Genomic DNA, 57,671 nt, shown 5'->3' on the forward strand with positions numbered 1-57,671 from the left:
GATTAATTGAGTTTATATTCGTATCATCAGTCGCTATACCATCAACAACATACAATGGAGCACGAGGAGTGCCGCTAAAGCCTCCTGCTATTATTTCAGTACCAATAGTTGTTAATCCTCTCAGCAAAACAGGGTTTAATCTGCCACCTGGGCTATTATTGATCGTTAATCCGGCTACTAAACCGTCTAAACGCTGAATGATACTCATGCTACCTGACCTATTTGCTAAAATAGCCATATCAGGCTTCGCAAACGACCCTGCACTTCTTTCTTTAGGCAGCACCTGATAACCTGTATTTACGATTTCTACATTGTCTAGTTCAGAAGACTGAACCTCAAGTCTTATAGTCATGATATCTGTACTTGCCGGCACTTCTTTTACCTTATATCCTAAGTAAGTAATAGTTAATACGGAATTTTCATCCACATTAGGTAAAAAGAATGTTCCGTCATTTTTAGTCATTGCTGATATTGTACCGCCTTTTAATCTTACTGTTGCTCCTGGTAATGGTTGCCCATTTTCGTCAAGTACACGACCGCGCACATCAATCCTGGCAAAAGCAGAAGCCACCCGATCCAGAAAGGAAGGCACTTTCCTACTTATAACCACAGACTTGTCATTAATTACATAATTAAGGTTCTGGCCTGCAAAGGTACTTTTCAACACCTCTTCAAGGTTGGCATTCTCTACATTTACAGTTACCCGGCCAGCAGATTTGAGTACTGCAGCATCAAAAAAGAAATCTACACCAGTTTGTTTACGTATTTGTTGAAATACATTTTCCAGAGACACGTTCTGAGCCTTTAATGTTATTTTTTGCCCAAAACCTGCAGCACTAACATGCAGCATGGTTGCGATTAATATGAAAGTGGTCAATTTCATTATTAATATCAGTTTTTGGCAGCACCGTAAATTCGGCCCACCTGATTTTAAAGTATAATTCATACTTTTGGTTGAGTTGAGTAAGTGAAATGGTTTGTCGATTATTTCTTCCAGTTTATACTGGATTGGCTGACTTAACAAATTGCCGGGCAGGGAGTGAGAAATCTGCCTGGCTTTTTATTGAGCCCCCTCTTTGGTACTTTCGGGTCAATGTCTATTCATAATTTCAGTTGGTTTAGTTGTTTACATTTTGTACTATTATCTTTCTCCCTGCTACTTTAAACTGAACACGTTTTGTAAGTTCCATCATGGTAAGTACAGCAGATATATTTTTTGACCTAGATACAAATCCTCCAAGCTTAATCTTTTTAGTCAGCTCATCTTCAAATACAACGTCCACATTGTACCATCTGCTTACGATGCGCATGATACTTTCTATGCTTTCGTCTTTAAAAATAAAATCACCATTTTTCCAGGCCATTACTTCTTCAATATCGGCTTGACTTACGCGGAGGGTCTCACCCTGCAAGCTGGATTGCTGGCCCGGAGATAACACTACATCCTTTAGTTCTTTCGTCGCTAAGCGTCGTTGAGATGAAGCAAAGGACACTTTTACTGAGCCTTCTAACAAGGTAGTTTTTTTGTTATTTTCATCATCATATGCATTTACATTGAAATGCGTTCCTAAAACTTCTACCTGCTGATTTCCACTTTCTACTACAAATGCATGTGCCGGGTCTTTAAAAACTTCAAAATAAGCTTCACCGGAAAGTCGAATTTTACGTACACCCTGCTCAGTTAAGCCAGTTGTATAAGTCAAGCTCGACGATGCATTGAGCCACACCTTAGATTGATCCGGAAGCGTAACTACATAGGTTTCGCCTTTTGATGTACTTAAAGTATTCAGCACATTTGCATTACCAGTACCAGATTTAATTTCATAAACAATCTGCCCATCTGCAGTTTTCGAAATGGAAATACCTGATTCCTTCGCAATTTCTCCGTTAGCAGCATTCCCCAACCTGATCCTTTTCCCATTAGCTAAAGTTAACGTAGCACCCACTTTACCTGGCGCAATGTCATTCGCAACCAAATGGTCAAAAGATGCGGCCTTTCGCTCATCATTAAAAAAGTAAATGCCAAACAAGACAGAAACCAGCGCCGCCGCAACTATAGCGATACGAGGCCATAATTTAAAAAATCCACGTTTAGGAGCCGCCTCCGACTCATCAAAGGCCTGAATCTTAATTTTATTCCAGGTTGCCTCACATGCCGGATCACTTTCCACGGCATATTCAGTAGCCTCAAGCTCAGAAGCCAGGAACAGGGAGATTTCCTCATCATGCATATCCGCACCAATAAGCTGGAAAAGATGCTCCGTTTCCGCAGGGGAAGCTTCGCCTTTTACATACTTTGAAAATAGCACTTGAATAGGATTGGAATCTGTTTGCATTTTAGCATTTGTTAAAACCAGTTATTTTCTGGTTGTTTAAAAGATAAGTACAACAAAGTCCTACATAGGACTACTCTATTAAACAAAAAACTTACAACTTATTATTAGTCAGCGCAATAATTACCAAACCAGTTAGCAAACCAGAACGCTTATCAAGGAAATGACGCACATGTTTAAGCGCATGCACCATCTGGTTTTTCACGGTATTCTTGGAAATACCTAAACGATCCGCAATCTGTTCATGGCTTAAACCTTCATTTCTGCTCAATTCCCAAATGATTCTCCGTTGCTGCGGCAATTGCGCAACGGCCAAATCAATTGCGGCGGCACTTTCGCGCAGCAAGATTTGCTCCTCCGTTACATTACTGGAGGGTTCAGTCAAATCCGTAATGCGCTTTAAAATCCTTGCATCGCTGGCAACTTTCTTGAGGTATTTAAGCGATTGCCTGTTCGCTATGCTGAATAAATAAGAAGCAGGATACTCTACATCCGCAAAAACCTGCCTGTTTACCCATAACTGCACAAAAATATCCTGAATCAGTTCTTCAGCAAGTTCAGAAACTTTAAGGAGTTTCAATACATAGGGAAATAGCCGTTTGCTGTAATGCCGGTAAATTGTTTCAAAAGCCCTTTCATCACCATCAGCAAGACCGGCAAAAAGTTCAGTCTCATTGATTAGTTTGTGAATTGTCTTTCCCATTAGCTAGCTAGAAGATTTCAGTTTATACAAATTACGCAATTTTATCCAAAACTGCCATAATTCTTTTAAACTGAATAATAGCTCCCGGTCGTTGCTCATTGCCAAATTTTATTTCTGTTTAACAACCGCGGTGGTAACCATTAACTGTCCGACATGCCGCATGGTGTGCTCCGCGGCGTGAAAAAGCAATCCTATAACTGTTGATGGCAAACCCGCTCGTCCAATGCCCCTATAATCCGATAAAGCGGCATCATCTGTTTGTTTGATTTGATCCAGAGCAAGATCCACCTGGGTATTAAACCGATTTACCAGGTTTTTAACTACAGAAGGATCTACATCACCGCTTCCTTCCTCATGCAACTGTTTAAACTGAAAGTCTGTTAAGCTTTCAGCACGCGCATAAGTGAATACCCTGTCCAAAACACCACTCAGGTGCTGAAGGTGAAAGCCTACTGATGCCATACCCGCGGGACGAACCCAAAGCAGTTCCGCGGGAAATTCATCCATATATTCATTAATTTCTTCCCTTGCCTGTAGCAGTGCATGAGCTACCGGCTGTAATAAAGGACAGACATCCGCTAAAGGACCTCTCTGCCAAACTTCCAGCTGTTGTGCCATTTCTATATGTATTTATAATCAAAGTTAAGCTTTTCAATCCAAAGGTATTTTAGTCAACAAACTTAACTAAGGCACAATCGTGTAAAAAAGATAAGAAGCAAAGATCACCAGCAACACTATCCCTTGCTGAATATTAGTTTTTCCAGTTGCAAGTGAAAAAACCAAAGTGAGCATAGATAACATCAATAGCACGGTAGATGTTGCATCTATCCCAAGAACCAATGGCATCCCCGTGTAAATAGAAACCATAGCTACTGCCGGAATAGTTAATCCTATACTCGCCAGCGCCGATCCTAAGGCCAGGTTTAAACTGGTCTGCAACCTGTTTAATTTTACCGCTCTATATGCCGCAAGTCCTTCAGGTAGCAACACGATGGCCGCAATAATAACACCCACTAATGATTTGGGTGCACCCATATCAATCACAATTTTTTCAAGATCATAAGAAAGAAACTTAGCCAGCAGTACAACAATAGCAAGGCTAATCAACAAGAAAATAAGACTGAATATCGCAGTCCTTTTATTCGGTTCGGGTGCGTGCTCATCGTCAGAAGCTGAATTTTTCGGCAAGAAATAATCCCTGTGCCTTACCGTTTGCACGAAGATAAACCCACTGTATAACACAACGGACACCAGAGAAACGAAAACCAACTGATTGGTACTGTATTCTCCTGCTGGTCCGCTTACCGTGAAATTTGGTAAAATTAGGGTCAGTACAATAATCGCCATTAAGGTAATTACGGCTGCATTAACCCCCTGAAGTTTATACAGTTGTTCCTTAAACTTTATTCCACCGCGCAACAGACAAATACCAACTATGGCTGTTATGATAATCATCACGGCAGCAAAAACCGTATCACGGGCAAGCTCTCTAGCCTCATTTCCTCCACTCAGCATCAACGAAACAATCAATGCCACCTCAATTGTGGTAATGGCTATGGCCAGTATAATGGTCCCGAACGGCTCCCCCACTTTATGCGCAATCACCTCTGCATGATGCACAGAAGCCAGTACACTGCCTATTAAAATAAAGCCAAGAATAATTTTGAGGTAAAATCCCGAATCGGTATCACTTAAAAAATAAGCCAGAACACCCAATATTGGGATGGCCATTGTCCAGATAGGTAGCGTTAACTTTTTATCATTGGTAACATCTGTCATATTACACTACAACAAAAAAAGCCATTTATAGTTTTAATTTAAGCCCTTACGCCGCCAGATAAAGCCATCTAAGACATAATGGGTAGACTGCGGCAAAGCCAATAAAGGAATCAGCAAAGTCAAAAAATCAGTTTGATAGATTTGGGGCAAAAAGGAAAAACCGGCAAAAAAACTACCATGTTCCTTCCAGACCAGACCATCCCATAGCCCCTCTTCAAGATAAGCCAAAACAGCTACAGTACCTATAAATAACAAAATGCCATATTTGCTAAACGTCATCCTAAGTAAAGAACTACTCCGTTTAAGACCTTTTTTGTAGTTTTCCCTTTCAAAAAACCAAATCAGTGCCATATATGGAATCCCATGCGAAACAACGTTTAAAGTGGTAAAGGCCATGTCGCCATTAAAATAAACAATACCAAAATACCAGGAAATAAAAGTTCCGGCAATCAGCATATTTCTTGGAATATTCAACTGCTTTGTTTTGTACATCAACAGCAGCTCCTTCAGCAAATAAGCAGCAATGACGATCCCATATAACCAGCTAAATAATGCAACCAATGGTGCAGAGCTAAGGGAAAGAAAATCGCCTGCTACAAACCAGTTAAAGTTGCGTTTCCCTTCAAAATGCCAAAAAAGCAGAGGATAAATGGTTGCAGTATAAATGGCAAGCTGGTCTATACCTTTCGCAAACCTGCCAGTGTTTTCCTGCCGGGAATATAAACGCATAAAGCCGTATTGTTGCCGGATAAAATGGTACACGGCCAGATAGGCCAACACCCTCCAAAACAGCAAACCATCAATATGATATACCAATACGCCAACAAAATAACAGGCAATTGGAATGGCAACAAGCAGATTAAACTGTCCTGCTCTTTTATCCGGGTTAAAATAAGTTCTGTACAAGGTCGCATACACATGTGCAACATCAATAAAAACAACCAGCACAATCCAATACTCCAAAGGCATCGCCTCGCTCACTTTAAATTGCGCCGGGAACAACATCACCACAATCAAAGCAAGAAAAGGCGGCAGCAGGATAAAAATACCGTCAGCTATTGCAGAATTTAACCATGGCTGACCCGATGTTGTTTTTTGTAAACTCATTGCTATTCCCCTTTCACAGCTAAAAGTTCTTTCGCAGCCCTGATGCCCTGATGGAACCCTTCTTCAAATAAAGAGATGCCGCTCAAATCAGTATGGGCAAAAAACACGCTATCATTAACAGGCAAAGCAGCCTTCTCCCGGTCCGCGCCCCACAGATAACCCACTGAAGGAACAACCATTCCATGCCCCCATACCCATACTTCAATATTTTCGATTAATGAAGTAATTTCAGGATGCATAAATTCAAGCTCAGGAATAATCTTATCAAGCCACTGTTCGTAACTCCGCGCATATGCTGCAAGTCTGGCCACCTTAGGCTCCTGATCGCACAAAGGCAAATAAAAGGTAATCACTTTACCAGCATTTCTGTCAAGTTGCTGATGACCAGAATAAACATATCCTACAGAAGGCTGTCCGTAAGGAACGTTATCCCAACACAAACCAGGTGAACCTGTAGAAGTGAAATCTTTTAGCGTAATATTTGCGACCATCCAGGGCGCATAGCTGAACTGATCGTAATTAAATTCAGACCTGACCCCATCTTTTAAAATTCTTCGATTGACAAACTGCGGTGTAGCCATGATCACGCTGTCCGCCAGAATTTCGTAAGATTTTTTCTTCTTCAAATCATACGCCCTGACAATTACCTTCCCATTCTGCTGTGACACTACCGAATAGGTAAGAACAGAGGTTTTTATATGATCAGCTAAACCATCCTTTAACTTTTTTACCAACCAGGCATTCCCTTCCGGCCAGGTTAACACTGCCCCTTCTTCTGCATTTGCAGCCTTGCCTTTATGTGCGGCAAAATAACTCAATCCCGCCCAGGCAGAAACCTTGTCAATTCGCTGTCCGTAGTCATCCTTGCAACAATAGTTGAGATACCACAACAAATATTTTGAAGTAAAACCCTGCTGTTTCAAGTAATCCCCAAAACACGTTTTATCGAGGTCACGATAAACCGGATCAGCAGAAGATCGATCAATCGGGATCGTAAAGGCATCTTTGCCGTCACTTCCTTTGGTTTGCTTTAGCAAATTGCTTAGTTTAAAAAAACGCTCAATTTGCAGCTTATCCTGCTCCGGCATACCAAACTGAGGAATTAAGCCCTCCTGCCACTGCCCGTTAATCAGCAGGCGCTCTTCAGGATCAAAACAAAGGTAAAATTCATTGTAAAATGGAAGCCCATTTTCAAAATGCGTAATTACTCCAATTTCTTTCAAAAAATCTATTAGCAGCTGGTCATCATTGTTAGCAATAGTGATATAATGGGCACCCAAAGGATAAGCAGATACGCTATTGCTTCTTGAATGTGCGTTACCACCTGCGTGATCTTCCAATTCAAGGATTTCAAAATCATTAAAACCCTCCTTTTTTAGCCAGCGACCGGCAGAAAGGCCAGAAATACCCCCACCTATGATCAGTGTTTTTACAGCTCTGGTTTCAGCAGGAAAAGGAAAATCGAATTTACCCCTCAGTACGTGCCCGGCTTTTTCATCTGGCCCAATAACCGCACCTTTAACATGTTTGTAAGCTTTAGAAGAATTGCTCAAATTTCTGATACAGCCGTTCAAAAATATCCCGCCTGTAACCAAACCTGCGCGCAATAAAAACCCCTTTCTGTTAAAGCTGCTTCCCATACCGCCTAACTATTGATAAGAAACAGATCCCCACTCCTCTTCAAAATACTTTACAAGCACCTGGTTGTTAAGCTTGTTGACTTCAGTTTCAACTTTCCCCATATCCTTTGGAAAAAACAACATTTGATCCAGACCAGCAGTAGAAATAAATTTCATTCCATCCGGAAAGCGGGCCGGCTTTCTATAAAAGGGCTTTAACTGGGCCATAATATACCCCCAGTCGCCAAAAGAAGGAACATAATTATGGTAGGGTGTAGTATAAAAACCTACCGATGTTAAAGTTTGGTTTACACACCAAAAAGATTTTGGTGCCACAAATGGAGAGGTACTTTGCACCACTACAATTCCATTGTCAGACAGCAGTTCTTTAATCTGTTTATAAAACGAGTTGGTATACAATTTACCAACAGCATAATTTGAAGGGTCAGGAAAATCTACCACGATGAAATCATACCTTTTTTCCGCTTTCCTCACCCAGGAAAAGGCATCAGCATTAATTACGTTAACTTTAGGAGACAGCAATGATTTTTTATTGAGGTCGAGTAGCATCGGGTTAGATTTAAACAGCGCCGTCATACCGGAATCCAGGTCTACCAGCGTAACGCTTTCCACACTGGGATATTTTAAGATCTCCCGCACAGCCAAACCATCCCCACCTCCCATTACCAGCACATGTTTCACATTGGGTATCGCAGCTAAACCCGGATGTACCAGTGCTTCATGATAACGGTACTCATCATCAGAACTGAACTGCAAATTACCATTTAAATATAACCGCAGCATTTTCGCTTTTTTAGTCAGTACAATGCGCTGATAAGGTGTGCTTTTAGTATATATAATCGTATCAGAATAACCCAGGCTTTCAGAATAACTGGTAATGCGGTCAGACAGTATAAACCCTGCCAATAACGCCATTAGACAAGCTAAGGAAGCCGTTTTTAAATATAAGGCCCTGTTGATTTCCTTCTGAAAGGTTACGCATACCAGTAAGGCAATCCCCACGTTTAGCATGCCAAACAAGTAAGAAGTTTTTATCAAGCCTAAGTATGGGATCAGCAATAACGGAAATACGATTGACGCCAGCAGGGCACCAATATAATCGAATGTAAATACTTTAGCCACCAGATCTTTAAACTCAAAACGATCTTGCAAAATTCTCATGAGCAAAGGTATTTCCAATCCCACAAGGATTCCGGTCATACCCACCAGGCTGTACAATATAATTCTAAAAGAAGCCGCACTTTCAAATACCAGGTATAAAATACTGGAACTTGTACCCCCAACAATGCCCACCAATATTTCAATTTGAATAAACCAAAAGAGGATGTTCTTATCAAAATATTTAGAAATCCAGGAGCCAATACCCATAGAAAAAAGATAGAGTCCTATAATGGTAGAGAATTGTGTTACCGAATCTCCCAGCAGGTAACTGGCCAGTGTACCCGCAATCAGTTCATAGATTAATCCACAGGTTGCAACTACAAATACCGAAATCAGCAGCAAAACTGGCAGTTTTTTATCCATGCTTAGCCATGGATTGAAGAACTCACAATAATTGCTACGGCAATGATAAAAGCCGCGCAAACGATAGCCAGGGCTATGTTATGTTTTTCCAGGATCTCTTTATAAAGATTTTCAGGTGTAATTTTTTCGATGATCCAAAAAGCGGCCACCAGGATTACAATACCCAATACAGAATACACAACAGAGGCAATTATGTATTTAAGGCTGATCAATTCGTTTAGGTTCATATTTTTATTTATTTATGATTTAGTCTGTTTCCGTATCCACCGTACACCCTTTTTCCGGTATACTCCGTGTTATGCTGTACATTGCTTTCCCATAAAGCTTTTCCGTACCATGCAGAACGCGTAAACGCGCCAACTATCAGCAAGCCTGCAAAGATGTATATATATTTAAGTAGGTCTTTCATATCTAATTTTAATAAGGTGAATAGTTACTGTTCCTCCAGCGCTTTTTCTCAAATGCCGCCCTTGCCAGATAGCAAAAAAATGGCACAATGATCAGCAAAAGCGCGTAACATAATAAATTACGCCATAACACATGGTTAATCGTAACACTAATGCTCATTTTATCCCTTAATGGATCACCTGAAGCCGGGTACACATTCAGATGGTACATTCCTGCAGGAATTTCAGATAAGAGCACTTCCGTAGTCATACTTCCTTCGCTCCAGCTTTCACCACCTTCAACACCACTATAATACTCTATACCTGCATTCACCTCCCAGGTTTGATTTGTTTTTTCATTAACCAGAACCGTGGTAGCTTCCAGCCAGTTGTTACTCAGACCAGAAGTCAATACAATATCCATTGCAGAAGAAGCATCAGTAACTTTAAAAGAAGGTGTCACAAAGGGTTTAAATTCAAAGTTCCCTTTAGAAGGATCGTAAGCAATATCAAATACCTGGTCCATCAAGGTCTGCTCAGGTTTAACATATACCATTGCCAACTGCACCAACACTAAGACCAGCATCATGATAAACGAAGCCCGGAAAGACCATAGCCAAAACTCATTCGCTTTTGATGGTTGGTTGGATAGAATTCCTGATTTAGCCGGAAACAAATTGACATCCAACTTAAATGCATCGGCAATCACCTTAGGCTCCTGGTATTCGCCCAAGTAGTAATTGGTTTGCTTACGGGGAGAGGTCGTTTTTTCCTTGACCAATACATATGGTGGTGCTATAAATTCCTGCACCCTAATTCGGTCAACCAATACATCCCAATCAAATTCTCCCAGCAGCCCCGTAATTTTACGCCCGTATTTGTGAAAAAGTCTATATTCAACATTCCGGTACATCACAGAATTTGTTAGATCCATAGGCTTTTCCAGATCAGGCAAAAAATTATCTCCATATAACAGGTTCCAATGTCCATCATACTCCGACAATGTGGCGTAGCCCTGCTCATAATTATAAAGTATATATTCACGCCAGGCATATTCCGCAGCACCATCTTCATGCATCTCCAGATATGCGATCACTTTAAAAGAAACACCATCCAGCAACCCTTCTGTACCCAATGGAATAGCAGGTTTCAATATAGGCGGGTTTAAAATTTTATATTTCTTTGGCTCCTCGTTAATAAATTGAATGTAGATATTACAGGAACTGCAAACACAGAATTCGCTCCCCATTGGATCATAAAGGGTAATGCTGCTACTACATTCAGGACAATACGCATCTTCCGGAGCAGGAAAGGTTGTTAAAGGAAAAGTTGCCATTACCTGATCAATTCTGTCTTCTGACGCTCAATACCTTCAAAAAAAGCAAGCACCTCTTCATAGATTGCCCTTACTTTGTCATGATTATCTTTCTGATAATTAGAAAGGAAAATATCAAAAGTCGCCATTTCAAATTCCGGCCAGGTATGAATAGAAAGGTGAGATTCCGTTAAACATACAACAGCCGTAAAACCACCACCGGCAAAATCATGGTAAACTTCCCCTACCTGTGAAAGTTCATATTTACAGATTAAATCTTCGAAAAGTACCTTACATTGTGCCGAAGCTTGTAAAGCGGCGGCTTTTTTAGAATCAAATTCTGCTAAAATATGCAGTCCTGGTTTGTAGAGCATTAAAATTGTTATTTAGCTCAAATATAGCAGATATTTTAATATTACTACAACCCTATCCTACCTTCAGCCCAATAGGCCTGGGTTTTAATATTTTTTGAATTGATCCCCATGGTTAAAAGGGCTTTTCTAATCAACTGTATTGCATTCGCATTTCCAGATAAATAAAAAACCCCATTATCAAACTGATCCGGTGCCATGCCTTTCAAATCTTCCAGACATTCTACCGTGTTCCCGCCCGGTTCCCGATTGTCACGCCTGATTTTGATCATATCCAATCCAAGCGATTCATGAATGTCTATGGTTTCCTTCTGTAATTCCAGTATGCCAGAATAATATTGACCCCGTTTATCAATCTCTATTGCCATGCTCTGAAACAAACCCAGGGTAGTCTCATCACCAAAAAAGAAGTGCGAGGGCGATTCAGGCTGATAGAATTTTTTTCCTCTTGGCGGAACCATCTTTAAAGAGTCGCCCACTTTTAAGCGATTGATAAAATCACTGCCAGGCCCTTTACCATGAATATGAAACAGGATTTCACATTGTCCTTTTTCCCGGTCCAGCCCTGAAATTGTATAATTCCTGAAGTCACGGTCACTCACCCTAAAAGCCACCGCATGGCTGATCTCAAAAGGCATCTTTTCAAAATCACCTTCAAAAACGATGTTTTTCAATTCCTTATGAAGTGATTGCACGGCATTTACTTTAACTATTGGATATTTTGAACCCAGGATATTTATCAACGCATCACCGACCCATTTAGGTGCTCTTGGCATATTCTTCTGTTTTTATTTACAATACAAAAAAACGCCATTGTGCTACAGCAATCAATGCTATATTTAAGGAATAAGATGGACTATTTGCGGTATTTAAGCCTAAATTGCTGCGGAGGCATTCCTGCAACTTTGCCAAACAGCCTGATAAAATAAGTTTGATCTTCGTAGCCCAGGACATGCGCAATTTCCTTTACCGTAAGGCTGGTATAATACAGCATTCTTTTAGCTTCCAACACAATTTCCTGTTGTATCCAGTAACTCACCGAAAAACCTGTGTATTGTTTCACTGCCTCATTTAAGTAAACCGGACTAATGTTCAGAAGACCCGCATAAGCGGATGGACTTTTCATTGACTTGAACTTATCTTGTAAATGGTTTTTAAACTGCCTTGAAATCACCGAAATTCTACGATCAGAATTCTCCCCGCATTGTCCTGCCTGGTTATAAATGGAAGCAAACATCCCAATACAGCCTTCTACAAGATGACGGAGTGTATGATGATGAAAACTTGCGCCAGATTGGTTTGTATAAACTTCATCCAGCAACAACATGCAGTTCTTCAATACACTTGCCTGATGATCTTTTATGGCTATGGGGGTATCCCGCAGTACATTTTCCTGAAACAACTGCCGAAAGGATTCGTCAACCCAGGATACGTCAACTGCAATTACCCAGGCCTTAAACTCCAGGGTTGAAATGGCATAATGCACCTGCCCCGGCCGTACCACAAATACAGCGCAGCCCTCCACACAGCGCTCCTTAAAATCAACCATCATCCTGCAGGTTCCCATTTCCTGAAAGGCAAACATGTAATGATCATCCCGATGCGCGGCGGTTAAACCAGAAAGGTCAAAATTTTGATCAGGAAGCCGGTGAATGTCAATGCCTGTTGTTTTTGGATTGTTCAGGGTGTGTAAAGGAATCTGATCTGCTGCTTTCATTTCCTGACAAAATTAGTAAATAGTTACACGAAGCAACCGCCTCCTGTCCTCAATCATGCCATTCTTTAAAGGCAATGCATTGCTTACAGCGTCCGTTTCTTGATTACCACCCGATCCTGACGCTAAAGTACGGCGTACTTTTTCGGTTGTTACAGCTGGTACTTCTGCAGACTGAATAGCGGCCAGCGCTTTACGCAGGCAGCTTTCATTGGGATTGCCCAATTCGTATTGCCCATCAGGCACAGCTTCAAGATCCACAGGCATTCCATCAAAATAATCGGAGGCGCCAGCTGCATTTTTGATCAGAAAACTGGACATGTAAACCGTATAATCATCAATAACCACCCCAAAAAACCCAATGGGCTTACCATACGTCCTACTTCCCACCAGCTTCACATTATAATAAGGTTTTAAGCAACTGATCAGCAATTCGCTGGAAGAAGCTGTACCATTAGTCACAATAAAATATAAGTTTTTTACCGTTTCCAGACTGCCTTTTTTACTGAATTTATAGGTATTACCAGCCTCCGTAAAATCTACATCTGCCATGGTAGCAGCCCTGCCATTGTAGGTTACAGGTTTGCTATTTTCGTCCAGATAAGGCTGATGGCGTAAAATGAGGGCCTTACCTTGCTGCATCAAATTATTAAACTTTTCTGTATACATCAACTTACCAGTTAAAGCAGAGGAAGCCACCAGATTCGCAATGTATTCTGCAGTTTGAACATATCCTCCTCCGTTATTCCGCAAATCAATGATCAGGTCTGCCGGCTTAGCCGCCGCAAGTTGATCAAAGGCTTCATCCAATTGGGATTTTATTTCCGCAAGCTTTGGAAAAGACGACAGCATCAAATAACCTACATTTGATCCGCCTACACTAAATACAGCCGTCAGCAGTGCCGAATTGGCTTCCGATGTAGCAAGGGTTTGCGCAACGCTGCCTCCGGCATTTACACCATTAACCAAATAAGAATATTTAGCGTTTCCCAGATATACCGGATTTTCATATGGTAATTTATTTGCAGGATTTACTTTCATCTGGGAGAGGTCAAAAAGCTCCTTTTGAAAGGCGGTAAAGTCCGGTGTATAATTTTCATACCGTTGTCTCGGATTAAAGCCTTGGTAATCCGGCAACGCTTCCCGCCAGAGGTAAACCTGCCTTGCATAGAGAAAGATTGAATCCAGGGTAAATTGCCGGCGACTTCCAGTAGTTGGCGAGATGATCTCTTCAACATCCTCATTAATTGCTTTATCTTTTTTACAGGCAGAAATACCCGTCAAAAAAACAAAGCCAATTAAACAAGCTTTCAGGACAATCAATTTCCCTGTCATCACATCTTTCTCAAACACCTACAAGGTGGTAACTTTTGGATGATTTACTGTTCCAAATACATCGCCAAAACGGGCGAATGTTTCATGTGCAGCTTGTAAAGCCTGTTTTTCATCTTCCTCATTTTTAGCTAAGGCATCTAACACCGCGGTGAATTCGCCCCATTTTTGTCCCGAAGCCTCGCCATATCCGCTGAAAAAAGAAAAACCTTTAGTAAGCCCTCCCTTTTGCAGCATCTTTACAATGTAAGGCCCGCCCATAATGGAACCTTCCAATACATACAGCGCACCCAATGCCTGTACCGTATTGTTAACTTCTGGTGCAGTTGCAAAAGGCAGTTCATCTACAGTACCCCCTAAAGCTTCGATATCGGCCCTGATGTAAGAGGCATTGCGACGCTCCGCCAAATCAGGCAAAACGGCTGTTGTAATGTAAGGGGCAATAACTTGTTCTACCGCATTAAAATATGCGTAGAAATGTTTTAACAGATCGGCATAATCTGCCTCATTACGGATGGTCTTAATTTTAGCGACCACTTTTTTTTCTACTTCCTGGTGAGGCGTTTTCGTAGCCTCTTTAATTTTCGCACTTAACATTTTATTTAGATTTTCTGTGATTTATCTTGTTTGATTAAAATTCAAGCTTACTTCGTATTCAGATTCTTACTTCCTGAAGGCGCAATATAATAACGAAAGCTCAGAAACCCTCTTTGAGAATTTGCATTATTTTCCGTCGGCTTCGTATCATAATTGTTGATGAATTGAAACTTAGCATATCGGCCATCATGCAATTTCAATACCCATGTTTTATTTGCGTAGGGAGTACTGTATAACAGATCGCCAGTTTCTGAATTGTAAGTATCATATGCCCAGGCCACGCTATTCAGATAATGCTGATAATTTTCAGCGTTTGTAAGATTGTCCGATCCACCAGTACCAGTTATATTACCTTGCTGATCTTCAGGATTCGGCCCATGTGCCAACAGCATATTGTCTGTAACCGAGGTAACGTCGTCAAAATTCTGGATCACATAAGTAAAACTCACATCGTTATACAAACTTAGATCGTACCACGGATAGTTAAAGTTAAGGGTTTGCGAATAATTAGCATAGACTTCCGAAGAATATCTTCCACGAAACACAATATCCCATTTATTGGTCTTAAGGTACTTATCCTCTGGCAAAAACTTCATGCTATCGAGGCTAAAATAATCCCGCATTCTCCCGTTACTTCTTGTAATATCTACTGGAAGAAAGCTTACCTCTACAATACCATTTTTATACTTTTTGATGTATTGGCTTACCTGGACAAATTCGGGTTCTTCAGGAACTGGTTCTAAAGCATCATTTTCTTTACATGATGTAATAAATAATGCAAAGGCTATTGAGGCAAAAAATATATATTTTGAAATTTTCATCTGTTTTGTATCTGAATCTGTTTATAAAAATCACCCCGGGATAGTTTATTCCCGGGGCTTAATTAAGCTCTTTTTGTCTACAACGTACCTAAATATTTGTATCGGAAATGTAGATATGAATAGTTATCAGGGAAACCTGATGCACCATCTATGGCTACACTGTTTTGGTATACGCTGGTAAATTCAATTGCGTATACTCTATCCAGATTGTCGCTGATCAAAATAGTTCGGTTTGTAATCGGCAATACCTCATGGTTATCAAAATAGTAATTAAACCAACCTGTAATGGTTAAAGGAGTAGGATCTGAATAGGTAGCTGGTGTTCCTGGTGATAGAAAACCGTCATGGCCAAAACTTGTTCCACTTGGTGTAATGGTTGTTGCAGTGCTCCAATCGCTCAAAGTTACTGATGCGAACGCTACATCTTTAGCTTTAAGGGTTACAGAAGAATGTTTACCAAGATATGCATTTGCGGTGCCGCCGAAAGATAAATCCCAACGATTAGCTGGAGCTGGTGCAGTAGTAGATGTTGCGCCTGGGATATTATCATTATCACTAAATCTGAAATAATAGATCCCGTTTGGACGGTGGTACACGGAATCCGGATGGGTATAAATACCCTGATCTACAAAATAATTCTTTACGGTATATACACCACTTGTATTAAGTTCCACGGTACCAGTCGAACTTGTCAAAGTCAATGCAGATCCTCCTGCCGTTGGGTTTTTAACCGCTATAGTTTGGTTTAACTTTAACCCTTCTGGCGCATCAGCACCATCTTTTTTACAAGAAGACAATACACTTAAGGCCACAACACCTAAAGTTAAAGCCATCAATACATTTTTTTTAGTACTTTTGCATGTTTGTTGAAAATCAATAGTTTTCATAAAGGTTTTAATTATTATTTTATTAATTGTTAAAATACGCGCACTGGTCTTTCCAGTTTGCAGACCATTAGGCAGGGTTGGTGATGTTCAAGTCTTACCTCCCTCCTTCTGGATTTTCAGTCTTCACGAGACCTCCTGCCCATTCTCCCGGCATACCCGCTAAATTTATGATTGCGCAATACGGTTTTGCCGGTGATCTGTAGCAATTTCTTTTTTATCCTCTTGTCTTAATGGTGTTGTTCCCAGCTACAGGCTGGATGTAATATTTGAAATTAAAATAGGGTGCAGGATATTCATATTTATCCTTAACCGTACCAGGTGCAGGATTACCGTAATACAAGTTCTGCAACTGAAATTTCACCCTCCGCCCATCTTTCAGGTAAATGATATTGGTTTTATTCCTGAACGGATTTAAAATATGGTTTGCCATCGTATAATAACCCCAGCTGTTTCCTGCCGCGTTATCAATGGCTACGGTCATGTCTACTATTTTTCCTAAACCAGCAGGAATTGCCGGCACCTGGTCCAACTCGTCAAATGGTGTGGCAATGGTACGGATCATGCCACTTTCAAAAGAAGAATTGTCGCTATTTACGCTAATGGTAGAATTGTAAATATCATTAAAATTGATGTGCCAGTTGTCGTTAGTCCCTGCCAATACCTGCAAACGCGGAACAGTATCACGGGTATCCAGGTTAAAATAAACCGGATCTGCGAAAAGCGAACCATGGGTAGCACCGGCAGGCCAGTCTACCACATACACCACACTATATTTTTCATCCAGGAAAACATAGGCTTTACCTTGCTTGGTCTCGAAGTTTTCTTTTGAATAAATCCCAGCTACCGGAATCACTTTCTCATAATTATAACTCCATTCCTTTAACAACTTTGCCCTTGCCGGCACCCAAGGCGCTTCCGTCTTAAAAGTTTCCACTTCCGGTTCAGGTACCGCATCCTCGCTTTTTGAACAACTGCTTAGCGCAAGTGCCAGAAACAACAGCCATACCGGGTAATTGAACCAGCCATTTTTATCATTAATCGTCATCATCTTTTTATCTCGTTTTATTTTGTCAGTACACTAAAATCTTTACCGCCACCTTTTAGCAACGTATATTTAAAGCTTAAATAAGGCGCCACATTATCCCTGTTCGGGTTCTCCGGTTTACCTTTATAAAAGCTGTATAAAATAACCTTGGCATAATTTCCTTTGGCTGTTTTAATAATAAAAGGCCTTGCCATATTGTACACCACATGTGTTTTTTTGGCATCCCCGGGCGCCATGTTTCCATAAAAATCATAGTGAGCGTAACCATTGCCACTGGCCAAAAAGTGATCTAAGCCCAGGGAGCCGTAATAATTAAACTGGTCATCAGCCACTGCTATCCGGCTGATCTTGTTGTAAGCTTCATCCAAATAGCTGAAGGGAATAGGGATCTGTATCGGTTTGTGCGTGCTGCTATTGTAATACTTTGCGTCTACCTCGGTATCTACTACCAAATAAAACATGCCTCTGGCCGGACTACCATATCCGGGATTGCTCCCTCCGCTTTCGTATTTAACACTCCCGTTATTTGCCCAAATGGTGCTGTTGTAAACACCGGAAAAAGCGATGTCCCATTTATCCGTATTGGCGTATTCTTTTGGCACTACCCTGCCATCTTCCAGGCTGTAGTATACCGTATTAAAGCCTCCATCATCCGTCACTTCCTTGCCATCCATGGTTTTGGTAATATCACCAGGCAAGTCATTCACACTGTATTCGCCACTGGCGGTAACGGTAGCCTCAGGTAATGGAGGCAATTCTTCATCCGGGCTTAAAGGGTCTTTTTTAGTACAGGAGAAGAACAGCACACTGCTCATGAGTATGGTCAGGATTATTTTGTAAGGGGTTTTCATCATTTTAGGTTAATTGGTATTTAAATTCTTGCTTCCATCTTCCTGAACATAATACCGGAAAGTGAGGTAAGGCGCGGGCCAGTGCAAATCAGTAACCACCGGCGGATTTCCCTGGTACACATTGATCAATTCGAGTTTCGCGTATTTGCCGGCCGCAGTTTTTAGGATGAAAGTCCTGTTTTTAACAGGCCGGGCAATATGTGTGGTCATCTGGTAAAAGTACCAGCCAAAATTGTAGCCTTGTGGCCAGCCGTCCCAACCTACAAAACTCTGCCGGGTACTAAAATTTATATCCTGACTAACCTCCGTTACTTCGTTATAGGGCTTATCTACATAAGTAATTTCACCTAAACCCGGCCCCTCAAAACCGGGATTTTCAGCATCCTGTCCCTTGTTTACATATACAATTGAGTTGTAGATGTACGTAAAAGCCAAATCCCAATCCGCAGTTTTGAGGTACCTTGCCGAGTCTTCCGCATTATTCAACCAAATTTGCTTCTTATCCTTAAAGTTGAAAAGAAAGGTGCGGAAATCGCGTTGTGTTTTCCCATCCGCACCTTCTCCAACTGAGGCTCCGGTATCACCGGCTAAATCTCTGATCACCGTACTCTTGTTGTCTTCTAGTTCCGGGACTTCTTCTTTTTTTGTACAGGACCATAAAAACAGCAAACCGATCATGGCCAACTTTATGGTATATTTATAGTTTATGATTTTCATTTCTGTAGGGTTCTAGTTTTTAAAAATGCGCCAGGTAATTCCCGCAAGCAGGGTTCTACCCATTTGGCCCGGCATCAGCGGGTCTGTATAATCAAATAAGTTTTCTCCACTCAGCGTAATGCTCAATTTGTCCTTCAGCATTCGCTTTTCAACTGATGCGTACACCAATACAAAGCCCTTCACGAAAATGTCGTATGGATCTATAAAAAGGTTATTGTTGTCATCAGCCCATCCATATTTTCCACGGTAATTTGCACGCAACGTACTGGTAATACCCCAGGCTGTCTGATAGGTAAAGTTGGCATTGAGCATGTGCTTAGACCTGTTATCTAAACCAAAGTAATCCGCAGGTACAGCCGCACGGGTTTCTCCGGTAATGCTGTTTCTAACCTTATTGTAGGGAGCCACGCCTTGCTTAATCAGCTCCACAATCCCCTGATCTTTCATCACCAGGTATTGATATCCAAGGTTTGCCGTAAGGTTTTTGACCAGATTTATGGATGCCGACAGTTCAAAACCTTTATTGGTTGATTCCGCCACGTTGGTGTAGCTGAAAATTTGCTGCCCATTGGTTTTTGTGCCAACCTGTACAAAATTGATAAAATCGTACAAGCGATGGTAAAATGCAGAGCCTTCAATTTTAATGCTTTTCCCCGGGGTAAATACCAAACCTGCGTTGTAAGAATTGGAGCGTTCCGGTCGCAGGCTTGCAGATAACTGGTTCAGCACATTGCTGCGTATTTCACTTACTTCACCGGCATTTTGAAGTTCCTCTAAGCCGTCTTTAATAATATCTGAGCCAATTACCGTGTATCCCTGGGTGATGTTGGTGAAAATCTGGAACCGCTTTTTAAAATCAGGTGCTATAAATCCTCCGCCTAAACCTGCCTTAATACTTAGGGTAGGCAGAAGTTGATATTGCAGGCCGAAACTAGGATTTAACCTGCCGCCAAAGCTACTGGTATGATCGTACCGTAAGCCACCTACCGCACTCCATTTTGGCGCTATCATCCAATCGCCCTGTACATATCCAAAAGCAGTGTATAAAGATTCCTCGAATTCACTGTTGTTCATTTGCTGCGCAGTTCCGCCCAATCCGCCGGTAAATTTCAGTTCATTATTTACCGCAAATGCAAGCTGCTCTTCTATGCGGTGCGTGTTTTCATCGAATTTACTGCTTGCCAAAACCTCTGCCCTCTGTGCCCTGCTCAAAAGCATGTCTGTAGCATAATTGGTAAAATAGTAATTGGTCTGACTTCGCATTTTGTTTTTGAAGTTCTTTCTAAGGTTTAAAGTCAGGTTTAAATCCTCATCATCAAGCTCGTTTAAATTGCCGTTGGTGATGCCCGAGCTTGCAAAATTCATCTCCATCCTGGAAGTCCTTTTATTGTACCTGGCCTGGAAACCCAAATTCGTACTGCCGTTCAACTGGTATTTAATTCGCGCTTGTCCGCTGTAGTTTTTAAAAGGAGGAAGCGTCTGACTGTTTACCAAATAAGTTTTATTGGTATTGTATCCCTCGGTAGCATAATAGTTTCCGGAAAGCAAAACGGAGCCCCTTTGTCCCTGAAAAGGCATTTCAGCCTCCAGCGTTCCATCCATCAAATTTCTGCTTCCGTAAAATAAAGCCGCACGTGCCTGCGGTTGAACGGCTCCAAACCGGGTAATCACGTTAATGGCCCCGCCTAAGGCTTCACTTCCATAAAGACAGCTCGTAGCACCTTTGATAATTTCTATGCGTTCTACATTGTTTACGCTGATCCTTGACAGGTCTAAATTTCCATTGTTGCGGCCAACCATCGGCTGCCCGTCTACCAATACCATCACATACTGAGAACTAAAACCCTGCATTTGGATACCGACTGCCCTGCTTCCGCTGCCAATATCGTTGACCATCGCAATCCCCGTCTGTTCTTTCAATACTTCATCTAACCTCCTGCTGCCCATCAGTTCAATGCTGCGCCTGGTAATCACCGTAACTGGCATTGCGCTTCGTTCCGCCCGTATTAAGTTATCAGGATTTTCCCGCTTCTCTGCCACCACTACTTCATTCAAATCACCTTGCCCGGCTTCCAGACGGATGTCAATCGTGTTTATCTGATCAGGGCTAATCAGTACCGCTTTTTTATAACTTTTAAAGCCAACACTGCTTACGTAAATGGTGTAATCACCTGTATATATGTCCTTAAATAAAAACGCTCCCCGGTTATTGCTTTGCATCATCAAACGATCTGGCTCCAGACGAATGGTGGCACCGCTTAGTGGTTTCCCTTGTCCGTCATACACCCTACCACTTAGCCCGCCCTTTGTTTGGGCTGTAGCGCTAGTGATAAAGCTGATAGACAAAATGAGTAGTATATAAAATATCTTCATGTAAGCATTCCTTTTATTTAGCATCTATTTTTAATCATTCTAAATAAAAGCACTGCAAACATCAGAATTCTGTTGCAAACTTGATTTGTGCGATCCGGATTTTCTTTTGTGCAATCGGGATTAAATTTTGTGCAAAACGTATTTATTTCCGCAGATTTTCCAGCGCAGGCTTGTTTTCAACGCAAACAAAACACCACAATCTTCTTTATTACAGATCATTACAAAAAACAGAAGTTATCCAAAAAAGCGCAGCGTACCCGCAACCTTATTTAGAACAAATATCAATTACTTGTATTTGGAAGAATTAAAGCTTTGTTTTGTGCCAACAAATGGATTGTTAGATATGAGATTTAAAAAAGGCATGCCCTGGATGCTGACCTTGGTATCGTGTTGCCTGCCGATAGTTTTGCTGGCACAGCCAAAAAAAATTATATGCCTGAGTGCTGCCATTACCGAAACTGTCCGCGCATTGGGCATGGGCAAAAATATTGTAGCCGTGGATGTAACGAGTGTATGGCCGCAAGAGGTTAATCAATTGCCAAAAGTAAGCCGGAACCGTTCTGTTTCTGCTGAAGGGATTACCTCTTTTCGTCCAGACCTTGTGCTTGTGCCAGAGGGAGACTTATCACGGGAGGTACTCAGTCAGCTGAAGTCGGTAGGCATCCAGGTGGCACAAATCAGGCAGGATTACTCCCCTGCCGGGGCAATGGCTTTTATCAGAAAGATTGCAGGGTTCCTGGACCGTAAAGCAGCTGGCGAAGTACTGGCCAAAAAAACAGAAGCCAGCCTGCAAACAACCCTGAAACAACGCAAAACAGGAAAGGCCCCTAAAGTACTTTTTATTTACGCAAGGGGAAGCGGAACCATGAGCGTAGCGGGAAAAGGCAGCAGTATTGATGCCATCATCCATCTTGCAGGCGGGAAAAATGCCATACAAGACTTTAGCGATTTTAAACCTTACACCACTGAAGCCCTGGTAAAAGCGAACCCTGATATTATCCTCATGTTTGATTTTGGACTGAGCAGCCTGGGTGGCAAAGATGCGGTTTTAAGGATGCCGGGGGTAAATTATACCACAGCAGGGAAAAATAAAAAAATCATTGAAATGGACGGGCCTTTACTGGTCAATTTCAGTACACGCCTTCCTGAAGCGATCAGGGAATTGAATGCCCGGATACTTTAAAGGGTTTATCCCCTCATAAAATTTAGAAATGAAGAAAACAATTCTATACAGCCTGCTCATCACTGCTTTAGCATGCTCCACCGCCTTTTCTCTTGGCCTTGGGGCGATGCAAATCCCCATTCAGGAGGTGCTGCTGATTTTAGGGCATAAAATAGGCTGCTTTAGCCAACTGCAGGCAGATCCGGTTAACGAGGGTGTGCTGAACATGATCCGCATGCCCAGGGTAGTCATGGGTATTTTAGTGGGCGCAGGACTCGGGATTTCCGGAGCTGCAATACAAGGAATTTTCCGTAATCCACTGGCAGAACCGGGGCTCATTGGTATTTCGGCAGGTGCTTCATTGATGGCCGTGCTCATCATTGCCTTAGAAACTGCCTTCTTTGCACAACTGAGCAATTTATTGGGCTATTATCTCCTCGCCTTCGGTGCCTTTGCGGGCGCAGGCATCGCCGCTATGCTGGTGTATCAAATGTCTAAATCAGATGGCCGCCCAAATGTATCTACCATGTTGCTTGCGGGTGTAGCCATCAATGCGCTGGCAGGCGCCTTAACCGGCTTGGTTACTTATATGGCAACAGAACAGCAACTCCGAACCATTACGTTCTGGATGTTGGGTAGTCTTGGCGGTGCCACCTGGGAAAACGTACTTTGCCTGTTGCCTTTTGTGGGGATTCCCCTCATCTGCCTTCCTTTATTTAGCAGGGGACTGAATATTTTTTCGATTGGTGAAAGCCAGGTGGAACTGATTGGGCTAAACCCTAATAAAATTAAGGCTTATGTGGTGCTGTTTGCTACTATGGCAGTTGGAGCTTCTGTAGCTGTGTCTGGCATTATTGGTTTTGTCGGTTTACTGGTACCCCATACCATCCGTCTTTTAGGAGGTGTAGACCATCGTTTTGTGCTGCCCGCTTCAGCATTATTTGGCGCCTTGGTACTTACATTGGCGGATATGCTTTCGCGCACACTTGCACAGCCTGTTGAATTGCCGATCGGCGTGGTGACGGCCATACTGGGTACGCCCTTGTTTATATACATCCTGATGCGGGATAAAAAGAAATTTATCAATTAATTATACAATCCAGTTATGCTACACGTAGAGTCGATCAGTTACCAGGTAAACGGCAGGTATTTACTAAAAGATATTTCTTTTAGTTTAAGGGACGGGGAAATGGTGGCCATTTTAGGTGCCAACGGAGCGGGAAAATCAACACTCATGCGTTTGCTCTCCGGCGAAAAAGAACCCGAATCGGGACGTGTGGTACTGGACGGAAAACAATTGAGCGCCTACAGCCGAAAGGAACTTTCTGAAAAGCGGGCGATGCTGCTGCAACAAAATTCCATTAGCCTTGAATTTACCGTACAGGAAGTGGTGATGATGGGCCGCTATGGTCAGGGAAACGGGGCAACTGCTTCAGACCAGTTGGCTGTGGAGGAAACAATGGAGGTTTGCGGATTGTCTCATTTGGCTGAACGCTCTATGCTGACTTTATCTGGCGGGGAGCAGCAAAGGGTACATTTAGCCAGGGTACTTGCACAGCTTTGGAATGCAAAACGCGCCGTATTGCTCCTGGATGAACCTATAGCCAGCATGGATATGCAATACCAGCACCAAACACTTGCGATTGCACTGGCCTTAACAAAAAAGGGCTTTACGGTAGTTGCGGTATTGCATGATGTGAACCTGGCCGCACAATATGCCGACCGGATTATGATGTTAAAGGGAGGAAAAAAATGGTGGGACGGCACTCCCGCATACGTACTGAATCCCCAGCATCTTTTCACCGCCTTTTCCGTGCATGCAAGTGTGCAGACTTGTTTAAAGAGTTTAAAAACCCAGGTATTTCCGCATGAAGTGAAGTTAGATGCCGCTGCTTTTAACAGCAATTTAAAACTGGTTAATAACGTATATACCCTTAAAAAAAAGAGAAGAAGAATATCCGAAGATGGCACAGGACGCCTAGACCTTTATCTCACTAGGTAAAATCCCGTAATATTTCTTAAAGGCATGGGTAAAACTTGCCTGATGTTTAAAACCAACCTTCAAGCCAACTTCAAACATATTTTTACCTTCGCTTAAGATTAACCTCCGCGCTTCCTCCATCCTCAACCGGGTGATGTACGTATAAATTGTGCAGCCGAAATATTCTTTAAAGCCACTCTTAAGTTTCAACTGGTTTAGTGAAATACGTTTGGAAAGCATCTTTTGATCTGGCGGATTGATGTATTCCTGATGTAATATGTCCCTGGCCTGCTCCAGCTTGCTGATTTCCAGATCCTTTGACATTTCTTTCTCTGCAGCGGGATGATGGCTAAACTGTTCCAGTTGAAACATAATCAATTCCTGAATCCTGGCATTGGTAAAAAGCCATTTGAGTTCTCCTTCATGTTTGCAGGCCCTGATCTCTTCGATAGATTTGCGCATTGCCGGCGTCACAAAAAGATCCTGTCCGGCAAATGAAAGGGGGTTTGCGTTTTGCATGTCATCGCCAAATTGCTCCTGAACGGCATAAAGATCAATCAGGTTCCGGAAATAGTCTTTAGACAAAACAATCATAAAATAAACGTATTCTACATCTGGTTTTACCTCATGACTTTCAGTGGAGGAGGATATGAAGCGGATGTTGTGCCTGCTTCTCCTGTACATGGAGCTATCGGTCTTTTTCAGCATCCCTGGCTGTTGCCTGCTGAAGATAAACTGACTGGCTACAGCATCACCTTCCACCTCCGTGAGGATGTTCACGGTAGCATCAAATTTCATTTCTGAATAAATCAGGAAAAGACCGTTGGCAGAAATCTGGTAGTTACTCATACCTATGGGCGATTTTTTTATGGTAAGCAGTTTTTCAGACAAACTGTGATCCGGACTGTATGCATCCGATACTTCTTCCTGGAAGAGATATTCGTTGTTATGCTCAATTCTAGCCTTCACTATCATAATGTAAGAGGTATTTTAACAAATATACAAACTATTATTCAGAATGAATATAAATAATAGAATATTGAATGTGAATTGCCTTCTACTCTGGCTGAGTCAGCAAAACATTTGTATCGAGCGCAGCCTGGATTATTTACTCAATGTATTTATCTTTGCACAAATCATAAAAATATGCGATCAACAACCGATCAGGCGCAGGTTACTGCACATATTCAGAAGCTGGATCCTTTAATCAGCGAAACAGTTGAAGCGATTAGGCAGATCATTCTGAATACTGATGCTGAAATCGGCGAAAGAATTAAATGGAATAATCCCAGTTTCTATTATACTGGCGCCATGGCCCCGTCTGACCCAAAAGAATATCAGCGCGAAATTGCGGTATTCAATTTGTTTAAAAATCGAATTATGCTCGTTTTTACAAGCGGTGCAAAAGTAGAAGATAAAAGCGGGCTTCTGGAAGGTGAATACAAAGATGGCCGCAGAATTGTGACATTTAAAGATATGAAGGATGTTCAAACTAAAGCTGCAAACTTACAAAGCATCATCAAAAAATGGCTTGCGCTGGTGAGCAGTTAAAACTTTTCCTGATCGCTCTTATCTCCTCTCATATCCACATTCAACAGCTTGTCGTAACACTGCTCCATTTCCAAAACCAGATCATAAAGCAAGGCGATATTTTTATCATCAACATCAAGCTTGCTTAGTAAAGCGGGCAATTCGCCACCATAATACTTATCAAAAAAATGAATATCTGCCTTATCTTTATTCAAGTCATATTCACCATTTGTTAATAAAGTGGCAACTACATAAAATAAGTTAGCTAAGGAAAGGGTGAGGACACAGCTGTCTGAATAAATGTCAAAATCACTGGATTCTGGCTCTTGCGGAAAGACAAATTCATTAAATAACAATTCAGCCAAATTAAAGGCGACTTCATCGTCGCAGGCTACATCTTTATCTATTGCATAAAGCAAAATAAATGTTTCCTGATACTTTAATACGGCAAAAATTATCTCCATCAATACCCCAACAAACTCATCATCCAGTTCATCAAGGATCATAAGTTCATCATAAGTAATGGCATTCATGTCTAAAGGTGCGGTTAAGTCCTTCAAATCACCAAGCTCACCTTCCAAAGCAACTTTCCAGGCACAAGTGCCAACAAGCGCGGTTATCCAGTCGGTCATATGCACAATCGCATAATTCAACGCCCGGTTAGCATATTCACTTCGCTCATCATGTATAATCACCACCATCTTCTACTCGCTTATTTCCAAAGATAAAAATATTGATTCAAAAAACCGCACTATGCGCTTGTGCTAGCATACAGCAAGTGCTCGAAAGGCATTCATCGCTTTAGGTGATTAGTCAATGATATATATTTGCTATATCCTTTATATATCTTTTCATTGTCTTTAATATATCTAAATGATATATTGATAACTTATTACATACATAACATTTATTTATCATTTATTTGTCATCTAAAGTGATGTATACCTTTTGTATTAGAGGTGATCCTTATCTTAGGGAATCAAAGATTTTATACTGTAATAAAATGGGAAAAGTAATTCAAGGCATCAATGGTGCATTCTCAGGAAAAGTGGGAGATGTAATTGGCTACGTATTAAATGGACAAAGCGTAATGCGCGGGAAGGCCAGAAAGTCCAGTAAAAAGATTACGGCCCTGACGATAAACAACCGGGGAAAAATGAAGCTGCTGAGCAAGTTTTTTGAGAAAATGAAGGAAGTTCTAAAAATGTCCTTTACACCCGAATCACGCGGAACGGTTAACAACTGGTACAACCTGGCCGTTTCTTACAATAATCCCTCCGCTATTAAAGGTAAATTTCCTGAGCTGGAAATTGATTATCCAAATGTGGTACTGAGTCGTGGTAAGCTTAAACAGCCTGTAAATGTTACTCTTGAACGTACCGATAAAGGAGTCAAGTTTGCCTGGGACTTAACTGATAAAGACAAAGTTAATCACGACCACACGGTATTGGTGGCCTATTTTCCAAAGATTAATGATGTGAAATATTTAATTGGGGGCAAAAAAAGACGGGATGGCTCTGATACCTTAGAAATTTCTGAAAACCTGAGAGGCCTGGAAATGATACTTTATATTGCTTTTGTAAGCAACGACAGGCAAGAATTTTCTAATAGTTTGTATGCCGGCAAACTCGAAAAAATAGGTACCGAAAAGAAGGTTACAGCGCGCAAAGTTGTTGCTCCTGTGGCTCAGGTTGAAAAGGTAGAAAGTCCTGATCAAAAAATACTGGATATTGCCAGGAATTTTAAAGCTATGGGAATCCCATTGATGAACATTGCAGTTGGCACAGGTTTAACAGTAAAAGAGATTGAGTTACTGTAACTCAATCTCTTGTCAATAGCTCCAAAATCCCTTCATTTTCAATAATCATCATGCCTTGCCTGTCGGTAGTAATACCTTGCTGCAGTTTATAAGTATATCGTGGCGTATTGCCATCTATCACAGTAGGTAAGTATGAAAACTGAAAATTATCTGTGCTGCGCTGTAAAGCTTCTGCTACCTCTGTAATATGGGTAGACACTACAAAAAAGCAATCCTTGTTTTTTGAAAAAGCTTCTGTAATAGATAGTGTAGCATCAAAAGCATCTTTAACGTTTGTACCTTTAAAAAGTTCGTCGAATATCGCCACCAGTTTTTTTCCTGCGGACACTTCTTCTGCAACTTTTTTTACCCGTAACACCTCGGCGAAATAATGACTATGGCCTCTATTTATATTATCAGGTACATTAATGGATGTATATAGGCCATCTTTAACCGAAAATTCCATACGATCTGCAGCAACGGGGAACCCCATGTGCGCCAGGTATAAACTGATGCCAAAAGATTTCATCAAGGTTGATTTACCCGCCATGTTTGCCCCGGTGAGAAATAGTACATTGTGGCCCTGACTTAAATTCACCGAATTGCCAATGGCATTTTCCAATGCCGGATGGTACAGGCGCTCAATTGAGAGTATGTTCTGTACACCAGGTGACGCTTTTGCATAACAAAAACCTTTATCCCTTGCCACTTTTGCTACAGCGATGTACAAGTCCAGCCAATACATTAATGTACTAAGTTCCTGCATTTGCTGATGCAGTTCCCCTCTTAACAGGAAATCATACCTGATCAGTTTTAACAGCGAAAGTTCTTTTACGCTCCCAATGGTTCTCATCCAGGATAAGCTGCGGTGATCAAAAATGTTTTTAATCGCGTATTGTTCTGTTCTATAAGGATTATCCTGCACATCCATAGCCAGCATAAATTTATCGAACCGCTGTAGCAGTGCAATGATTTTGACCACTTCAGTCACTAAAATTTCGTAATCGTTATCCTGCGCCACAAGATGTAAGATCCACTTGCTACCTATGCCTGCTCCTGATGATAACATGTTTCCGGCCGTGCCCGAACGCAAGTAATTTTCCATCAGTTCAAACTCTTCCCGATTAAAAGGAAAGGCGATTGGCTGATCGGTAAAATATTTAAAAATGTTACTGCGCTCATTGATGGCTGCGGCATCTGCTAAAGGCTGCTGGAACATCTGCTCCATTAACCGGCTGCCGCCAGCCGTAACCGTATGGTCAAATATCCTGAAGATGGAATTGGTTTTGTAGCGTCCTACTATATTTAGATCTTCTAATGTCTGCTTGTCAGCTATAAAGTGCTTAATTCCATTCGCTCGAACTGCATCGTCATCTCGAACCGAGGGGAGAGATCTAATTCCATTCTCTAGCAGTCCCAAAACCCCTTCATTATTAACGATAATCATCCCATGCCTGTCGGCAGTTATCCCTGCTTTAAGGGTGTAGGTATAAATGGGTTTATTGCCTTCCATCAACGTAGGCAGGTATACAAAATTGACATTACTGCAACCGGCCTTCAATACCTCGGCCGCTTCGATGATATGGCTAGACACTACAAACATGCAATTTCGCTTTCTGGCAAATGCTGATGTAATGGCAATAGTACCTTCACAAGCATCCTTTACGTTGGTGCCCCTAAACAGTTCATCAAATATGATAAACAGGTTTTTGTCCACACTCAACTCTTTTGCGATCTTCTTTACCCGAAGCACTTCGGCATAAAAATGGGAGTTGCCAGAGCTCAGGTCGTCTGGCAGGTTAATGGTGGTGTAAATTCCATCCCGAACAGAGAACTGCATGGATGCGGCAGCTACAGGGAACCCCATATGTGCAAGGTACATGGCAATGCCAAGCGATTTCATAAAAGTGGATTTGCCCGCCATATTAGCTCCAGTTAGAAAAATAATGTTGCTGCCGGGATCTATTTCTAAATTATTGGCAACGGCATGTTTTACCAGAGGATGATATAGCTGAGCCAGCTTTACGGCATGTGCATCTTTGGCCAAGGCTTCGGGAAATACAAACTGATGTTTTAAGGCAACCTTGGCGACAGAAAAGCACACATCCATGTCGTAAATCCACAACAGCATTTCTTTAATTTTTGCTCGGTGCTTAAACCTAAGCAGATGGTCATACGCTGCAACAACGACATAAACAAGCTTGCCGCCCTGCTTTTCTTTAAGCAAAGCGACAAAGTCAGGATCAGCGAAAAGGTTCTTTATTGATTGCACGCTGCTTTCGTAGGGTGTTCCTAAAGCGGATTGGAGAGTACTTTCCACAAAGTTATTTAGGGTATGTATCAACTCCAGCAGGGCAGTTATTCCGTTGTAAATAAGCTGGTAATCTCCATCAGCAGAAACCAGCTGACTGAATTTTTTAGTGAGTGATTGATCTGTTTCACTTAACCTCGTCCGCTCATCAGTCATAGACAGATAGAGTTCCGCACCGTCCAAATGCTCAGTTTTGAAAGGAAAATCCCTGGCTATGGAACTGAAGTGTTGAAAGATACCACTCCTTTTATTAATGGCAGCCGCGTCAGCAAGCGGATAAAGAAACATCTTTTCCAGCAAGTCGGCTCCACCGCGAGTGTAGGTATGGTTAAACAAATTATAGACAGAGCTACTGCCCGGCTTACCTATAATGTTAAGATCGTTAAGTGTTTGCTGATCTGTGCTGAAATTCATGATTTACCTTTAATTTCTTCTTCTTTTAAAGAGTACGATAGCGCCCAGTATGGCGATCAATGCAGGAAGAATACCCTTACATAGGTACATCATGCCGGTAATTTGTTCGCGGCTAATATTTAGCCTTAAGTCTTTGGGATCTGGCCGGGTTACATCTAACGGGAAGGTGCCATTGGTCATCCACCGCAACACCCCTTGAACAAAATACTCATTTTCACCACGTTTAGGACGACTCAATTCTGCATTACTTATAAAATCTGCATCACCAACCACAAAAATCCGCTGTTGCTTAGCCCTTACTTGTCTGCTTAAACCTACTGCAACAGGGAATGCGCCCTGTTCATCACCCATGGATGCGTTGAAATTATAGACAGAAACAGTTGGATCTAAAGGAGCATTCCTGTTCCATCCGGTTTTAGGGCTCATCAATATGGGAAAAGCATCAAAATTTTCTTTTGGCTGTAGATCTAAACCCGCTGCAGTTTGCACTGCTACAGGCACTTCATAACGAGCCATACGGTTTAGGTTGGAATCTAATGTCGCTCCTTTCCTCCCAAGTAAAGCCGGAATAAATACAGGGCTGAATTTTCCATCTGGCTTAACCAGTGTCCCATTTTTTAGCTGTACACCTAATGGCTGCAATACAGGGTTAAGGATTTCCCTCCTTTCGGGATCACCAGTGATGAACAGATTCCCTCCTTTTTGAATGTAAACGGACAATTTTTGTTGTGCGGTAGCAGATAAAGCAATTGTTGGGTCTCCAAGCACAACAATATCAGCAGAGGCAGGGATATCGCTCAAATTCAGGTTAAGTGTATCTACATTAAAACCATGGTTGATCAATGCGTTTTTTCTGGTTTTGACAGCACTAAGCAGCTGATAACCCCGATCTCCACTATCGTTGATGTCCCTCTCATTATTGCCTGTTAAAAAAACAATTGTCGGCACTTTTGCAACCAGGCGTTTTACAGCAGCCATAAACTCGGCTTCTCCTGGATGAGGGCTTTGATCGCCTATATAAAACCGCAGGTAACTGGTTTTACCTTTGTATTCCAGTTTCCTCACACTTAGGTAACCTTCATCTTTCAACTCGGCCAGATTAGTCATTTGGGCAGATGGTAAAAAAAGACTACGTTCTATATCCATATTTTCGGCCATTTTATTGGCAATCTCATCCGTATTTGTGGTGCCTCGGAGGTTTGGGTTATGTCTGTAATCTGCCAGATTAGAATCTATCGGTTTCTCGTAATAATAGATATAATCCATTGTTAGGCCTGGGATGAACCTTTTATAGCGTTCTAAACGACTAAGTTCACCATTCCTTGAAGCAGGGAGGAGGTCCCATACCTGTGGTGCCAGCATATTGGCATAGGTAGTAACTTTTAATTCGCCATCAATTTGAGCCGCAATTTCCTGACTATTTTTAGTAAGTGTAAGTGATTTGGCATTTGTGGCGTCCAAATAACCTGTTAGTAGAGGTCTCGAACTCAAGTATCCTAAAAATAATGCGCCAACAATTAAAAGTGTATACCTGCCCGCCTTTACAGACCAAGGCTTGAGCTCACGTTCTGACTTTAAACGCAGTACACACAAAGTTAGAAATGAAGCGATGATAATCAGGTAGTAGAGTACATCTTTGGTTGTGATTAATCCAGCAATCATTTTATCTGTACGACCAGAAATAGAAAGGAAATAGGTCAGGTCTCTTACAAAATCGATATTTTGTCCTAGTGTACCTACAAATCTTAGCACAGCAAATACAGCAAGTGTACTGATGGCGGCAACCACCTGGTAGGTGGTTAGGCAAGACATAAACAGGCCTATAGCCGCATACGTACATATAAGCATGTACAGGCCAAGCAGGCCGGAAAATATGCTACCTAAATCTACATGCTCAATAGAGAATAAGCCAATTACCCCATAAATGGCAAGTATTAAAATCAGCATCAAACCATATCCAATAATGGCCAGGTATTTCCCGATGATGATTTCTCTTAGCTTTACGGGTGAGGACAACAAAAGTTTTATGGAGCCGCTATTTGTTTCCCGGCTCATTAAACCCATAGTTAGTATGGGCAGGTAGAGGTAGAGGTTTCCCTGAATGGTTGTAAATAGCCCGGAAGTACCCCCAAACAAAGTGGAAGTAATGGCCCTACCACCATAGCCAAGCTGCAAGCCTGTGTTTGTTCCCTGCAGGTTATCTAAAAAACTGATGCCACATTGGATCATGAATATGGCCAGCACAAGCCAGGCTACCGGGGAATAAAACAAGATACTCAGTTCAAGTTTAGCTATTTTTAAAATCTTCTTCATTTCTTTTATCTTGTTGATTTATTGGATAACTGTGCAAACACTTCATCCAGTGAACTTTTTTCTAGCATCAGCTCATTTAACTCCCATCCTTTATGCACGCACATTTTAATCAGCTCACGGGAGATGGACGAAGATGCTTTAAAGCGTAAGCGGATACTTCTGTCGTTCAGGAGCTCTACTCCGGTAATTCCGGGAATAGCCATCAATTCTTCTGTGCCAGGAGGATTGTCCATAAATGCCAGCATCGTATCTGGCATAATGTAATTGTTAAAGGCATCCATGGAATCCGCAAATACCATTCTTCCGCTTTCAATCATTCTGATCTCCTTGCAAATGGCCTGTACTTCTGACAAAATATGGGTAGAAAATAAAACCGCACGTTCTTCTGCAATCTCCTTGATTAATTTTCTAACTTCCAGAATCTGATTTGGATCTAAACCATTGGTAGGTTCGTCCAGTACAACCAATTTAGGTTTATGGATAATGGCCTGTGCTATCCCTACCCGCTGGCGGTAACCACCAGAAAGGTTACGCAACAGCCGTTTTGAGAAATGTGCTACCCCACATTTTTCCATCACCTGATCAACTGCTTGTTTAACCTGATTGCTTTCTATATTGCGGATATAAGCACAATAAGTTAGGTATTCCTGTACGGTAAGCTCCAGGTGCAGAGGTGCGTTTTGCGGGAGAAAGCCCAACAGTTTTTTAGCTTCTTCAGGATCTTTACGCAGGTCGATCCCGTCAATGTATACGTTGCCCTCTGTTTGGTTGAGTACCCCGCAGAGGATATTCATAGTAGTGGATTTTCCGGCGCCATTGGAACCCAATAAGCCTAAAATACCAATCTGGCCAATCTCAAAGTTAATGTCGCGTATGGCCCAGTCCCTGCTATACCGGTGTGATAAGTTTTCAATTTTTACAATGCTGTTTTCCATAATAAATTCTGGTAGGTTATTTTTTCAATAAGGCTTTTGCAGCGTCAATACTAAACTTATCTTCTATTAATAGTTGCATTACGGCCTCATTGAGGTTAAAAGGATGTGTTTGCCATACCAGTTTGTTGTGCTGTATCACGAACGTTTGAGGTATAGAACTGACAGCTGCGGCCTTTACCCATTTCTTGTTGAAGTCGCTATTAACATCACCACTGTATGCGATGTTGTAACTGATCGCATCTCCCATTTCCTTTACAAAAGCTTCCACTTTAGCTTTATCGTCTTCCATTACGTCCTGACCAATAAAGATGACACCCTTATCTTTAAACTTGAGGTGAAGTGCGTTTAAGTGGGGCATTGCCGCAATACAGGGTTTACACCAGGTAGCCCAAAGTTCTACGATATAAATCTTATCTTTATCAAATTGAGTGACTGGGTTACCTTTCAGCCATTCTACCTTTGGGTATTCGGGCATGATGTCATCTCCAATATCAGGAAAGTCAGCAATCTGCTGTGCTTTTACGTTCAGGCTCGTTACTACAAAGAGCAGGAGCAACAATGGTATGTATATCGTTCTCATATCTTTATTTTACAAGTTTCTCTAATTCCAATCCAAGTTCACCGTCAAATATGGCCAGCTTCCGTTTCAAGATCTTCCCATCCGGACCGATTAAAAAGCCCTGAGGAACAGAACCACTATAAATGCCATACGCCTTAGCGGTTTCACTTACGGACATCCTATTGTCGAAACCATCAAAATCATTTGTCTGCACCCAATTAAAACCTGAAGATTTGATCACTTCGCGCCATCTTTGTTCAGGATCATAGCTTACACCGAAAGTCACAAAGTTTTTGTCTTTAAATCTTTTACTGATCTTTCTCATATTAAATGCGAAAGCATCGTAGTTGACTACATCCCTTACCCAGAATACCAGCAGCACATACTTACCACGCATGGAAGATAAAGCAATGTTGTTGCCCAAGGTATCTTTTACCGAAATGTCTGGTGCTGTGTTTCCAATGGCCAGTTTTTGAGAAAGTTTAATGCGCTCTGAAAAGAGTTTTCCCTGTTCACTGTTTCTTATTGCTGCAGAAAAGAGGTTAAATTTGGTCATTCCCTCTTTCTCTATAAAACCTCTTTGTTTTTTTATCCATAGTAAGAAAGCAGCATAACTGTCCATATGACCGGCCATCCAGGCGCTATCAATCTTTTCTTGTTTTGCAAGAATTGGAGTAATGTCCTTTTGAAGGGCTGCTGCCGCTTCGTTATCACGCTCCATACGGTATTTACCCTGTAATTGTGCCAGAGGCTTGTATTGTTTATTGAGATCCTCCAGCAAAGCGGCACGCCCCAGGCTTTCCGTTTGTGTTTTTCCTCCTGTAATTGTTGCCCTGCCTATGCTGTCTGTACTGGAGATTTTGATAGCAGCACCTTCGAGGAAAAACGAGTTAAAATCTACTGGTTTAAGCATTTTCCGTTCCACACCACCATCCATAAATTGGATACTGGCATAATAAGGATCGCCAACTTCGCCGCTAAACTGAAACTTCCCATTTACTACCATAGCAGAATCTCTGACGAATATATTGGGATGACTGTAATATTGCAGGATGACTTTACCCTGAAGTTCTTTACCTAACTGCCCATTAACGGTAAACTTGTTTTGAGAAAAAGCAGGCATTAGACTACCTGCAGCCAAGCCTAGATATAGGCTTAACTTTAATAAGTTTGTTGAAGTCATTATTTGTTTTTTATAGTTGGGTTTTATAATTCCGGGACAGGTCCCGGAATTACTTGTGAATTTTTATCTCGTTCTTTCGCGGTAAGACACGCTGGTGATCTTGCCGAAACCCGTCCGGCGATCTACCAATACCAGGTCTCCATTTACTGGGGGAACAGTATATCGTTCCAAAGTTCCTGAGCTTGCTGCAACTCCTGCGGAATTAAATGAACCAACAGTAAGTTGTTTGGCAAAGTTGGCGTAAGCAGCAATGTTCCTGTTGTAAAAATTTTGGAAAGCCAGGTAAGTGATTTCGCCAGTGCCCTTATCTACCATGAGTTTACTGGTTTTCAGAGATAGGTCGTATTCATAAACTTTTCCTCCCACGCTGTAAAACAAGTAACCTAAATCAGGACTTACAGCATAATGTGTTGCTTTGTCAATGTCTGTACCCATAATCTCATCGTAGTAGAGGGCTGCGCCTCCTACTGTAAACCTAAGAATGGAGATTTTTGATGTTACCGGATTCTTCAATACTGCATGTGCATTTCCTGAGTAGTTTCGTTCCATATAGAGCATATCATTTCCTGTCGGATAATTTGACGCATCAGGCACATTACTCATAGTTACACTGGTATTTGAAGAGGAAATGACAAATCTTCTCGCGCTTTTATTGTACATGACTGTAGCAATTCCGTTCGTGGCCACAAAAGGGGCAACCGGAAAGGGTGCTTGCCCTGCTGAATAAGTATTTACCGGAACGTATGGCCATGCTGATGAAGAAATGTAGGCACGGATGTACAGATTATCGTTAGCTACCATAAACAAGTTCATAAAAATAAACTGAACGCCACCTACAATAAGCTGAGGCTTAAAATTAGCAGGTAAAGCACCTATCATTTCATAACGGATGTTGTAGGTAGGCAGATAATCAAAAGTCTCAGAGTGGATCCGGTTTGTGCCAGTCTCGCTCAGTAGATAAATATGATAGGCATCCACGTTACCTCCGCTTGACAGTGCGGTTTCAGTACAAAACACCTGTAAAGGTTTTCCTTGCTCGGGAAGATGAGAGCCCATTTTAGTCAGCACGTCTGTAAACTGGGTAAATGAATTTTGAGCCTTACTGTAAGAAAGCATATCTAAACGGCTTTTGCCATTTACATCATTAAGCACCATAAAGCCTTCATATACCTCTGTAACTACCCGTAATGTTGTCTTTATGTGTCTCTGTACGCCAGTATTTAAATCTTTTACACGGTACTGCAATCCATAACTACCTGGAGCAACGCCTACTTTTATCCTGAGTACTTTTGATGTGGAGATAATTGAGTCAGGAGTTTGATTATTATCGAGATCAAACGACCATTCATATCTATATTGACTGGCCGGGGTATTACTTTTGATGGTTTCTTCTACATTCGGCGCAATTATAACGCTGTCGCCAAAGTAGGCGGTATAGCCTGCAATAGTATCCAACCCGCTAAATGTAACCTTGTTAATTTCATGGTATTCATAATTCCCTAAATCTTTGGAACATGAAAAAAGGGTACCTGCACAGAAGGCAAGCATGCAATATTTTAGAATCGTATTCATCGATTGTTTTATTTAAGATTTAAAATAGACCATAAATTACTGATAAGCATTGCCCATGCGCATTCGGGTAATACCGTCTTGTTCGTAAATAATATTACCAGCCAGCGCTTGATCTTGCAAATAACGGCTCATGAATGCGGCATAATAACTAGCAAGAGCGCTTTGCTCTTTGAAATCTGTAATGCCATTTGCAATAGACCAAAAGTTAAGGGGCATACCAGCAACTTCATTCATGAGTCGTACCTTTTTAATGCTAAACGCCCCGAAATACTGGATCCCCCAGGATGGCCCGGGGGCAAGAATGTCTGAGACCAGCACCTTAAAAGAAAGCAAATTAATCGTATCAGCAGGATCCGCACCATTGTCTTTAATCTTCCTTTTCAAATCCGTAGAGAATTCACTATTGGCCGTCAAATTGAAAATGGCAGTTACTTCCCGCGTTTGCAAATCTGCCGTTCTGTTGAGTTTTAAAAAAATAGTATCCACTACTCTTCCTGCACGCATTACAAAATTAGCGGGCAAGGTAAAATGCTGTGCGTTGGTTGTCGATTTCGGATCTACCGTCAACTGAAACTGGCGGTCAATATCCCTAGGGGTACCGGTTACAGCTATAGGAATGGGGATAACGGCGGAAGTCACATTCGGGGTACTATAGGCAAATGTAAAACTAACATTGTCTGAAGGAAAGCCAGCCTGGTTTCTATCGGGATCTACGTCCCTGAAATAATTGAAGTAAATGTTATCTGAGGTATTGTATGTTGTCAACATTGATTTCTTGCAGGATGAGCTTAAAATCATTATGACAAGAGCCAGTTGAAGGATTGGATTTAGTCTTTTCATCATCTTATATTTTTAAATGATTATCTTGGAGTAGTTTCTGAAAGGGGTAGCGGCACTACGTACTCAGGTGTAATGGTGCTATAAAAATCATTTCCACTGGGGACTGACATTTCATTTTGGCGTTTGTAATAGAAAAACAACTGCCCCTCGCCCCAGAACTCCTTTTGATATTCTTTTGCAATTTCTACTGTAAGGTTTGAGGATGTAGTTAGGTCTCCAAGCCCCCTATTAAAACGTACTTTATTGAGGTAGCCAAGTGCTGCCTGAGGATCGGGATCTGTTTCTGCAAGAATATAGTAGAGCTCTGATTTTCGAACCAGTGGCTGCAGAAAACGCCATGGCTTGGTTTGATCAGCCAGATCAGCATATTTTAGAAAGGAAACAGGATCCCGGGTGCCATTAACCGACCAGATATATGAATAGCGATAATCATTCATGTTGTTTTCAAATGTTTCAGCTAAACGATCTGGTTCTGCACGGAGTGTTGATGATGAAAGCGATGCGAAGGAAAAATACGTTGTATAATTTGTATACATTGCCGGGTTATATACCGCAAATAATACCTCTGGAGAAAAAATACGGTTTGGATTTGCATTACCAACAATATCATTATAGGGTAACCACGGAAACCACTTTTCAGATTGATCTAAAACTTCTTTGGCTGCGGCATGGGCTTCTTGCGTTTTGCGGCCCCAAAGTAACACTCTTGCCATTAAAGCCTTAACCGCATAATAGTTTAAGCGTTGGTTACGTAGACCTGAATAGAAATCAGTGGTGTTTACCACGCCATTTTGTTTAACCGGATCATTATTTAAGAGACTTACTGAGGTGCTAAAATCTGAGAGTACCTTTTCCAGTACCTGACTGCTATTGAGCAGAGGCTGTGATTTTCCATCAGCAGTTGTATAATAAGGTATAGCAGGTTGTACTGCAGCTGTAGAATAAACGGGACCAAACAACCTAAGCAGATCAAAGTGTAGCATAGCCCGGATGGCAATGGCTTCACCTTTTAATTGCTGACCATGACTGGAAGAAATGACATTGTTGGCAACAGCATCATCGATCTTGGCAGCGAATATGTTGGCCGCGAGAATTGTAGTGTAAGCCTTTTTCCAGGTATCGTCAAATGTCTGTCTTACCCCGGGTTGTTCATAACTATAGGATTGAATGTCGGTAAAGCTTGAGGGCGAATTAAAGAAAGTAGTATAATAACGCTGTCCAAGAAGTTCGGCAGTGATTGTACTCAATGATGCCCCATAAAGGTTATAGTCGGCAAGGTCTATATAAAGCCCATTTAAGGCTTGTTTTATAGCCGATTCATTTTTAAATATCTGATTTTCCGTATAGGAAGCTTCTGGTTGTACATCCAGGTATTTTTTGCACCCTGAAAACAGGAACATTCCCGAAAGCAATATGATAAAAAGTGTTCTGATAGTCATGTGAGCAGGTTTTAGGTTAAAAAGTTGCATTGATACTGAATGATGCTGAGCGTGCATAGGGATACTGTATTCCACGTTCTGTCTGGACTTTTTCTATTCTAAAGATGTCATTTGCGTAAAAACTTAGGCCGAGGGATTGTAATCTAAGCTTCTTAATCCACCCAGCGTATGATCGCCAGCTCACATTGAAAGACTCCCCAATAATATGGCTGTCATTTTCCACAAAGCGAGACGACATTGGACTTCCGATATAGTCGGCAATTGCTACAAATTGCGCTACGTCTCCCGGCTTTTGCCACCTGTCGTACAATGCACGTCTATCCTGATTGTAAATTAGATTCTGAGTGGAGATATTTTCTACCTTATCATAAATTGCAGAATTAAATACGTCGCCTCCAAACCGATATCGCATAATTGCAGAAAAGGTAAAATCCTTATAAGTTAAAGAGGTATTGATTGTCCCTTCCAGATTTGGCCTGCTGTTCCCAACTTTTGTAACATCAGCGGGGTCGTATGTAAAGGTAAGCGAACCATCTTTCTTTTGGAAGATTTCTTTCCCTGTAGCCGGATCCACCCCCCTTGACAAAACAGCCCAAATATCATCTGGACTATAGCCATCATAATATCTATTTAAGCCATTGTTATTGAGCTCTTCTGTATTAAAAGCTGACAAACTATTTTGTAAGCCTCCATAGGCACTGGAATAATTACTGCCCATAATGCCTATTGACCAAATGACCCTCTTTTCAAGGTTATAAATTGGCGAAACTCTTAGATTAAAATTCCAACCTTTGGTTTGCAGGCTTCCCACATTTAGCACATAATTAGAATTTACTCCGGCAGAAGAAGGCATTACACCTGTGGCCGGTACGGCAAGGGGATCAGTATCTTTATTGAAGTATTCTAAATATCCACTAATACGGCTGTTAAAAAATGAAAAATCTGCACCATAACTGCCTTGTACAGTCTTTTGCCAGTCTAGTGAAGGGTTACCAAGTGAAACTAACGACAAGCCTTGTCCGAAGTTGTTATTGTTACCAGATTGAAAAACATAGGTTGAAACCGAGCTAAACTGACCCAGGTTCTCATTTCCTGTAACGCCAAGGTTGGCCCGTAACTTTAATAAGTTAATCCAACTGGCATTTTTGAGAAACTGTTCCCTATTTAAATTCCAGCCAATCCCTCCGGAAACAAAGGGTTTGAAAAGATTTTCCTGCCCAAATGCGCTAGCTCCATCTAACCGATAAATAAGATCAACCAGGAAACGCTGATCGTAGCCATAATTTGCACTAGCGAGTAATCCCACACTACGGCTCTCTACTGTAGAAGAAGTAGGTGTACTGGCGGGTACATAATTAAAGGCGAAAGCTGGATTCCCATTGGTGCCGAATGGAAAACCTGTAACGGAAAAACCAGTCCCCTCATTGAATGTACGTTGAATATCTCCCCTTACGCTTGCTGTGATTTGGTGTTTTTCAACAGCTTTAGAGAAAGTTAACATCAGGTTACCATTTAAAGAAGAATTGGTACTTTTTATGGCTGTATAATTTCCTTTTAAACGACTTTCGATACCTTCGTAGGCAGAATTATCTGGAGGAATAAAACGTACGGTTGAACCGCTTCCTTTACCCAATTGGATACCTCCCTGTAATCTGAAAGCATCAGAAAGTGTTAATATGGCTGCGGTGTTATTTAAAAGTGAAAATGCATTTGTTTCGTTAATACTCTCCAATGAAGCATTGTATAGAGGATTAAAAACGGTCCGGTCATATACTGGATCCAGATATTTGGGAATTGTGCCATCTTCCAGCTGTTTTCGGTAGTAAGGATTGGCATTTGCAAAGGCTGTAAAAGAACCATAGGGAGATTCTGTTCCTTTATTACCTGAAACGCTTAACATGTTAATGATGTTGATCCGGCCTTTTCTATATGTAAGGTTAACATTGCCACTCCAGCTTTCTCTGCCAGAACCTTTCATTACACCGGCCTGATTTCCGTAAGATGCGCCTGCATTAAAAAGTAAATCGTTATTACCACCTCCCAATTGCAGCGACTGTCTGTTTGTAAAAGCCACGTTTACAGGCTCATTTAACCAGTAAGTATTTACACCTCGCTGTATTTCAGCCAGTCGGTCGTTGTACTTCTCCTCTGTCAGCCATGGAAATTGGCCACCGCGGTACACACCGGCAAGGCGCTCAAATTCCAGTTTCTCCGCTGCATTCATTAAGTTATAGCTACTTAAATCTGGCATTTCTACAGAAAAGTCACCGGTATAACTGATCTGCAACTGGCCCGGTACAGGCCGCTTTGTTTCTACTACCACAACGCCGTTAGAAGCTTTGGCTCCATACAATGCGGTGGATGCCGCATCTTTAAGAATTGTTATGGAAGCCACCCGGTTCATATCCAGATCATATATGGTTTGAAGCGTACTTTCAAAGCCATCCAAAATGAATAACGGCTGATTGGGGTTTGAATTAAATTGATTGTTTAGGTCTCCGGTGTTGATGCTGGTTCTACCCCTTACTTCGAAGCTTGGTAAATTATTTGGGTTAGATCCCTGAAGGTTGTTATCTATTTTAATAAACGAGGGATCAAGGCTCTTAAGGCTTTCTAACACGTTTTTATTTCCAACAGCTTTAAGTTCGAGCCCCGAGAAGGTGGTTGCTGCTCCTGTAAAACTGTCTTTCTTTCTGTTGATACCTGTTCCGGTGATGATGACATCATCCATTTTGTTCTCGGCAAGTTGCATAATGATCACCATGGAGACCATCCCTCTTCTAAGTATTACCTCTTGCGGGGAATAGCCAAGATAAGTGATGACTATGGTGGCATCTTCGTCAACATTAGGTAAGATAAATATACCATTTGCTCCCGCCAATACTCGTCTATTGGTTCCCTTTACGGTGATGGACGCGCCTACAAGTGGAATACCTTCTTTATTTTGCACCTGGCCACGCACATCAATATTGGAAAATACGGCTGTAATTTTATCCACAAAGGAAGGTTCCTTTTGTTTGATTAAAATGTTCTTTTCAGATACTGTATACGTAAATGGCAGGTTTTTAAAACACGCTGTTAACGCTTCTTCAATACCAGCATTTTTTAAGTTTACTGTTACGGTAGTCTTTTGGATATCTTTTCCGGAATAGAAAAAGACGTATCCTGTCTGGTTTTTTATGGCTGTTAAGACTTTTTCTAGAGGCGCGTCTTTAATGGTCAGGTTAATTTTCTGTCCAAATCCTTTTGCACTCAATTGTGTTAAGGCAACAATTAATATGAAAGTGGTCAACTTCATAATTAACAATAGTTTTTTCAGTGTCCGGGAATTCGGCGCACCTAGGTTTAAAGTATTTATTTGCATACTTTTGGTTTGGTTAAGTTAAAAAACGGATTCGCATTTGTTTTCCATCCTGATGATTTCAGGGCAATGGGTTAGCTTAATTTTGCCGGGAGGTGGTGGTACACTTTCCGGCTTTTTTAAACGCCCGGTTCTTTTAACGGTGTCTTTGTAAGGTTTTTTTCATGTTTCGGTCGGTTGAGTTGATGGATATGGTTGATTAATTGTATTAGTTAGTGACCAGGATTTTATGACCACGGATTTCAAAATCTACCTGATAAAAATCAAGCAGTTTAAAAACCTGAGCAGCATTGAGATCGCGATGGATTTCACCTGTAAATAATGTTTTAGGAATTTCACCTTTGTATTCTACCTCAAAATTATACCAGCGTGCCATTTGCTGCATAACGGTTTGGATGTTTGCATCTTTAAAGCTAAAAAGCCCCTTTTTCCAGGCGAGGGTATAGCTAAGATCGGCAGTCTGCAATTTTATATTTTTATGCTGAATAACGGTTTGCTGACCAGGCTTAAGCGTTATTTGTGACGTTGCACCCTGTTGGGATGACGCAATGCTCACCTTTGCAATTCCTTCTACAAGGGTCGTTTTTACATCTCCCTCTTCCGGATAAGCGTTGATGTTAAATTCTGTTCCCAGGTCTTCTACAGTTTGCGCTGATGTTTTAACAAAAAAAGGCTTTTTTGCATCATGTTTTACCGAAAAATAACCTTCACCAGTCAGCTCTACTGTACGGGTTTTTAACCTGGCAAAGTTGGCGGGGAACTTTAAAGAGGATGCGGCATTTAAGGTTACCAATGTGCCATCTGACAATTTAATGGAATAGGTCTCCCCTCTGGCAGTAGATAGTGTATTAAAGTTAGCCGCCTCATCACTTTGCTTAGAATTGAGCAGACTATATACCACCTGGCCATCTTTTGTTTTAGTGATGCTGATGCCCGATTGCTTAGCCAATTCTCCCTCTGAAGTATTTGACAATGCTATTTTACGCCCGTTTGATAACGTTAGTGTTGCCGATTTAGTTCCTGCAGGGATGTCATTTTGCGCAAATACTCCGTCATGGTTAGCGTAACGACTACCGTATCCCATATTAAATAAATAAAGTCCCGTAGCGACTAAGAGCAGAATAGAGGCTGCCGCGGCAAAGCGGGGCCAAAGTTTAACTTTAGGAACTGAAGGAACTACCTGAGTAGCCCGGTAGATGTTGTTTAACATCCGGGCCTTAACCAAATCCTCTTCATCAGGGCTTTCAGCTGCCCAGAAAACTTCTATATCATTTGCAGCATCAAACCAAGCCTGCAACTCCTCCTGTTCCTGAGGGCTTGTGGTTTTTAGGATATACTTTTCTATTAATTGGTCTAAGTGCTCAGTCGTCATCTTTACTAGTGCCTATACAGTGATGTACCCGGCCGACCTGCTTTACCCTTAGTCTTAAATGAAAAAAATTATTTGTGAAGGAATTGAGCCAGCAGCACTAACATAGCTCCCGTATCTGACAGGTTATTTTTGATCTCTTTGAGTGCTTTGGTTAAATGTGCTTCAACCGTTTTATCGGCAATGTTCATCTCCTTACCAATCTGAGGAATTGTTAAGCCTTGTTCGCGGCTGTATTTAAATACCATTCTACATTTTTCAGGAAGTTTATTCACTATCCCGTCAATCTGTTCCTGCAGAAACCTAGCGGCAATTTCCTCCTCTATTTCATAGCTTTCCTGGAATGGCATTTTACTGATCATATCACTGATCCGCTTGCGCTTACGGTAATGCATATTGAATACCGTGAACTTTATGCCGGTAGCGAGATATCTATCTAAGGTTTGAATTTCAAGCGTATGCCTTTTATTCCAGAGGCTAATGAATACCTCCTGTGTAATTTCTTCTGCAGCGGATTTGTCTTTGGTATGGTTGTAGGCAATGGCCAGCAGCCTTTTCCAATAGCGGTTGTAAACTTCAGTAAATGCAGCGTGTTCATCCAGCTTAAGCAAGCTTAGAAGTTCAGCGTCAGTAAGTCTACTATAATCTATCATACTACATTCCCGTCCAAAGGCTCCTAAACGAATACAATTATAATTATAATTTCTGGAATTCGGGGTGGTAGCTGCAGACAGTGTGAACGGATGGTAATGATAAAATTCCCATCAATAGGAATAACAACTGATGGGAATTATCGAAATCACAATTTAAAAGCTCGCGTTTACAGCTAGTCCTAAAGTTTTAGAAAGCGTATAGTCGCTAAGGTTCTTTTTCCTCTGCGTCAGATTTCTGGCAACAAAAGCAACATTTAGATTCCTTAAAGTTGCGCCTCCGATCCTTTCTTTCAGGTTATAACCCAGGGAAAGATAGTTCAAATTGATGAAGGATGCTTTTTCTAATGTCCTTAAAGCACCATTACCAACTAGATTGGATGAGAATACAGGATGGTTAAAATAAGCAGCAGTATTGGTGCTCAAGGAGAAATTTGCATAAAATAAATCGTGTTGCATTCCGGCCTGAGTAGCGGTTTTATTTTCCAAAACATTAGTCCCAGCCATAGTCACAGTACCTGGTAATGTCCCAATTTTCACGTTATTTCTAAATACATTTAGTCCGGCATTCCATTTAAATTTTTGCTTGTTAAAAATCTCCGCGGTGCTCCAAATCCGCCATCCGGTATTGTCGACGGGGAAAAGAGCATAAACAAGGCTAGACCCGAAGGGATAATTATAATTATAGGCGATATAATTATAATTGTCATTCTTATACCAATCGGCAGACAAACTTACCCGATTAAGAAACCTGGTCTTGAGGCCATAGCTTTGCATCCTCATTTTATCATTTTCAAGACCAGAAAATTCAGAAAATCCATTGAAAGAAGGAATTTGAGTCGGTATGCCTGACACTGGAAGTGCTGATGAAATTATATTTATCCCGGAAAGGTATTGACCATATGAGCCAAAGAGAAGAACTTCATTTATGGGATTCACATCTTTTAGAAAAAGATTTTTCAAGCTTAAGTCAGCATAATAATATGGCGAAAAAAAAAGTCTCTTGTCATCTCCTTTAAAATGATCTCCTCTTAAACCAGCCTGCAGCGATAAAATATCAAAAATATTGACAAAAAAATCGCCACTATAAGTATAGGTTTTGGACTTTAATGCAATCCAGTACATACGTGTAGACTGGGTATTTCCAGGATTAGCGCCTACAGCGCCAGTATATGTGTTTTGCTGAAGTTCTGTTCTTGTCCTCTGATCATTGAACTGAAAATTAGATGCCAATTTGAACTTAATCCGATCTTCTTTTAATCCAAACCGATAACTTAATTCGTTCAATACGGCAATGTTTCGGTAAAGCTGGTTCGTAAGCGAAGTACTGTTTACTTGCCTTCCCGCATCGAAATCATATACGGAGGATGTATAATCGTCTTGTTCAGCTAGTACATTATTTCTCAAAATCCGGGTTTCATTTACCAGTCCCTTTACAGGACTAAGCTTTACATAAAAGTTACCATTCCAATTGTCTTGATTAATAGTTGACTGGCTTCCGGAACGGCCGTATGAAACAACGGGATTCCATTTAAACTCAGAATCTCCTTCTAAAGGGGCATAATTGACATTGGCGCCTAAATCAAGCCATTTTAAAGGACTAAATCTTACATCCCCATTTAGCTGGAACTGATGCGTAAAATCCAATTCGTTAAAACTCCTGCTATTTTCATTAAAAACCGCAGCAGCTCGCCAGGAGAGTTTTTCTGATCCCTGACTCAAAGCAACGTGGTAGCTCTGAAAAATAGAATGGTCTTTGTCGCCATCTTTTTTAAGGCTGCTACTACCTACTATAGTATTTACATCTGCACGGAGAGGCTGATTAAATTTAGCAGATTTACTGGTGATGTATAAAACACCCCCGGGGCTAACATTCTGGACACCAAATTTAGTGTTCAATCCACCACGATAATAGGCGATCTCTTCAATATTATTGATATTTAGGGCATCAATGTTTGTCCAGACAAAACCATCAACAACAATGGTTATAGCAGTTTGTGTAGGATTAACCTGATCAAAACCAGGAAGGCGGCCCAGCAACATTTCAAATAATTGCCCTCCGGGAAAGTTCTTCAATTCTTCGCCCTTAATGACCACATCGGGACGGTTATTCCAGGGATTGTCAGCAGATACAGGCTGAACGGGATTTTGCGCGAATGCATTTGCAAACAATAAAATTGCTGCAGAAAGTAAGAGCGTTTTTTTCATGATTTTTTTTCGCAAAGCTAACATTCCCCGTCCAAGTTGCAAACAAAATACATCTATCTAATATTTTATTTTCTTAAACCCATGCCACAAATCACAGGATAAAAACCTATTTTAGGGGTGATGAAATTAGTATCAAACCAAAAGGGAATGGTGATCTGGATGCTCGGGTTTTCTGGAGCTGGAAAAAGTACCTTATCAAACTTACTGGAGCAAAAGCTGACGCAAGAAAATGTACTTGCCATTCAACTGGATGGAGATGAATTACGAAAAGGCTTAAATTCCAACCTCGGTTTTAGCATGGATGATCGTGCTGAAAATATAAGAAGGGCCGCCGAAACTGCAAAAATAATGGCAGCTAAAGGCATTGTAGTGATTTGCTCATTTATTACTCCCCTGCAAAGTCACAGGGAAATTGCGAAAGCTATTTTGGCTGATATGTATTATGAAGTTTTTATAGATTGTCCTATCTCTGTTTGTGCAGAGCGGGATGTTAAAGGGCTTTACAAAATGGCAGAGGAAAAAACCTTAAAAAATCTGACTGGAATGGGTTCTGAATTTGAACGCCCGAGCCAGCCAGACCTTATCATTTCCACAGACAAAGATTCATTATCGCAATGCCTGGATCAATTGTATACCTATTTAACCATACAGAAGAATCCCGGATTAAGTAAAGAGGGTTTATTATAAATAAATTCTTGCTGTTCTGCATTGAGCATAATAGCGCCACTTCCAAGGGCAATTGCATGACCCGCAGCGGTATCCCATTCCATAGTAGGGCCTTTTCTATAATAGATATGTGCCTTGCCAGATGCAATGAGACAAAATTTCAGTGAACTGCCAATAGAAAGTTTACCTGTTACCGGAAATGCTTTAAGTACGTTTTCTTCCTCTTCATCGGCATGTGAGCGACTACCAATGGCCAACCACTCTGTAGCGTCCACATCTGCTTTAATCTGTACTGCTTCCTGTCCCGGAACTTGCATCCAGCTACCCCCCGCTACGCTGCCGTAATAAATATCATTTAAAACAGGGGCATAAATTACACCCAATACGGGTTTATTATTTTCCATCAGGGCGATATTAACCGTAAACTCCCCATTTCGTTTGATAAACTCTTTTGTACCATCCAGCGGATCTACACACCAGTAACGTGTCCAGTTTTTCCTGATCTCATAATCAATCTGGGATCCTTCTTCAGAAAGTACAGGAATATCGGGATACAACCTCGTTAAACCCTCCATAATAACACCATGAGACAGTTCATCTGCGAGGGTTAAGGGAGAATTGTCTTCTTTTACCATGACTGCTACCGGTGCCGGGGCGTTGTAAACTTTAAGAATGGCCTCGCCAGCCTGAACTGCAATTTTTACGATTTCTTTTATATCGATCTGTATCATTTTTCGAATTTACAATTGCCAATCGTCATTTGCTTCATTAAAAGGGGTAATTTTTACCCAATCTACCAACATTTCTCTAGTACCAAAATTTGGTACTTTATAAGATCCGGTATCATTACCTGCCCACCAGGCAAACCAATTACCCACGTTAAAATAGCTTGCACGGTAAGGAACCTGGGTATTGCTGCTGGTAATCAGTTGTCCATCTATGTAATAATTCACAACAGCTTCCTGTCCACCACCACCGGTGTGCCAGTCCCAGCGAAAGATATGATAAGCATTGTCATCAAATCTTTGTGTTCTAACCTTCTGGCTTACATGTTCTGCGCTGGCTTCTCCAATCCAATTGGTAAACAAAGGATCGGCAAGGTTGACACCTTTAACTTCGATGTCTATTTCGTGGTTAAGGATGATCTTCCCATTGTTAGCTATATTTCCGTGATTCAATGCTTTTTGATAAGCCGTTGGATCGCTGGCTGCGGTAAGTTCCTTATAGAAAAATGTCCATGCTGCAGATAATACGCCCATATCGGCAGCTTGCAGAACTTTCATTCTTACCTCGTACCTTCCAGAGGCAAAACGTTGTTTGGTTTTGATTACACCGCCCAGTCTTTTAGACTGACCATTAACACCGCGCAATGGTCCATCATACTGATCGCCCAATGCTCTTAGTACAGCTTTGCCGTCACGCGTAAATGCATTTTCGCGGATTACCCCACCATGGATATAGGTAGCTACTGACGATACACCCCAGACCTGGTGTAGTTTTTCCCATTTGTTTTCGTCCAGACTTAGCCTAAAAGTATCGAAAAATATTCCCGTAGCCAGGGTATCACCAATTCCGGCGTTATCATCTGGTAATGTAGGTGTAACTATGGGTTCAATTATTGGAGCATCTTCTTTGACAGTCTTTTTACAAGCACCAAATGACAATAATGGGATCAGAAATAGTGAATAAAATATCTTCATGTTATAGGTTTAATTGGTTACGGCTTCCCTGCCTTTGATTTCTTCAACAAGTGAAGCTTGCCCTTTTCTATTGTCAAGGTCACTTTGTCTGGCATCTTTTACTGCCTGCTTTTTAAGTGCAACGTTTTCCAGGTTGTATTTTTCCAGATGTTCATCATCAATTAACCGGGCATCATGATGTTGCAATGCAAGTTCATAATTTAATGCTTCTAGCACCTCTCCGGCTACCAGCTCAAAAATTTCAAGGTCATCGCCCTTAAATTCATTTAAAAACTTACGGGTATTGTTGCTGATGATCGGCTTTTCCAAATTGCTCCACATCTCTCCGGCCGCGGCGGTGAGCTTTGAAGTTTTAGAGCCATGAAACTGCAACATATTTGGACTATAATCGATATCCAGATAATGACACAGTCTGCGGATTTCATTTTCAGGATCAGTGATTAAGGTCTCATAGTTAAGTGAGTAAAACCGGTCTGCCGGAAGCAGGTCCTTTAAGCGGATACAAGCCGCCTGGTCTTTCTCCCATTGCTTGGCAAGGTGATAGATGTGTTTTTCGCCAACTATTGCTTTTTTAAAAGAACAAGCCACGTCCCGACCATCCCGATATAAAAAAACATATTTGGGCTTTAAACCAAAGGCCTCCATTTCTGCTGCGTAATGCACATTGGCCATACTTTTACAACACCAGTATTTGGCATTTTTACTGATGGCCGCCTGTTCATAGATGAGCCTGTTTAAAGTAAACAGGTGATATTGTTCTGATTGATTAAACAGCTCCTCTTCATCTAATACCACTCCATCCCAAGGTACCGGATTGGCATTTACATAGGCCACTACATCTTTTACCAGCTGACGGTAAGATACGGCATCTAATGCCCCGTAAGACTCTAGCAAGGGCATAAACGTAACCAAAATGTGCGGCGGATGTGGCGAAGCAATGGCTTCTGACTGGTCTAAAATTACCCTTAAAAGATTAGAGCCCGACCTTTGGGTGCCGATAATTTGTATTCCGTTATTTGTCATTCTGTCTACTAATTAAAATGAAACCATACTCCCGCCATGAGCGAGATTAGAATTAGATAAGCCGGATTAAATTTAAACCGGAAGCTTAAAATAAAAGCAATAAAAAACAGGGCTATGCTAAATGGGGTATAAGCGACGGAAAAAAACAATTTAAGTGCGGAAACCAATATCATCCCAATAACTACGGGTTTGATACCGGACATGGCATTTTTTACGCGGGCCGAGTTGACATTTTCCCTGAATATTTTAGCTGCCATGACCATCAGCATTGCGGATGGGAGAAATATAGCCAATGTAGCCAGTATAGCCCCTGCGACTCCTGCAAGTTTATAACCTGTAAAAAATGCGCTTACCAGGATGGGCCCAGGGGTTAACTGACTAAAAGCTATGCTGTCTATAAATTCTTGATTTGTTAACCATTTCAATTCTGTAACAAACAAAGATTGCATGATGGGGATCATCACATATCCACCGCCAAATAGGGAAAGGCTAACGCCTGAAAATACAGCCGTAATTTTTAAAAAGACAATTTCAGTGTATTTGTAAGCACCCGAAATAAAAGAAACGTACAGGAGAACCAAAGTAGACAAGCCGGCTTTGCCACTGAGACTAAGTTTTTGCCATTTAAAACTGGTCGCGTTTTCGGCATTTTGATTTCCAAGGTTAAAAAACATGCCAGTTAATCCACCAATCAGCATCAGCAACACGATAATTAGGTAGCCTTTAACAAAATAAAGCAATGCTATGGAGGCCAAACACAATACCAGCTTAACTTTATCACTTTTTACTTCTTTAAAAAAAAGGTTTAACCCGGTACTAAGAATGATGGCGCTTACTGCCGCGACAGTATACACCATAATATCAGAGAGCCCCTGCACATGCATGTAGTTGAAATAACACCAGGAAAGCACATACATGAGTATGCAGGCCGGCAAGAGCACAGCAAACATACTTATCGCTAAGCCCGATTTAAGTTGCAGGTGATAACCAATATAAGCAACTACATTAACGGCAAGCGGACCCGGCAATAAACTTGCTATGCTCACGGCATTTAGCAAATCTTCGCGGGTTAAGCGCCCGTCCCGCTCTATCATTTCTTTTTCCACCACCGCGATTAAGGCCATGTGTCCCCCAAAGGAGATACAACCAATCTTTAAAAAGGTAAAGAACAGGTAACTTAATCCCGTTTGTTTTTCAATTGCGCTATCCTGCATTGTACTAATCATGCCACACTGGTTTAGCTATTTTAAAATCTTTAACCTCTTCTACCCTGTAAGGATCTCCATCTATATTTACTCTCCACAAGAATTTCCCTTTTTTATCAGTGATAACAAGACTTTGCGGTTCTGTTAAACAAAATAAAACCTTATCTCCATTAATAATTTGGGCATTGCCTTTTGCCGCGGTAAAATAATCTTTAGGTAGTGCTACATCTATTTCCGGCGTATATTGATGCGCCTGCTCATCCAATTTAAACGATAATGCTCTTGTAATTTTTGTAGCCGTACCGTTATCCATAAACATTAGATGACCATCTTTATTGATGTGGGCAAAATGCTGGGCGCTAAAATAATCGTGTGCGCTCATTTTAAAATCTCCACCCTTACCAAATTTCCATACCACCTTTTTTGTTTTATAGTCAATTTTCCAGATCTGATTTAAATCACGAAAGGAGATTAAAAAATTCCCTTCCGCATCTTTAAACACTGAATTGGCATGTACCATATCTTTTTTTGTTTTTAAAATATTAGGATCTGCCAATAGGTCTACCTGATCTAAAAAGGACCATTCCCAAATTTTCTTTCCGTCTTTATTAAAGACCACTATACCGTCAGCCTGCACAGTGTCTTTTACTGCCCCGCCAACAGATGATAAATTAAAAGTCCTTTTATCAAAAGTTAATGCGTAGATATTTCCTTCCTCATCTTTGCGAACTTCATGGTGGACCAGCTTATCCATATCTTTCCGGCCATATTTTAAATGCGTAACTATATTCCCCGCAAGGTCCATTTCTATAATTTCGTCGCCTCCGGAAGAAGGAATACTTTCTGAACCAACAATATTGATGATCGTTCTCTGAGGAGTCCAGTGGCTTACCTTAACCCCTTTTTTAAATACTTCGTACCAAACTATAGTTCCTTTACCATCTATAATAATTGCAGACCCTGGCTCTGTTAAAATTTGCGTTAAGAAGTACTTATTTTCCATTTCTTTAGCAAAACCTTTATCCATTTCCTCTAGTTTAAAAGCAGGCGTAGCTTCATAAATAGATTTAGACTTTAATGGATATACCTTACTTAAAACAGATGAAGAAGCATTGTGTGCAATCACCTGAAAGGTATAATCTGTTCTTCCGGTGGAATTTAAAATCCACAACAAGTGTTCAGAAGAGTTACTGGAAAGTTCTGAATACAACGTATCTGAACTACCCTTTTTCCAATACTTAAGGTAAGCATCAGATTTTCTGTTTGTTTTTACTTTTATTTTAAAACGAAGTCTATTTTCAGGAACATGGTACAAATCAATATGTTCTATCCTTAAGGGCCAGATTGTATTCAATATACTTTCCTTTTTCCAAAGCAATACTGCAATTAGTATTAAACTTACAACGGCAATTCCTAAGAAACTGTTCTTTTTGATCTTTATCATATTCTGGATTATATTAAACGGAAGGCCATAATAAGAATTTATAACCTTCCGTAAAACATTTATTTTACCCTGCCTGCATTAAGCTGAGGTCCAAAAGAGGTATTGCTTTGAATTTCACTTAAGGGATAAGGATATAGTTCATAATTGACGTTATCCGAATACGTTGCCTGATCTGTTAAAGTAGGCCTTACCTTTTCTCTAAATTTCAACAAATGGTTAGTTCCGTTGGACGCACTGCGTCCCCATCTGAATAAATCATCTCTTCTTCTTCCTTCCATAAAGAACTCTTTAGCCCTTTCATCAAAAATAAAGTCTCTTAAGGCCTCTTTAGTGGTAAAGTTACTTAACAACAGGTTTGGCAATCCGCTTCTGTTTCTTACCTCATCCAGCAAGCTTAGCACATTCTGACCAGGGCCATTCAATTCATTTAAAGCTTCTGCCCTCATCATCAAAACATCGGCATAACGAATAATTGGAACGTTATTGTAACCTGCATAATTATAATTATTAACGTGGGGGTATTTTAAGTTGTGGACCACTGTTGCAGCTACAGTATCTGGTGGGGTTCCACCTCTGCCGCCGAATGCCACTGGTACACTAATCCATCTGTTGGCTGTTTCTACTTTATAAAAACCAGTCAACAGATTTCTTCTTTGATCATTTTGCGCAAACGTAGCATAAAATTGTAACCTGATTGGCCAGTTACCCCAACCTTTATTGTAATCCCATGGTACAGAGTTGATTCCAAAACTGTTAGAAGTAATACCATAAGAACCACTCTCGCTGGAAGATTTTAAGACAAAGATAAATTCATTATCAGACCTGCTACCGGTACTGTAAAGAGAAGTTATGCCCCCCTCCGCAATAGTCCTAAGGTCATATCCCCCTGCAGTTATTACCTCAGCACACTTATCTGCAGCTTTTTGCCACTCTCTTCTCCTCATGTATAATCTGGCAAGCAAAGATTTCGCTGCTGCTTGTGTAGCTCGTGCAACTTCTGTTGTTCTAGCGCCTGAAGGAAGATTTACTTCAGCATAGGTCAGATCAGCAATAATTGCATTTTCTACATCAGCTAAAGGTGCGATCGGAGGATTTTCGTCCGCATCTGTATACTCGGCAGATGCTTTGATAATTAATGGAACACCACCCCAAATGGCTGTAAGATCATAATACGCCAATGCCCTAAGAAACTTTACTTCTCCTAAGTTTTCTCTTTTATGCTGATCTGTATCATGATTCCCTACATAATCTATCCGGTTAATTAATGCCTCTGCTTCATTGGTTCTGGACACCAAACGATAAATATCTGTCCACACACTGTTAATCGTTGCATTATTTGCGTCGTAAATGAGCTGGTCCAGGTTCACTTGCTGAGCAGAAGTAGCTCTTGAAGTTACGATATCTGTTGGATACTCATATAGTTGATACAACCTGCCTGCATAGTAACCATGACCACCGTTATTTAACGCAGCGTATGCACCACGAACAGCCTGCTCGGCATGCACTGGTTTGGTTAGCACATTTTCATCATAAGAAGAAAACGTTTCATCTTTTAACCCTTTCTCGCAACTTTGAAAAACCAAACCTGCCAAAAGCGAACCTATTATTACTGACTTATATATATTTTTCATAACTCTATTCCTTAAATTTATTAAAAAGTTATTTTGGTTCCTAATGTGTACATTCTGCTTACCGGATATGAATTAAAATCTATGCCCCGCGCAACATTTCTATTTTGTGCCGTATTAGTGGCCAGGTTTCCAACTTCGGGATCTAAACCAGAATAATTAGATATTGTAAACAGATTCTGAGCATTAACAAAGACGTTAAGATTAAAGATACCGATTTTTTTTAGTGCGTTAAACGGCAAATTGTAGCTCAAGGTAACATTCCTCAACCGTACAAAATCTGAACTTTCTACAAACCTGGAATTTACAAAACTGCCATGTGTAATCCCATAAAAACCTCTCCTGGGAATTGTTCCTGATGTATTTTGCGTACTCCATGTATCAGTGATCACCTCATTAAACACGTTACCCTGGGTAAGTGGGTTTAACATATCTACTTTTTGGGCATTAAATAACTTCCCTCCACTTTGGCCTTGAATAACAATATCCAGATTAAAATTCTTGTACGTGATATTATTTGTAAAACCGTAGGTTAATTTTGGAATACCTGTACCTAAAACTTGTCTGTCATCTGCGTTTAGAATGCCATCTCCGTTAAGATCTACGAATTTAGGATCTCCAGGAGCTGCGTTTCGATGTGTACTGGTTAACACAGGATCGCCTACCTGAATGATACCGTCGTAAACATATCCATAAATAGCGCCCAGAGGTTCTCCCTTTCTGATAATAAACGGACTTGCAAAACCGGCAGCCCCATCTGGACTAAAATTTCCTACAAAAATATCAGCATTGGTTCCTCCCATTTCTAATACTTCACTTTTGTTTGACGCAAAAGTAATCGTGCTATTCCATTTAAAATCACCCTTTACGATATTCTGGGTCTGTAAAGAAAGTTCAAACCCTCTGTTCTGTACTTTCCCACTGTTGCCAAATCTTGTCGTAAAACCAAGAGATGTAGGGATAGTTCTGTCTAATAAAAGGTCGTTGGTTTGCTTGTTATAATAGTCTGCTTCTATAATGATACGATTGGTGAAGAAACCTAATTCCAAACCTATGTCCAGGGCAGCTGTTTCTTCCCATTTCAAATTGGCATTTGAAAGCCTGGTAACACCTGTTCCAACTACACTGGTTAACCCATCAAAAGTATACCTGAACGCATTATTACTCGAAAAAGTAGCTAAAGAAATACCCGATTGTATACGGTCATTTCCTGTTATACCATAACTAAGTCTTGCCTTACCAGTAGAGAAAATGCCTAAATCCTGAATAAAATCTTCCTGATTAAAACGCCATGCAAAAGCTGCAGAAGGGAAATAACCTAATTTATTGTTTGCTCCAAAAACAGAGGAACCATCAATCCTATAGGTACCACTAAAAATGTATTTATCGTTAAAATCGTAGTCTACTCTACCAAACCAACCTTTTCTGATAATTCTGTTTTTTCCGGAATAGGCGCCAAAATCCTGCGCAGTGGCTAAATTGTTATAACCCAAATCATCACTACTAAAATTTGTAGCGGTTATACCTTCTTCAGAATAGCTGGTAAATTGATGATTATAGCCCAATAATACTGTAGCATTGTGTTTCTTACTTTTTATGCTGTAGGTAGCAGTAGGGTTAAAAATAAGATCGTGCTCTGCTATTTGAGTTACCGTTGCAATACCTTTACTGGCAGAGGCAAGAGGCACTGTAGAAGGAGCGAAATAAGAATTTTTAGTATTGTTGATATCGGCACCAAAATCTGATTGCAGTTTCAGATTTTTTATGGGTTCATATTGTAGAGAGAAATAACCATTGGTACGGTAATTTAGGTTCTCTCTATCCGTAGCCTGTACAAAATGTAAAGGATTTTGCGCATCAAGACTTGGCGCAACTCCAGAATCGTAAGTAGAGGCAGGATTCGCTTTTATCACCTGTTTAAGAAAACCATTAATAGAAGATGGTGCCAGGGGAAGATCATTTTGAACACCATAGTTACCAAACACCCTGGCCGTCATTTTAAACTTATCATTTATTCTATGATCGGCGTTAACCCTGGCTCCTATTCTCCTAAAATTAGAATGTACAATCACCCCTTCCTGATTCAAATAATCAAAACTAGAATAAACTGAGGTTTTATCCGATCCTCCAATAAAATTGATGGAATGATTTTCTACCTGTGCCAGTCTAAAAACCTCATCCTGCCAATCTGTCCCCAATAATCCTCTTTGCAAAGAGTCTAAACGTCCGGTTCCATAAGGAGGCTGGTTTCCATCCAACGCAGCAATTCTGTTTAGCCTTAAGGCATGATCGTAAGGCCCTACCAAATCATAACGATCTATTACATTTTGAAGACCGAAAGAGCTGTTTACATTTAATTTACTCGCTTTATTAGCGCCACTTTTGGTGGTGATCATAATTACCCCATTTGCGCCCCTGGCTCCATAAATAGAGGTAGAAGCTGCATCTTTTAAGATGGTCATGGAGGCAATATCATCTGGATTAAGTGTAAAACCAACACCCGAGTTAGTTGGGAAACCATCTATTACATACAAAGGTTCACTATCTGCATTTAAAGAGTTTGTTCCCCGAACACGTATAGATAAAGCAGCACCTGGCGTACCATTATTTTGACTTACCTGAACACCGGCAGCCCTACCTTGCAAAAGGTTAGCTACAGAAAGTGAAGATTTATTTAGATCTTCTGCGTTTAAAGTAACGGCCGAACCTGTAAAAGTGCTCTTATTTTTGCTTCCATACCCTACAACCAGTACCTCATTTAAAGCCTTCACATCTACAGCAAGACTTACACTATAACTAGTCCTGCTGTCTATTTTAACTTCCTGATTCAGATAGCCAATCATTCTAAACTCCAATACCGCACCCGCTGGAACTGTAATTTTGAA

The 57,671-nt window shown here is 41.0% G+C and carries 49 protein-coding genes (2 of these 49 running past the window's edge); 6 read left to right on the forward strand and 43 right to left on the reverse strand.

Annotated features, from left to right (window positions below):
* From LPB86_RS19810 to LPB86_RS19915, 22 genes are all read right to left on the reverse strand, one after another.
* Window positions 1–883, reverse strand: the 5' end (the start) of a protein-coding gene (locus tag LPB86_RS19810; RefSeq protein ID WP_230693157.1) for a SusC/RagA family TonB-linked outer membrane protein. Its footprint begins 2,678 nt before the window's first position; only the first 883 of its 3,561 coding nucleotides appear in the window; it begins with the start codon at window positions 881–883; the stop codon falls past the left edge of the window.
* A 235-nt stretch (window positions 884–1,118) separates the two neighbouring features.
* Window positions 1,119–2,336: a FecR family protein gene (locus LPB86_RS19815; RefSeq protein ID WP_230693158.1), complete on the reverse strand. Its 1,218-nt coding sequence runs from the start codon at window positions 2,334–2,336 to the stop codon at window positions 1,119–1,121.
* A 91-nt stretch (window positions 2,337–2,427) separates the two neighbouring features.
* Window positions 2,428–3,036, reverse strand: coding sequence for an RNA polymerase sigma factor (locus tag LPB86_RS19820; protein WP_230693159.1), 609 nt, complete (start codon window positions 3,034–3,036; stop codon window positions 2,428–2,430).
* Between the two features lie 108 nt (window positions 3,037–3,144).
* Window positions 3,145–3,654: a DinB family protein gene (locus LPB86_RS19825; RefSeq protein WP_230693160.1), complete on the reverse strand. Its 510-nt coding sequence runs from the start codon at window positions 3,652–3,654 to the stop codon at window positions 3,145–3,147.
* A 66-nt stretch (window positions 3,655–3,720) separates the two neighbouring features.
* Window positions 3,721–4,815 carry a calcium:proton antiporter gene (locus LPB86_RS19830; protein WP_230693161.1) on the reverse strand — a complete coding sequence of 365 codons (1,095 nt, stop codon included), beginning with the start codon at window positions 4,813–4,815 and terminating at the stop codon, window positions 3,721–3,723.
* A 33-nt stretch (window positions 4,816–4,848) separates the two neighbouring features.
* Window positions 4,849–5,922, reverse strand: a complete 1,074-nt coding sequence (locus LPB86_RS19835) for a hypothetical protein (RefSeq protein WP_230693162.1) — start codon at window positions 5,920–5,922, stop codon at window positions 4,849–4,851.
* 2 nt (window positions 5,923–5,924) lie between these two features.
* Complete coding sequence (locus tag LPB86_RS19840) at window positions 5,925–7,562, reverse strand: NAD(P)/FAD-dependent oxidoreductase (protein ID WP_230693163.1); 1,638 nt, start codon at window positions 7,560–7,562, stop codon at window positions 5,925–5,927.
* A gap of 9 nt (window positions 7,563–7,571) precedes the next feature.
* Window positions 7,572–9,086: a polyamine aminopropyltransferase gene (locus LPB86_RS19845; protein WP_230693164.1), complete on the reverse strand. Its 1,515-nt coding sequence runs from the start codon at window positions 9,084–9,086 to the stop codon at window positions 7,572–7,574.
* A gap of 2 nt (window positions 9,087–9,088) precedes the next feature.
* Complete coding sequence (locus tag LPB86_RS19850; RefSeq protein ID WP_230693165.1) at window positions 9,089–9,313, reverse strand: DUF350 domain-containing protein; 225 nt, start codon at window positions 9,311–9,313, stop codon at window positions 9,089–9,091.
* 8 nt (window positions 9,314–9,321) lie between these two features.
* Entirely contained in the window at window positions 9,322–9,495 is a 174-nt protein-coding gene (locus tag LPB86_RS19855; protein ID WP_230693166.1) for a hypothetical protein, read from the reverse strand.
* Between the two features lie 8 nt (window positions 9,496–9,503).
* On the reverse strand, window positions 9,504–10,808 hold the full coding sequence (locus LPB86_RS19860; RefSeq protein ID WP_230693167.1) for a DUF4178 domain-containing protein: 1,305 nt from the start codon (window positions 10,806–10,808) through the stop codon (window positions 9,504–9,506).
* Window positions 10,808–11,161: an S-adenosylmethionine decarboxylase family protein gene (locus tag LPB86_RS19865; protein WP_230693168.1), complete on the reverse strand. Its 354-nt coding sequence runs from the start codon at window positions 11,159–11,161 to the stop codon at window positions 10,808–10,810. The genes LPB86_RS19860 and LPB86_RS19865 overlap by 1 nt, the downstream gene beginning before the upstream one ends.
* Before the next feature lie 44 nt (window positions 11,162–11,205).
* A complete protein-coding gene (locus tag LPB86_RS19870) occupies window positions 11,206–11,934 on the reverse strand; it encodes a siderophore-interacting protein (RefSeq protein ID WP_230693169.1) in 729 nt (242 codons plus the stop codon).
* An 80-nt stretch (window positions 11,935–12,014) separates the two neighbouring features.
* The gene (locus LPB86_RS19875) at window positions 12,015–12,875 is read right to left on the reverse strand and encodes a helix-turn-helix domain-containing protein (RefSeq protein WP_230693170.1); all 861 of its coding nucleotides are present in this window, start codon (window positions 12,873–12,875) and stop codon (window positions 12,015–12,017) included.
* Window positions 12,876–12,887: 12 nt separating this feature from the next.
* Window positions 12,888–14,225 (reverse strand): S41 family peptidase, encoded by a 1,338-nt coding sequence (locus tag LPB86_RS19880; RefSeq protein ID WP_230693171.1) that lies wholly within the window; start codon window positions 14,223–14,225, stop codon window positions 12,888–12,890.
* Entirely contained in the window at window positions 14,226–14,801 is a 576-nt protein-coding gene (locus LPB86_RS19885; RefSeq protein WP_230693172.1) for a biliverdin-producing heme oxygenase, read from the reverse strand.
* 47 nt (window positions 14,802–14,848) lie between these two features.
* On the reverse strand, window positions 14,849–15,622 hold the full coding sequence (locus LPB86_RS19890) for an HmuY family protein (RefSeq protein WP_230693173.1): 774 nt from the start codon (window positions 15,620–15,622) through the stop codon (window positions 14,849–14,851).
* A gap of 77 nt (window positions 15,623–15,699) precedes the next feature.
* Complete coding sequence (locus LPB86_RS19895; RefSeq protein WP_230693174.1) at window positions 15,700–16,455, reverse strand: hypothetical protein; 756 nt, start codon at window positions 16,453–16,455, stop codon at window positions 15,700–15,702.
* A gap of 268 nt (window positions 16,456–16,723) precedes the next feature.
* Window positions 16,724–17,557: an HmuY family protein gene (locus tag LPB86_RS19900; protein ID WP_230693175.1), complete on the reverse strand. Its 834-nt coding sequence runs from the start codon at window positions 17,555–17,557 to the stop codon at window positions 16,724–16,726.
* Between the two features lie 14 nt (window positions 17,558–17,571).
* Window positions 17,572–18,408, reverse strand: a complete 837-nt coding sequence (locus LPB86_RS19905) for an HmuY family protein (RefSeq protein ID WP_230693176.1) — start codon at window positions 18,406–18,408, stop codon at window positions 17,572–17,574.
* A gap of 6 nt (window positions 18,409–18,414) precedes the next feature.
* Window positions 18,415–19,122: an HmuY family protein gene (locus LPB86_RS19910; RefSeq protein ID WP_230693177.1), complete on the reverse strand. Its 708-nt coding sequence runs from the start codon at window positions 19,120–19,122 to the stop codon at window positions 18,415–18,417.
* Window positions 19,123–19,134: 12 nt separating this feature from the next.
* Window positions 19,135–21,495 carry a TonB-dependent receptor gene (locus tag LPB86_RS19915; RefSeq protein WP_230693178.1) on the reverse strand — a complete coding sequence of 787 codons (2,361 nt, stop codon included), beginning with the start codon at window positions 21,493–21,495 and terminating at the stop codon, window positions 19,135–19,137.
* Between the two features lie 343 nt (window positions 21,496–21,838).
* On the opposite strand from LPB86_RS19915, the gene LPB86_RS19920 reads away from it, so the two are divergent.
* From LPB86_RS19920 to LPB86_RS19930, 3 genes are read left to right on the forward strand one after another with little or no spacing between them, the layout of a single operon-like run.
* Entirely contained in the window at window positions 21,839–22,678 is an 840-nt protein-coding gene (locus LPB86_RS19920; RefSeq protein WP_230693179.1) for a hemin ABC transporter substrate-binding protein, read from the forward strand.
* A 28-nt stretch (window positions 22,679–22,706) separates the two neighbouring features.
* On the forward strand, window positions 22,707–23,747 hold the full coding sequence (locus LPB86_RS19925) for an iron ABC transporter permease (protein WP_230693180.1): 1,041 nt from the start codon (window positions 22,707–22,709) through the stop codon (window positions 23,745–23,747).
* A 15-nt stretch (window positions 23,748–23,762) separates the two neighbouring features.
* A complete protein-coding gene (locus LPB86_RS19930) occupies window positions 23,763–24,659 on the forward strand; it encodes a heme ABC transporter ATP-binding protein (protein ID WP_230693181.1) in 897 nt (298 codons plus the stop codon).
* On the opposite strand, the gene LPB86_RS19935 is transcribed toward LPB86_RS19930, so the two are convergent.
* Window positions 24,636–25,613 carry a helix-turn-helix transcriptional regulator gene (locus LPB86_RS19935; RefSeq protein WP_230693182.1) on the reverse strand — a complete coding sequence of 326 codons (978 nt, stop codon included), beginning with the start codon at window positions 25,611–25,613 and terminating at the stop codon, window positions 24,636–24,638. The two genes, LPB86_RS19930 and LPB86_RS19935, sit on opposite strands and share 24 nt — an antisense overlap.
* Window positions 25,614–25,784: 171 nt before the next feature.
* Here LPB86_RS19935 and LPB86_RS19940 point away from each other — a divergent pair, with 171 nt between their 5' ends.
* Window positions 25,785–26,189, forward strand: a complete 405-nt coding sequence (locus LPB86_RS19940) for a DUF1801 domain-containing protein (RefSeq protein WP_230693183.1) — start codon at window positions 25,785–25,787, stop codon at window positions 26,187–26,189.
* Here the strand turns inward: LPB86_RS19940 and LPB86_RS19945 are convergent.
* Window positions 26,186–26,869: a hypothetical protein gene (locus LPB86_RS19945; RefSeq protein WP_230693184.1), complete on the reverse strand. Its 684-nt coding sequence runs from the start codon at window positions 26,867–26,869 to the stop codon at window positions 26,186–26,188. The genes LPB86_RS19940 and LPB86_RS19945 overlap by 4 nt on opposite strands.
* A gap of 302 nt (window positions 26,870–27,171) precedes the next feature.
* Here LPB86_RS19945 and LPB86_RS19950 point away from each other — a divergent pair, with 302 nt between their 5' ends.
* On the forward strand, window positions 27,172–27,987 hold the full coding sequence (locus LPB86_RS19950) for a DUF6266 family protein (RefSeq protein WP_230693185.1): 816 nt from the start codon (window positions 27,172–27,174) through the stop codon (window positions 27,985–27,987).
* A 1-nt stretch (window position 27,988) separates the two neighbouring features.
* Here LPB86_RS19950 and LPB86_RS19955 read toward each other — a convergent pair whose 3' ends face one another.
* The 12 genes from LPB86_RS19955 to LPB86_RS20010 all read right to left on the reverse strand — a co-directional run bounded on the left by LPB86_RS19955 (window position 27,989) and on the right by LPB86_RS20010 (window position 47,120).
* Window positions 27,989–30,691 (reverse strand): hypothetical protein, encoded by a 2,703-nt coding sequence (locus LPB86_RS19955; protein ID WP_230693186.1) that lies wholly within the window; start codon window positions 30,689–30,691, stop codon window positions 27,989–27,991.
* Window positions 30,692–30,700: 9 nt separating this feature from the next.
* Window positions 30,701–33,004, reverse strand: coding sequence for a Gldg family protein (locus LPB86_RS19960; protein ID WP_230693187.1), 2,304 nt, complete (start codon window positions 33,002–33,004; stop codon window positions 30,701–30,703).
* A gap of 5 nt (window positions 33,005–33,009) precedes the next feature.
* On the reverse strand, window positions 33,010–33,939 hold the full coding sequence (locus LPB86_RS19965) for an ABC transporter ATP-binding protein (protein WP_230693188.1): 930 nt from the start codon (window positions 33,937–33,939) through the stop codon (window positions 33,010–33,012).
* A 16-nt stretch (window positions 33,940–33,955) separates the two neighbouring features.
* On the reverse strand, window positions 33,956–34,519 hold the full coding sequence (locus tag LPB86_RS19970; RefSeq protein ID WP_230693189.1) for a TlpA disulfide reductase family protein: 564 nt from the start codon (window positions 34,517–34,519) through the stop codon (window positions 33,956–33,958).
* Window positions 34,520–34,523: 4 nt separating this feature from the next.
* Window positions 34,524–35,681 (reverse strand): redoxin domain-containing protein, encoded by a 1,158-nt coding sequence (locus LPB86_RS19975; RefSeq protein WP_230693190.1) that lies wholly within the window; start codon window positions 35,679–35,681, stop codon window positions 34,524–34,526.
* Between the two features lie 63 nt (window positions 35,682–35,744).
* Window positions 35,745–37,253, reverse strand: coding sequence for a PKD-like family lipoprotein (locus LPB86_RS19980; RefSeq protein ID WP_230693191.1), 1,509 nt, complete (start codon window positions 37,251–37,253; stop codon window positions 35,745–35,747).
* Between the two features lie 36 nt (window positions 37,254–37,289).
* Entirely contained in the window at window positions 37,290–38,096 is an 807-nt protein-coding gene (locus LPB86_RS19985) for a DUF4843 domain-containing protein (RefSeq protein WP_230693192.1), read from the reverse strand.
* Between the two features lie 17 nt (window positions 38,097–38,113).
* On the reverse strand, window positions 38,114–39,532 hold the full coding sequence (locus tag LPB86_RS19990) for a RagB/SusD family nutrient uptake outer membrane protein (protein WP_230693193.1): 1,419 nt from the start codon (window positions 39,530–39,532) through the stop codon (window positions 38,114–38,116).
* Window positions 39,533–39,548: 16 nt separating this feature from the next.
* On the reverse strand, window positions 39,549–42,830 hold the full coding sequence (locus tag LPB86_RS19995; RefSeq protein ID WP_230693194.1) for a SusC/RagA family TonB-linked outer membrane protein: 3,282 nt from the start codon (window positions 42,828–42,830) through the stop codon (window positions 39,549–39,551).
* 271 nt (window positions 42,831–43,101) lie between these two features.
* Window positions 43,102–44,265: a FecR family protein gene (locus LPB86_RS20000; protein ID WP_230693195.1), complete on the reverse strand. Its 1,164-nt coding sequence runs from the start codon at window positions 44,263–44,265 to the stop codon at window positions 43,102–43,104.
* A 68-nt stretch (window positions 44,266–44,333) separates the two neighbouring features.
* The gene (locus tag LPB86_RS20005; RefSeq protein WP_230693196.1) at window positions 44,334–44,915 is read right to left on the reverse strand and encodes an RNA polymerase sigma-70 factor; all 582 of its coding nucleotides are present in this window, start codon (window positions 44,913–44,915) and stop codon (window positions 44,334–44,336) included.
* 153 nt (window positions 44,916–45,068) lie between these two features.
* Window positions 45,069–47,120, reverse strand: coding sequence for a hypothetical protein (locus LPB86_RS20010; protein WP_230693197.1), 2,052 nt, complete (start codon window positions 47,118–47,120; stop codon window positions 45,069–45,071).
* 120 nt (window positions 47,121–47,240) lie between these two features.
* On the opposite strand from LPB86_RS20010, the gene cysC reads away from it, so the two are divergent.
* Window positions 47,241–47,807 carry an adenylyl-sulfate kinase gene (cysC, locus tag LPB86_RS20015; RefSeq protein ID WP_230693198.1) on the forward strand — a complete coding sequence of 189 codons (567 nt, stop codon included), beginning with the start codon at window positions 47,241–47,243 and terminating at the stop codon, window positions 47,805–47,807.
* Here the strand turns inward: cysC and cysQ are convergent.
* The 7 genes in view from cysQ to LPB86_RS20050 are tightly spaced (at most 59 nt apart) and all read right to left on the reverse strand, a layout consistent with a single transcriptional unit that may run on beyond the window.
* On the reverse strand, window positions 47,756–48,517 hold the full coding sequence (gene cysQ / locus LPB86_RS20020) for a 3'(2'),5'-bisphosphate nucleotidase CysQ (protein WP_230693199.1): 762 nt from the start codon (window positions 48,515–48,517) through the stop codon (window positions 47,756–47,758). The genes cysC and cysQ overlap by 52 nt on opposite strands.
* Window positions 48,518–48,526: 9 nt before the next feature.
* The gene (locus LPB86_RS20025) at window positions 48,527–49,486 is read right to left on the reverse strand and encodes a glycoside hydrolase family 16 protein (RefSeq protein ID WP_230693200.1); all 960 of its coding nucleotides are present in this window, start codon (window positions 49,484–49,486) and stop codon (window positions 48,527–48,529) included.
* Between the two features lie 9 nt (window positions 49,487–49,495).
* Window positions 49,496–50,509 carry a sulfotransferase gene (locus tag LPB86_RS20030; protein ID WP_230693201.1) on the reverse strand — a complete coding sequence of 338 codons (1,014 nt, stop codon included), beginning with the start codon at window positions 50,507–50,509 and terminating at the stop codon, window positions 49,496–49,498.
* Between the two features lie 8 nt (window positions 50,510–50,517).
* Window positions 50,518–51,735, reverse strand: coding sequence for a chromate efflux transporter (gene chrA, locus LPB86_RS20035; protein WP_230693202.1), 1,218 nt, complete (start codon window positions 51,733–51,735; stop codon window positions 50,518–50,520).
* The gene (locus tag LPB86_RS20040) at window positions 51,728–53,158 is read right to left on the reverse strand and encodes an aryl-sulfate sulfotransferase (RefSeq protein ID WP_230693203.1); all 1,431 of its coding nucleotides are present in this window, start codon (window positions 53,156–53,158) and stop codon (window positions 51,728–51,730) included. The genes chrA and LPB86_RS20040 overlap by 8 nt, the downstream gene beginning before the upstream one ends.
* Window positions 53,159–53,217: 59 nt before the next feature.
* Window positions 53,218–54,789, reverse strand: a complete 1,572-nt coding sequence (locus LPB86_RS20045; RefSeq protein ID WP_230693204.1) for a RagB/SusD family nutrient uptake outer membrane protein — start codon at window positions 54,787–54,789, stop codon at window positions 53,218–53,220.
* Window positions 54,790–54,809: 20 nt separating this feature from the next.
* Window positions 54,810–57,671 carry the 3' portion of a TonB-dependent receptor gene (locus LPB86_RS20050; protein WP_230693205.1) on the reverse strand. 231 nt of this gene lie beyond the right edge of the window, so 2,862 of the gene's 3,093 nt are visible here — the last part of the coding sequence; its start codon lies off the right edge, out of view; it ends in the stop codon at window positions 54,810–54,812.

This window comes from Pedobacter sp. MC2016-14, from assembly GCF_020991475.1.
Classification (GTDB): domain Bacteria; phylum Bacteroidota; class Bacteroidia; order Sphingobacteriales; family Sphingobacteriaceae; genus Pedobacter.

Excerpts from the sequence above, each read along its gene's own strand:
- LPB86_RS19815 (WP_230693158.1), bottom strand. The coding sequence starts at position 2,336 with ATGCAAACAGATTCCAATCCTATTCAAGTGCTATTTTCAAAGTATGTA.
- LPB86_RS19820 (WP_230693159.1), bottom strand. The coding sequence starts at position 3,036 with ATGGGAAAGACAATTCACAAACTAATCAATGAGACTGAACTTTTTGCC.
- LPB86_RS19825 (WP_230693160.1), bottom strand. The coding sequence starts at position 3,654 with ATGGCACAACAGCTGGAAGTTTGGCAGAGAGGTCCTTTAGCGGATGTC.
- LPB86_RS19830 (WP_230693161.1), bottom strand. The coding sequence starts at position 4,815 with ATGACAGATGTTACCAATGATAAAAAGTTAACGCTACCTATCTGGACA.
- LPB86_RS19835 (WP_230693162.1), bottom strand. The coding sequence starts at position 5,922 with ATGAGTTTACAAAAAACAACATCGGGTCAGCCATGGTTAAATTCTGCA.
- LPB86_RS19840 (WP_230693163.1), bottom strand. The coding sequence starts at position 7,562 with ATGGGAAGCAGCTTTAACAGAAAGGGGTTTTTATTGCGCGCAGGTTTG.
- LPB86_RS19845 (WP_230693164.1), bottom strand. The coding sequence starts at position 9,086 with ATGGATAAAAAACTGCCAGTTTTGCTGCTGATTTCGGTATTTGTAGTT.
- LPB86_RS19850 (WP_230693165.1), bottom strand. The coding sequence starts at position 9,313 with ATGAACCTAAACGAATTGATCAGCCTTAAATACATAATTGCCTCTGTT.
- LPB86_RS19855 (WP_230693166.1), bottom strand. The coding sequence starts at position 9,495 with ATGAAAGACCTACTTAAATATATATACATCTTTGCAGGCTTGCTGATA.
- LPB86_RS19860 (WP_230693167.1), bottom strand. The coding sequence starts at position 10,808 with ATGGCAACTTTTCCTTTAACAACCTTTCCTGCTCCGGAAGATGCGTAT.
- LPB86_RS19865 (WP_230693168.1), bottom strand. The coding sequence starts at position 11,161 with ATGCTCTACAAACCAGGACTGCATATTTTAGCAGAATTTGATTCTAAA.
- LPB86_RS19870 (WP_230693169.1), bottom strand. The coding sequence starts at position 11,934 with ATGCCAAGAGCACCTAAATGGGTCGGTGATGCGTTGATAAATATCCTG.
- LPB86_RS19875 (WP_230693170.1), bottom strand. The coding sequence starts at position 12,875 with ATGAAAGCAGCAGATCAGATTCCTTTACACACCCTGAACAATCCAAAA.
- LPB86_RS19885 (WP_230693172.1), bottom strand. The coding sequence starts at position 14,801 with ATGTTAAGTGCGAAAATTAAAGAGGCTACGAAAACGCCTCACCAGGAA.
- LPB86_RS19890 (WP_230693173.1), bottom strand. The coding sequence starts at position 15,622 with ATGAAAATTTCAAAATATATATTTTTTGCCTCAATAGCCTTTGCATTA.
- LPB86_RS19895 (WP_230693174.1), bottom strand. The coding sequence starts at position 16,455 with ATGGCTTTAACTTTAGGTGTTGTGGCCTTAAGTGTATTGTCTTCTTGT.
- LPB86_RS19900 (WP_230693175.1), bottom strand. The coding sequence starts at position 17,557 with ATGATGACGATTAATGATAAAAATGGCTGGTTCAATTACCCGGTATGG.
- LPB86_RS19905 (WP_230693176.1), bottom strand. The coding sequence starts at position 18,408 with ATGATGAAAACCCCTTACAAAATAATCCTGACCATACTCATGAGCAGT.
- LPB86_RS19910 (WP_230693177.1), bottom strand. The coding sequence starts at position 19,122 with ATGAAAATCATAAACTATAAATATACCATAAAGTTGGCCATGATCGGT.
- LPB86_RS19915 (WP_230693178.1), bottom strand. The coding sequence starts at position 21,495 with ATGAAGATATTTTATATACTACTCATTTTGTCTATCAGCTTTATCACT.
- LPB86_RS19920 (WP_230693179.1), top strand. The coding sequence starts at position 21,839 with ATGAGATTTAAAAAAGGCATGCCCTGGATGCTGACCTTGGTATCGTGT.
- LPB86_RS19925 (WP_230693180.1), top strand. The coding sequence starts at position 22,707 with ATGAAGAAAACAATTCTATACAGCCTGCTCATCACTGCTTTAGCATGC.
- LPB86_RS19930 (WP_230693181.1), top strand. The coding sequence starts at position 23,763 with ATGCTACACGTAGAGTCGATCAGTTACCAGGTAAACGGCAGGTATTTA.
- LPB86_RS19935 (WP_230693182.1), bottom strand. The coding sequence starts at position 25,613 with ATGATAGTGAAGGCTAGAATTGAGCATAACAACGAATATCTCTTCCAG.
- LPB86_RS19940 (WP_230693183.1), top strand. The coding sequence starts at position 25,785 with ATGCGATCAACAACCGATCAGGCGCAGGTTACTGCACATATTCAGAAG.
- LPB86_RS19945 (WP_230693184.1), bottom strand. The coding sequence starts at position 26,869 with ATGGTGGTGATTATACATGATGAGCGAAGTGAATATGCTAACCGGGCG.
- LPB86_RS19950 (WP_230693185.1), top strand. The coding sequence starts at position 27,172 with ATGGGAAAAGTAATTCAAGGCATCAATGGTGCATTCTCAGGAAAAGTG.
- LPB86_RS19955 (WP_230693186.1), bottom strand. The coding sequence starts at position 30,691 with ATGAATTTCAGCACAGATCAGCAAACACTTAACGATCTTAACATTATA.
- LPB86_RS19960 (WP_230693187.1), bottom strand. The coding sequence starts at position 33,004 with ATGAAGAAGATTTTAAAAATAGCTAAACTTGAACTGAGTATCTTGTTT.
- LPB86_RS19965 (WP_230693188.1), bottom strand. The coding sequence starts at position 33,939 with ATGGAAAACAGCATTGTAAAAATTGAAAACTTATCACACCGGTATAGC.
- LPB86_RS19970 (WP_230693189.1), bottom strand. The coding sequence starts at position 34,519 with ATGAGAACGATATACATACCATTGTTGCTCCTGCTCTTTGTAGTAACG.
- LPB86_RS19975 (WP_230693190.1), bottom strand. The coding sequence starts at position 35,681 with ATGACTTCAACAAACTTATTAAAGTTAAGCCTATATCTAGGCTTGGCT.
- LPB86_RS19980 (WP_230693191.1), bottom strand. The coding sequence starts at position 37,253 with ATGAATACGATTCTAAAATATTGCATGCTTGCCTTCTGTGCAGGTACC.
- LPB86_RS19985 (WP_230693192.1), bottom strand. The coding sequence starts at position 38,096 with ATGATGAAAAGACTAAATCCAATCCTTCAACTGGCTCTTGTCATAATG.
- LPB86_RS19990 (WP_230693193.1), bottom strand. The coding sequence starts at position 39,532 with ATGACTATCAGAACACTTTTTATCATATTGCTTTCGGGAATGTTCCTG.
- LPB86_RS19995 (WP_230693194.1), bottom strand. The coding sequence starts at position 42,830 with ATGAAGTTGACCACTTTCATATTAATTGTTGCCTTAACACAATTGAGT.
- LPB86_RS20000 (WP_230693195.1), bottom strand. The coding sequence starts at position 44,265 with ATGACGACTGAGCACTTAGACCAATTAATAGAAAAGTATATCCTAAAA.
- LPB86_RS20005 (WP_230693196.1), bottom strand. The coding sequence starts at position 44,915 with ATGATAGATTATAGTAGACTTACTGACGCTGAACTTCTAAGCTTGCTT.
- LPB86_RS20010 (WP_230693197.1), bottom strand. The coding sequence starts at position 47,120 with ATGAAAAAAACGCTCTTACTTTCTGCAGCAATTTTATTGTTTGCAAAT.
- cysC (WP_230693198.1), top strand. The coding sequence starts at position 47,241 with ATGAAATTAGTATCAAACCAAAAGGGAATGGTGATCTGGATGCTCGGG.
- cysQ (WP_230693199.1), bottom strand. The coding sequence starts at position 48,517 with ATGATACAGATCGATATAAAAGAAATCGTAAAAATTGCAGTTCAGGCT.
- LPB86_RS20025 (WP_230693200.1), bottom strand. The coding sequence starts at position 49,486 with ATGAAGATATTTTATTCACTATTTCTGATCCCATTATTGTCATTTGGT.
- LPB86_RS20030 (WP_230693201.1), bottom strand. The coding sequence starts at position 50,509 with ATGACAAATAACGGAATACAAATTATCGGCACCCAAAGGTCGGGCTCT.
- chrA (WP_230693202.1), bottom strand. The coding sequence starts at position 51,735 with ATGATTAGTACAATGCAGGATAGCGCAATTGAAAAACAAACGGGATTA.
- LPB86_RS20040 (WP_230693203.1), bottom strand. The coding sequence starts at position 53,158 with ATGATAAAGATCAAAAAGAACAGTTTCTTAGGAATTGCCGTTGTAAGT.
- LPB86_RS20045 (WP_230693204.1), bottom strand. The coding sequence starts at position 54,789 with ATGAAAAATATATATAAGTCAGTAATAATAGGTTCGCTTTTGGCAGGT.